Genomic DNA, 57671 nt, shown 5'->3' with positions numbered 1-57671 from the left:
TCGGAAGTTTTATGACCACGAGCAAACGAAATCTCTTGAACAATGCCATTTTGAGATACTTGAACCTTAGTCCATTCACTCAACGCATTAACTACGGAAATACCTACGCCATGAAGACCACCAGATACCTTGTATCCGCCACCGCCGAATTTACCACCTGCATGCAATTTCGTTAATACTAGCTCTACCGCAGACATACCAGATTCATGCATTCCTGTTGGAATACCACGACCATCATCGACAACGGTAACACTGTTATCTGGATTGATGGATACTTCGATGTGGGTAGCATAACCAGCAAGCGCTTCGTCTACAGAGTTATCTACAACTTCGTATACGAGGTGATGCAAACCACGAGCAGACGTACTACCAATATACATCCCTGGGCGTTTACGCACCGCGTCTAGACCCTCAAGAACCTGAATATTCTGAGCGCCATAATTTTGTTCAGGCATGAAACAAACTCCTCCTAACAATCTATCATACTGTACTTGATTGAAATAAAGTGACAAAACATGTACAGGATTAAACTTTATCTCTTTATTATACTATAAAACTCATCAATCCGTCTCATTAAAGTCTTAATACTGATACCAGATCCATACACACAAGCATCAGTGACCACATATGTCTTGATTTGCTCCTCTGGCACCATGGCGATATATTCTAGCGTTTCATAGTGATGAATAGGACTTTTATGGGACTTTCCGCCCTTAGCATGCACCATCGTAATGATGGATTCTATGGGCACGGAAATGGTATCTCCAATATGAACGTACATAAGAATGCCCCCTCTACTTTTCTAATGTCCCATTAAGAGCATCAATTTTGCGCTGTTCCTCTTCAGCGAGGAACTTTGATCTATATTTATTACACAAATTGATAACATGCTGATCCGTTAGCTCATCAGGCTTCTTATGGGTGATGAGCATGGCCACCATAAACATATGACGGCGATTGATGGATCCTTTATAAATCTTATCCAGGTAAAAGTATATGGATTCCCGCATCGCTTCTGCAAAGTCTGGGAAAGTACACAGTATAAATTGCTGACAGTCGCTGTATTTAAAGTATGGATACTTTCTAATAACAGACTTAATGTCCTTAATATGTTTTCGATGCAATTCATATTCACAAGTCGGACAGATTTCTTTTTTAGATTCCATGTGCATGCCACATCGCTTACAACGATGATACCCATGCTGCTCTAAATATATTTCACGCTTTCGAGCCGTAATTTGTACTTTTCTGAAAGCAGCTCGTAATTCTTCGTTATCCGTTTGTTCTAAGGATTTATCGATGGCGTCTACATCTTCTTTTGAAAGCACGATATTAGCAAAATTAATACGTTTTGTAATAATCTGTTCATCAGGAATCGTGAGAGACGTATTAATTTCTACTTTCACATAACTCTGACGTTTCATGATGAATCGAATATCAGTGATTACCTCTTGGCGGTAATACTTGTTGATAGCCTCGATGATACGTCGTTTTTGCATCTGTAATTCCTGCATCCACATGGAATTATCTGCACTGATAACCATGTCTGGAGGCTTGATAGACACAATTTTCGTATGATCAGCAATAACATCGCCTACTACATCACGCCACTTGTGAACGAGGGTATTTAATTTATATTGTTCTAGTAAATTCAGTTCTGCTAAAGCCTTTGGTAAACAAAGATCAAGGCTGTCCATACTGAACCTGTCCCCCTTCACAAGAAATAAATTGAACGGATTTCAAATCTTTAAAATCGTGAATATCTGTAGTGGTAATAAATGTTTGAATCCGTTTATGAATAAACTGCAATAAATTCACTCGTCTCGACTCATCAAGTTCGCTCAATACATCATCCAAGAGAAGAACTGGATATTCTCCTACCTCTGACTTAATAAACTCAAGTTCACTCAACTTTAAGGACAATACAGCGGTTCGTTGCTGACCTTGCGATCCAAATTTCTTTAAATCCATAGCATCGGAAAAGAATCGTAAATCATCGCGATGAGGACCTACACTAGTACTCAAACGATGACGATCTTGCGGCAACGCTGCTTTGATGCGTTCGTAAAAGCCTTCCTTTGTATATTCTAATGAACCATTGTCCATATACGGTTGTTCATAACCGATGGTTAAATTTTCGAGTCCACCCGTCAATTTACGATTCATCAAATCGATGAGCAGATTGATTTTTTTCAAGCTTTCTAATCGTTTCTTTACGATAAAGCTCGCCATATCTGCTAGCTGCAAATCCCATTCTTCAAGAGGAATATTATTCTTTCCTCTATATTCTTTGAGGACTGCATTTCGTTGCTGTAACAGCCGATTGTACTGCATCAATTGATGGTAATAAGTAGCGCTGGTCTGAGATATTTCCATATCTAGGAAACGCCTACGACCAGACGGAGTTCCCTTAATGAGCTGTAAGTCTTCAGGACAAAAGATAACTGTATTTAATGTACCAATCAGTTCTTTTTGAGATATTTTTGTATCGTTTAAACGAATATCCTTAGCCCCTTGGCGGAATAATTTAATATTTACCTTTTGAGGCGTATCTTTTTTCTCAAATTTTACAACTATGCCTGCTTCTTCAGCATTAAACATGAGCATATCCGATGTATCGTTAGTACGATGGCTTTTACCAATCGTACCAACATAAATCGATTCGAGGATATTCGTCTTACCAGCCCCATTGGTGCCGTGCAGAACGATAATCTCAGGGTTAAACTGTATCTGTACATCCTTATAATTACGAAACTGGAATAATTGCAGTGAGTCAATTCTCACCGATTATGCCTCCTCTTGTGTAATTATGAGATCTACATCGAGACCTTCACAAGAAATCACATCACCAACGCGGCATTTCTTGCGTTTTTCCGTTACGACCTGACCATTCAAGGTAAGGATGCCATCATCGATGAAAGATTTAATTTGACCACCTGTTTCAATGATGCCTTCTAACTTCAACAACTGATCAATTTGAATGTACTCCGTATGAATGGGTACCTGCTGTTGCTCTTTCATAATGTTCTCCTAAAGTGATAAAGGTTAAGCATTCGTGCGAACTGGTGTTACTACGTATGTATAGTTCGGATTATTGTCTTGACGAATGACAACAGGACCATTTTGTTTTAAGAACAAGTGAATATTATCTCCTGTGCTGTGACGCAAAATATCAGAGATGTATCGACCGTTGAAGGAGATTGTGAAAGGTGTGCCTTTAAATTCAACAGCTACGTCTTCTTTAGCCATACCGATTTCAGTATTTTGAGTAGATAATGTGACATTGCTTTCAGACCAATCATAACGAATTACGTTATAACTGATGTCTTTAGCCAATAAGGATACGCGATCAACAGCACCAGCAAATTCGTGGCGATTGATTACAGCACTAGAGTCGAATTGGGAAGGAATTACCTTTTCATATTCAGGATACGTGCCTTCGATTAAGCGAGAAATAATATAAATAGATTCAAAATTAAATACGATTTGTGTGCGATTCCAAATGATATTGATCATTGCTGGATTATCTGTTGGTAATAAACGAGATACTTCAGCTAATGTTTTTGTAGGAATGATAGCGCGCATTGGAGTCGTTGCTGGTTCATCAATTGTAATTTTTTTAACAGCCATACGGTGTGTATCGGTAGCAACCATAGTCACTTCGTTTTCTTTGATTTCAAGAAGAGCACCGGTAAATACAGGACGATCTTCATCAGTAGCAGCTGCGTAGTTTGTTAAATCAATGAGTTCTTTCATAGCAAAGCTATCGATGTTTACATGATCTTGGTCGTGAATTTGTTCAACCAAGGAGAAATCATCTGGGTGTAATGTAACAAGGTTAAATTCAGAAGATCCAGATGTGATTGTCAAAGAATTTCCGTCTTCTGGTTTGTAAAGTTCGATAGTATCGCCAGGTAATTTACGAATTAATTCTTGGAAATAACGGGAACCTACTACTAAAGTACCAGGTTCTTTGATGTCTCCGTCAATTGTTAAACGGATACCTAGTTCAAAGTCGTTACCTTGCAATTCTACTTGACCATTTTTCGTGGTCATGTAAATAGCACCTGGTAAGTTGGAACTTGTTTTATTTTGAGATACCTTTTGCAATACGTTGATTGCTTTTTGGAGATTTGCTTTTGGGAATGTAATATGCATATGTTACTCCTTTTTGAAAGTTTTATATTAATTTGTATAATTGGATTTTATTATTAACTATTATATTATTTCTAATATATATGTTGTTTGTAATTACGATATATATATTGTAGAAGCACTACTAATGACTTGTTTTGTTTGTAATATTCTATGTTTGCTATTGTAGATGCTCTATAGATATTCTGCGATAGATCTGTTTCTACTGTTTTTTTGATTGTTTCTTAGTTTTAGTAGTAGTAATAGTAGGGGCCTGTTTATATGTGTAAAAGTGAATCGGCGCCAATAATTGTGTGAATTATGAGCTGTGCATAACTATGTTAATAGTTTGTACCCACTTATCCACATATTCACACCAAAGTGCGAGTTTTGTGATATCCACAAACTTATTCACTATATATCCACAGAGTTATCCACAGGTTGTTAATTTCTGTTTAATTTCTGCAACCATTCGTTTAGTTTCTTCGTTTTTTTCAATTTCCTTCGTTATTTTATCGTACGCATGGAGAATTGTCGTATGGTCACGAGAGAAAGCTGCTGCGATTTGTGGATAGCTTTCATTGATCATATCGCGGCATAGATACATGGCGATTTGCCGTGGGAATGCGAATTGGGCTTTTCGTTTCTTGCCAAGTAGGTCTTGCTTTTTAATATTGAAATAGGAACTTACAAAATTCTGGATGCTTTCAATATTAACCATGTTCACCTCTTCTGTGTGAACGAGGCCAGCTAAGGCGTGTTTTGTGTATTCTAGGTCAATAGATTCTAGACGTTGATCGATGGACGCTGTACCGATGAGTTTAGTGAAAGCACCTTGTAACACGCGGACGTTTTCGCTAAATTGCAATGCTACGTAGTTAATAGAATCATTATCGATGCGAATAATGCGGTTCTTTTTATATTCACGTTCAAGCAGTGATCTGAAGATGGCGATGCGCGTTTCTAAATCTGGATTTTCCATTGTGGCAATGTAGCCAGCTTGGAAACGAGAGCGAAGACGATCTTCAAATTGCTCCATATCATTTGGCATAGTATCAGAGGTAAGCACGATTTGTTTGTTGTTATTTAATAGTTCATTAAATGTATTAAATAGCTCAGTTTTCGTACTTTCACGGCTTTCAAGAAACTGAATATCGTCAATCATGAGAACATCGATATTGCGGAATGTATTGCGGAATAATTTACCTTGGTTGCGCTGCAATGTTTCGACGAAAATATTCATAAAGTTTTCGCTCGTAATGGACATGACCTTCATATGTGGATGATTTTCCTTGATAGCATTGCCAATGGCATGCATCAAGTGTGTTTTTCCGAGGCCAGATGGACCGTAGATAAAGAGCGGATTGTAGTCACCGCCTGGAAATTCAGCTACATTTTGAGCAGCTCCAAAAGGAATGCGGTTGGCGTTGCCCGTTACGTAGTTATCAAAACGGTACGCCGGATTGAGATTAGATAATGACAAGTCTACAGGAACATTATCAGACTGCAATGTTGACATTGTTTCTGTCGGTTTCTTTGGTGTCGCTATCATTGGTTCGTCTGGAATATCCACAGGCGCTGGCGCGCGGTCGATATAGACAGGATCTTGATAGACTGGTGTGTAAAACTCCTCTTGATGAGCCTTTTCCTCTACTATAGGTGGTAAAGGCATTGGCGGTGCTACAACTGGCGTATCGATGAGACTTTCATCAACAAAATTAGTATCTATACTCTCTTGATTAAAATCGAATAATACCATATCTCGATGGGAACCGATGACCGTGGTAATCGCATCTTGTAAAGCCTTGCTAATCTGCGGCTGCTGGTCGATTAAGTTTTTTACAAATGTTTGCATGACCCCAATATGGATCGAATGACTTTCGAGAGACATGGGAATCAACGATGACGTGACGCGCAAATACAATGCATCAGGTAAATGTTGCATATTCTTTTTCGCCTCAAGCAATATATGTTCCCATATATTATTTAAATCAAATGACTGCATGACGTGCCTCTTGTGAATAACTATTGTGATAAATGTGTATAACTTTAGGAATAATGTGTATAACCATTGTAAAAGCTGTGGAAAAACCTATTATTCCTGTGAATAACTTGTGTATAACCTGTGAATAAGTAAAAATAAAAGTCTATTCTAACCAGATAATTACTGACTTTTTAGTTTTTATAAGTTAGAAGAGAAAAAATGTGGATAACCTCGAAAGTTATCCATCAAAAACCTATAAAATATATAATTTTCCCTAATTTCAAGTATGATTGTACCAAAAAATCACTAGTTTGTCATTTATTCTGTGGATAACTTTTGATTATCTGAAGGAGAAATGTTAATAACTCTGTAATTACCTTATATTTTGTTCATCAATTACTTTTGGGGGAGGACTGAAAACTACTTTTATCGCTCCATACGACGCGTAAGTCACTCAAAAAGTAGTTTTAAGTCCCCTTCTCCTATAAGATAATCTTTATGATTACAATACACATAGATGAAAAAGTAATTGATGAACATAACAGCATCAACCTTCAGATAATCAAAACTAAATGATTAATAAAAATGACAAACTAGTGATTTTTCTAAGGGGAAGTGTTAGGTGTAGATATGGATTTTTGACCGAAACGCGTCGTATGGAGGGAGAAAACCACATCTATTCCTCCCTTCTTTCAACTAGAGATCAAAAGGTAAATTTGTCAAAATATAAAAAGATTAGGATTGTGAGTTCTTGTGTTGTTGAAAATTGATGTTACGTTTACATCGTGTAGTGGTGTTTAAGGTGTGCTTAGGGTTTACTTAGGGAGGGAATATAGGGTTCTTTTGAGCGACTTTACGCGTCGTATGGAGCGATAAAGGATCCCTATATTCCTCCTCCTGAAAACGTAACATCAGTCCCTATCTCCTTCCCCAGAGGTTAAAAGGTGAGATTTGTTAAATCTTAGATCCGTATTCTGAAAGACTTTTATTAGATTGGTATAAAAACTGATACTACTTTTTATACTGGTGGTAGGTATATTAGTAGTCATTAGAGTGTGTTAGGAGTAGGAATAGATGTGGATTTTTGACCGATTTACGTGTCGTATGGAGGGAGAAAACCACATCTATTCCTCTCTCCTTTCAACTAGAGATCAAAATATAAATTTGTCAAAATATAAAAAGATTAGGATTGTGAGTTCTTGTGGTGCTGATAAATTGATGTTACGTTTACATCGTGTAGTGGTATTGAAGGTGACATTAGGGTTTACTTAGGGAGGGAATATAGGGTCCTTTTGAGCGACTTTACGCGTCGTATGGAGCGATAAAGGATCCCTATATTCCTCCTCCTGAAAACGTAACATCAGTCCCTATCTCCTTCCCCAGAGGTTAAAAGGTGAGATTTGTTAAATCTTAGATCCGTATTCTGAAAGACTTTTATTAGATTGGTATAAAAACTGATACTACTTTTTATACTGGTGGTAGGTATATTAGTAGTCATTAGAGTGTGTTAGGAGTAGGAATAGATGTGGATTTTTGACCGACTTACGTGTCGTATGGAGGGAGAAAACCACATCTATTCCTCCCCCTATAAAAGTAGTATCAGTTTAAGTTCTATCGGATTTAAGTAAAATCTACATGAAAGTCTTTCAGAATAGCCCTAAATGATTGACAAATTTACGTTTTACCTCTATAATAACCCTGTTATGGTATAAGTAAAACAATACAAAATGACGAGGAGGTGTTTTACTAATGAAACGTACTTACCAACCAAATACTCTTTGGAGAAAACGTACCCATGGTTTCCGTGAACGTATGAAAACTATCGGTGGCCGTCTCGTTTTGAAAAGAAGACGTGCAAAAGGCAGAAAACGCTTATCTGCATAATATAATAGCTGTTAGGCAGGAGAAAAAACTTGGCGCTGCTGCCAAGTTTTTCTATTCTTAGGACTTAAGGACAATGCATATGGATTATTGCCTTGATAAAGCAAGACGACTGACACACAATAATGAATATCGCCTTGTATATAAGCACGGTAAATACGAAGTAGGCCGTATGTGTGTACTGTATCGTATGCCCGTGGCAAAGCAACCTACTCGCATTGGTTTTGTAACAGGTAAAAAGGTTGGTTGTGCAGTGGAGCGCAATCGAGCTAGACGCCTTATGAAAGAGGTATATCGCCTCAATCAGCACGCCATTCGCGAAGGGTATCATATCGTAATTGTTGGACGTGGCCCTCTGAAAAACGCTACCTACGAAAAAGCGGAAAATGAGATTTTGTATCTCTTGCGAAAAAGCAAATTATTGATACAAAATGATAAATAGGACCACAAGTTAGAGGCTTTGGTCCTTTTTGTATATATGGAGGTTTCCATGAAACGCTGTATAACTATGCTTTTACGACTTTTAATTAGGTTCTATCAGCTTGCCATATCTCCCTTAAAACCTGGATGTTGCCGTTATTATCCGACATGTTCTACATATACTCTGCAGGCCATCGAAAAATATGGTCCTTTGAAAGGTAGCTGGATGGGTTTAAAACGCATTCTTCGCTGTCATCCTTTTCATAAGGGTGGCTACGATCCAGTTCCCTAACCCCTTTGGGATTAGACTGGATGTGTTCTGTGAAAGTAACTTTCACCATCATTATCTAGCACAGTTTTGGAAATACCTGAGCATCTGTATGGATGAAATTTAGACCATACCATAACGATATATAGATGCGCAGAGGACGATTTCGACTGTAAGAAAAGGAGAAACAATGGAATTTTTAAGTAGTGTATTCCAACCTATCGTTAATTTGATGAGTACATTGGTAACCTATGCGTTCCAATTGACTCAAATGGTAGGCTATCCGAGCTACGGTGTGGCTATTATCCTTTTAACAATCGTTATTAAAGCGATTTTGGCGCCACTTACTGTTAAACAAATCAAATCCATGAAGGCTATGCAAGAGTTGCAGCCTCGCATGAAAGAATTGCAAGATAAATACAAAAATGATCCTGCAAAACTGCAAGCGGAAATGGGTGCATTGTACAAAGAAATGGGCGTTAACCCATTAGCGGGCTGCTTGCCTCTATTGGTGCAAATGCCATTCTTGATCGCTATCTTCTATGCTTTACAAAGCTATCCATACGATCAAAACTATGTACATTTCTTATGGCTTCCTAGCCTTGGCGAACCAGATCCTATGTACATCTTGCCAGTATTGAGTGCGGTGTCCACTTGGATTATGTCCCGTCAAACTAGTAGCGGTGCAACTGGTGCTGCTGCGCAACAACAAAAGATTATGACAATCTTTATGCCTCTATTCATTGGTTACATTTCTCTTAACTTCCCTTCTGGCTTAGTTATTTACTGGATCGTATCCAATGTGTTCCAATTTGTACAACAACATTTTATTTACAAAGGCTTAGAAGCTAAATAATAGGAGGCACTATGGAATTTATCGATGTATCTGCTAAAACCATTGAAGATGCCATTGCTAAAGGTGTAGCTCAATTGGCCTCTGAAGGTCAAGAATTGGTAGAAACTAAGGTCTTAGAACAACCTTCTAGTGGATTCTTAGGCATTGGTCGTAAACCAGCAGTTGTTCGCTTATTCTTCACCGCTTTAGCTAAATCTGCTACTGCAGAAGAAGCAGCTAATGTTAAAGAACAATCTGTAGCTATTGCTTCCGAACCAGTGGCAACAAGCGAAACAGAAGTACAAGATACGGCAGCTGAAACTTCTGAAAGTACTGTAGAAGAGAAACCTTCTAAAAAGGAACTTTCAAAAGAGGATCAACAAGAAATTGCTGAAAAAGGTAAACAATTCCTCGATGATATGTTTACACAAATGGGCCTTAAAGTAGTTATCGAAAAAATGATGACGAAAGATAAAATTACATTCCAAGTACACGGCGAAGAGCTAGGTATTTTGATTGGTAAACATGGTCAAACATTGGATGCTATTCAATACTTAACAAATCTCGTGGCTCACAAGGATGTATCTGGCCATTGCCATATCGTGGTAGATGTGGAAAATTATCGTTCTCGCCGAGAAGAAACATTGGTGAATCTCGCGAAACGCTTGGCTTCTAAGGTGAAACGCAATCGTCAAAAGGTTTCTTTAGAACCGATGAATGCTTTTGAACGTAAAATCATTCATACCGCCCTTCAAGGGGATAAAAATGTTATTACCAACAGTGAAGGGGATGAACCATTCCGTCACGTTGTGATTTCGTACAAAAAATAAAATATAATGGTGCAGCTTTCAGGTAACTGGTATTCTCCGTTACTTGAGGGCTGTTCCCTTTATTCTTTAGGTTATGGTGAAAGCTAACCTAAGTTAATCTTCGCACGGGTAAGATTGGTTTAGTTTAACTTTCACAGGCGAAGAACATATAAAAGATAATAATCGAAATACGGAGATATATATGTATATAGATGATACAATAGCGGCCATTGCGACACCGCCCGGCATCGGTGGGGTTGGTATTATTCGTGTTAGCGGCAAGGATAGTTTTCCTATTGTAAATAGCCTGTTCAAGAGCACTGGCACCGTTCCTTTGATGGATCGCCAAAATAGAACGATACAATATGGGACCATTGTGGATCCAGCGACGAACAAGACCATCGACGAGGTTCTTGTGTTATTAATGAAAGGCCCTCATTCTTACACGGCGGAAGATGTGGTAGAAATTCAGTGTCACGGCGGTATTGTGCCGGTTCGACAAATCTTGAAATTACTCGTAAATCACGATGTGCGCATGGCTGATGCCGGTGAATTTACGAAGCGTGCCTTTATGAACGGACGTATCGACCTCACACAAGCGGAGGCGATCATTGATATTATTGAAGCAAAAACAGAGGACTCCCTCTCCCTCGCTGTGGCTCAGCTAGATGGAACTGTTTCGTCCTTTGTAAAAGATGTGCGAGAGCAGCTCATCGCCATGATTGCTCATTTAGAGGTAACCATTGATTATCCTGAGGAGGATATCGAAGATGTAACGAGCCAAGAGGTGCGCGAACAGTTGCAGCCTATTTTGAAAGCTATGGATGAATTGTTGTCTACAGCAAACACAGGCCGTTTAATTCGTGACGGTATTACAACGGTTATTGTAGGCCGTCCAAATGCAGGTAAATCGAGCTTGATGAACGCTCTCTTGCGCGAAAACCGCGCTATCGTAACGGATATTCCGGGGACGACACGTGACAGTATTGAAGAATATATGACCGTAGAAGGTATTTCTTTACGCCTTATCGATACAGCAGGTATTCGCGACACACAAGATACGGTGGAAGCCCTTGGTGTTGAGCGCGCTCGAGATTATATCAACAAAGCAGACATCGTGCTTTGTGTTATAGACGGGTCTACTCCTTTAACCCCTGAAGAAATCGAAATTTTGACCTCTGTGAGCGGTTTGAATACTATCGTACTCCTCAATAAGTCCGATGTGGCACAAGTCGTTACAGACGAAAATATTAAAGAACACGGAAACTTTACGGCTATCGAACGAATCAGTGCTAAAGAAGGCGAAGGCTCTGCGGTTCTTGTTAAATGGGTGCAAGAACTCGTCTACGGCGGTCGCGTAAAACAAGACAATAGCGCTATGATCAGTAATGTGCGCCACATCAGCCTCATGGAACAAGCGAAGGCTCAAGTAGAACAAGCCCTCTCCTCTATCGACATGGGCATGCCTGTAGACTTTGTGGCCACCGACCTGCGTAGCGCTTGGGAACTACTAGGTGACATCACGGGCGATACAATTAGAGAATCCATGATCGACGAACTATTCAGTAGATTCTGTTTAGGTAAGTGATGATGACAATGAGTACTTCCAAAAAGCCTCCACTGGCCGGGTCTATCCCTTCGGGATAGGGCCAAAGTCGTTTTTTGAAAGCCCTCATTGCCACTCTATGGAGAATAGGGGGGAACTCGGCCTACGGCCTCGTGATTTAAATAAAATAAGCTTTCAACATAAGTAATAATATATAAGGAAATTCATATGTACACAGTAGATAATTATGATGTCATCGTCATCGGTGGTGGTCATGCTGGTTGTGAGGCGGCCCTCGCCGCTGCCCGCATGGGTCATCGCACGTTGATGGCGACCATCAGTTTAGATAATATTGCGCTTATGCCGTGCAACCCTGCCGTGGGTGGCCCTGGTAAAAGCCATCTTGTTTACGAAGTTGACGCATTAGGCGGTCAAATGGGTATCAATGCGGATGCTACAGCTATCCAAATGCGTATGCTCAATATGGGCAAAGGACCTGCCGTTCATTCTTTGCGCTGCCAATCTGACAAGATTAAATACCAACATTTGATGAAACAAACATTGGAGAATACAGATAATCTCAATGTTAAGCAAATCATGGTGACAGAACTTAAGGTTGAGGATGACAAGGTAACAGGTATCGTTACAGAGCTTGGTGAATTTTATGGTGCTAAGGCTATTATTCTTTGTACAGGTACCTATTTGAAAGGTAAAATCCTCATCGGTGATATCGATTATGTAGGCGGTCCAAATGGTCAACGCGTAGCGGAACATTTCTCTCAATCCTTACTCGATAATGGTATTGAATTGATGCGTTTTAAGACGGGTACACCAGCACGTGTAGATAAACGTACTTTAAACCTCGAAAATATGGTAGTTCAAGAAGGCGATGCACATCATCACGCATTTTCCTTCATGGATGAATGGATTAATCGTAATGAAGATGTATGTTGGTTGACCTATACTAATAAAGAAACGCACGAAATCATTCATAGCAATATTCACCGGGCTCCTATGTACAGTGGTAAAATCGAAGGCGTTGGCCCTCGTTACTGCCCTTCTATCGAAGATAAGGTGGTACGCTTTGCCGATAAAGAACGCCATCAACTCTTTGTTGAACCTGAAGGTACAGGGACAAATGAAATGTACGTTCAAGGTATGAGTACGTCTCTTCCAATGGACGTACAATATGCGTTCTTGCGTACCATCCCAGGCCTTGAAAATGTTGAAATCATGCGCCCTGCCTATGCTATCGAATACGATTGCTTGAACCCAACGCAATTGACGCCAGCGCTTCAAGTGAAACATATTGAAGGTCTCTACTCTGCTGGTCAATCCAACGGTACATCTGGCTATGAAGAAGCGGCTGCTCAAGGCCTTATGGCTGGTATCAATGCAGCATTGTGGATTCAAGGGAAGGAACCGTTCATCCTTGCTCGCTCCGAAGCGTACATCGGTGTTCTTATCGATGATCTTGTAACAAAAGGTACAAATGAACCGTACCGCATGATGACAAGCCGCAGTGAATACCGTCTATTGCTTCGTCAAGATAATGCAGACCTGCGTCTTACAGAAAAAGGCCGTGAAATCGGTCTTGTAAAAGACGATCGTTGGGCCAAATTTACAGCAAAGAAAGCTGCTATTGAAGAAGCAATGGATATGTTACGAAATACACCTGTCAATCCGTCTAAAGAAACACAAGTTTTGCTTGAAGGTTTAGGTACAGCACCTATTAGAACAGGTATTCACGCTTATGATTTAGTAAAACGTAATGAACTCTCTTACGCCGTTGTAGCTGATGCATTTGGTTTGAAACGCTATACACCTGATGTAGAAGAGGCTGTCGATATTTCCATTACCTACGAAGGGTACATTAAAAAACAAATGGACCAAGTCGATAAAGTTCGCAAACTAGAAGAAAAAATTCTTCCAAAAGAATGGGACTACACAGAAATTAAGGGCATTTCTCTTGAAGCTCAACAAAAGCTCAACAAGATTCGTCCTCACTCCATCGGCCAGGCAAGCCGTATCTCTGGCGTCTCCCCTGCAGATGTATCTGTTCTATTGATCCAATTAGAGCAATACAACAGAAGTAAATAAAAATAGCATGTAATAATATGAATTCATGTAATAACATGCATTTTATATGAACTTTTTAAAAGATATTTCCTACAAATCTTATTGTCGTATACATATTAGACAATTCATTAGGAGTACTTATGAAAGAAAAATACGATGTGCCTATAGCACCTCTGTCTGAATTTGTTTCATATATGATGGAGCAAATGAGTCATTTTGGTTTGCCCTGTACGGAAGAGCAAGCAAAAGACTTTTACTTGTATTATGCACGTATGATTGAAACAAATAAATATCTCAATCTAACGGGTATTACAGACATGAAAGAGGTCGTGATTAAGCATATGATTGACTCCCTCTCCTGTTATGATCCTGAAATCATCAAGTCTGGTATGTCTATCATCGATATTGGTACGGGCGCAGGTTTTCCTGGTATTCCGTTGGCTATCTATGATCGTAACCTCAAGGTTACCCTGTTTGATTCTTTAAAAAAACGGCTTAACTTTTTGGAATCGGTTATAGATGAACTAAAACTGACGAACTGTACTACCTTACACGGTCGTGCGGAGGATTTGAGTCATCAAGATTACCGTGAAAGCTTTGATATTGCTACGAGCCGTGCGGTGGCACGTTTGCCGATTCTTTTAGAATGGACTGTGCCATATGTAAAAGAAGGTGGATATGTAGTTGCTTTAAAAGGAGCTATCTACGAAGAAGAAGTTAAAGAATCTAATAAAGCCCTTAGCATACTAAAAGCTACTATCGAAGAAGTAAGAACCATTACTCTGCCAACCTTAGATGATAAACGAGCAATCATATATATAAAGAAAACGGGAAAAACACCAAAACAATTCCCACGGAAACCAAAAGAAATCAAAGATAAACCATTAGTATGATTTTTACTAGTACATACCGTGTGAAACTTAATAAAACTAGCAATACAATACAAAACAAGTACAAAAAGAGGATGCAAATCTTATATTTGCATCCTCTTTCCTTTTCATTAGGAATGATTTAGCTCGTTTTCTATCCCCCTCCCCACTACCTATTAAATGATATCGTTTACAACAACATTTTAAGGAGGAGTTATTTTGATATAGGATAAATTAGTTTAAATGAAAATAGAATACCTTTCCCTAAGGACGACTTAGCTCGCTTTGGAGTCCGTGGGAAAGGTATTCTATGCAAACATTAAAATGACTTATACGTGGTCAATAATATGTAACGTTGTATCGATATCATTTAAAGGCATAATATGTACACCTGCTGCAATTTTCTTGATTTGTTCAAGTGTTTCGATAGCGATTTCTGTACCAGCCTCTTTACCACCTTTTTTCATGCGGTCCAATATTTCTTGAGTAAGGTTGATTCCAGGCACTTTTTCGTGGAGGTATGTGGCCATTTTAAAGCTTTTAAGTGGAATCAAACCGAGCATGATAGGTACATCGAATTCAGACATTTTGTCAATGTAGCGTTTTGCCTGTTCTAAATCGTAAATTGGTTGTGTTTGTACAAAGTGAGCGCCATTTTGAATTTTAGCAGCCAATTTTTGGCGTTCAATCTCTAAATCTGGAGCACCAGGATTACCAGTTGCACCGATGTAGAAGTTTGTAGGTGAGTCTAGGTCATTACCTGCAAGGTCTTTGCCTGCATTTAATGTCTTGGCAATATTGAGTAGTCCCATACAGTCGACTTCAAATACAGATTGTGCAAATGGATGGTCCCCGTTATCTGGTTTGTCACCAGTGAGGGTTAAAATATTATGCACACCCAACGCTGCTGCGCCGAGTAATTCAGATTGCAAACCGATAATATTGCGGTCGCGGCATGTAAGGTGGAAAATGGTTTCAATCTCTTTGTTATGCTGTAACAAATAAGAAAGAGAAATTGGGCTCATGCGCATTTTGGACATAGGGCTATCAGCGATGTTGATAGCATCCACCTTCCCTTTTAAACGGGCTGCTTGTTCGAAGGTCTTTTCCGCAGAACTGCTTTTGGGAGGATCCAATTCAACCGTAATGGTGAACTGCCCTTGTTGATGTTTTTCTCTTAATGTCATCATGTACCTCGTTACTATAAATTATTTTTCTAGTGTTTCAAAAAAGTCGTTAGCGTGGTTAACAGCAGCGATGCCGTCCTTAGCGTAGATATCTGCGCCCGCTTGATCTGCGTAATCTTGAGATACTACGGCGCCGCCAACCATGACCTTAGTTTTAAGGCCTGCTGCACGGATAGCAGCGATGGTATTGTCTATTTGTGGCATTGTTGTGGTCATCAAGGAACAAATACCTACTAGAGCGGCTTTGTTATCTTTAATGGCTTGTACGATAACTTCTGGGTCAACGTCCTTACCAAGGTCGATGATTTTGTAGCCATTGTTTTCAAGTAATGCCGCTACGATATTTTTACCTAAATCGTGAATGTCGCCTTTAACTGTAGCCACGACAACGGTGCCTTTATCTAAGCTTTCACTAGCAGGAATAATTTCTTTAATGGTGTTGAAAGCAGCTTGCATTGTTTCAGCAGCAAGCATTACTTGTGGTAAGAATAATTTACCAGAGCCAAACTTATCCCCTACTACGTTCATCGCTTCAGATAAACCTTTTTTCGTAAGATCTAATGGATCTATGCCATCTGCTAAGGCTTTTTTTACAAGATCAATGATAGCTTCTTTTTCACCTTGTTCTACACATGCGCGGATATTGGCTAAAGGATCATTGCTATCGAATGATTTTTTATCTGGCCCTTTAGGAGCAGAGTTACCAGGAGCAGTCGTTTCGTCTTCATAGCCGTATTCTTTAATAAATTCAGCAGAACCTGGGTCCCAGCCTAGTAAGGTAGTACTAGATACAAATGCTTTTTTTGCTGGATAATTGAGTGGATTCATAATCGGTGTTGTTAAGCCACATGCAAGGGCCATTGTTAAAAATTGACCGTTTAAGTATGGACGTTGAGGCATGCCAAAGGAGATATTAGACAAGCCCATTACTGTTGGGAAGCCAAATTTTTCTTTATATAATTGTAATGTACGTAATGTTTGGCGTGCACTATCTTCACCGCTGGCAAGTGTTAATACCAATGGATCGAGTAATAAGTCGTGTGGTTGAAGACCATAACCATAAGCGCGATTTATGATGCTTTCAGCTAAAGCAACGCGGTCCTCTGCTTTTTCAGGTAAGTCACCACTACAGATTGGCAAGCAAAGCAATGCTGCACCATACCGTTTAGCCAATGGCATTACGTGAGTAATAGACTCCTCCTCCCCATTTACGGAGTTGATGAGGGCACGACCTGGATAGTTTTTAAGAGCTACTTCCATAGCTGCTGGGTCTAATGTATCAATGGATAAAGGTGTTTCTACGAGCATGGATAATTCGAAAATAGCGCGTTCCATTAAAGGAGATTGATCCATGCCAGCTACGCCCATGTTTACATCGAGGATATCTGCGCCTGCTTCTACTTGATCTAATGCATCCCGTTTAACACGGATGAAAGAACCATCGCGTAATTCTTGAGCAAGTACTTTACGGCCCGTTGGATTAATACGTTCACCAATGATAAGTGGTTTTGTATTGTGCCCTAATTCTAACAATCTAGTACGGCTTGTAATAATTGTTTTAGGTTCGATATGAGCACGCTCTTTAGGTGTATGTGCTTTTACAGTATCGGAAATAGATTGAATATGGGCTGGTGTTGTACCACAGCAGCCACCAATATAACTAGCACCTGCATCAACGATATCAAGCATTAATGGGCCCATTTCTTCTGCTGTAAGTGGGAATACAGTTTGCTTGTTGATTAATTGTGGCATACCGGCATTTGGTTGACAGCTTATAGGTAAATTTGTAACGCTTGCAATCTCCTCGATAAGAGGTGTAATTTGTTCAGGTCCAAGAGAACAGTTGATACCAATGATATCTGCACCTATAGCTTCTACGATAGTAGTTGCTACTGCTGGCGGTGTACCAGTAATAGTACGACCGTCTTCACTGAAAGAAAATTGACAGATGATTTGAATATCTTCTTTTGTTTTTCCCGCTGCTTCACGAGCATCTAAAGAGGCTAATAAAGCGGCACGCATTTCCTGTACGTCAATAATAGTTTCAATGATGATGAAATCAACACCACCTTCGATTAAAGCCTCGGCTTGCTCGCGGTATGTGTCGTAAATATCATCAAAACTCATATTGCCTAATGGTTGTAAGAAACGACCTGTAGGACCCATAGAGCCTGCTACACGAGCAGATGGTTTAACTTCTGCAATCGCTTCTTTGGCTACTTTTACAGCAGCAATATTTATTTCTCTTACACGATCTTGTAAGTCATAATCTTCTAGTTTAAGCCCACAAGCGCCGAACGTATTTGTTGTGATTACATCACTGCCATGTTGTAAGTATTGAGCGTGAATATTCTTTACTACTTCTGGTCTTTCTACGTTAAATAGCTCCGGACAATAGCCCTCTTCTAAGCCTGCTGCTTGCAGCATTGTGCCCATAGCACCGTCAAATATATACATAAACATCTTCCTTTAACATCCTAAAATTAAAATGTTTCACGTGAAACATCACTCTGTTGGCTGACCTTTCATAGCGATGCCAGAAATATCGGCAGTAGTTTTACTACTATTCTCTTCTCCCCTATCTTGGTCGCTAACTGTTGCTTTTTCTGGTAATTTACGAGAAGCACAGTCTTGTTGTGAACAAGATGTACAGCCTCGTTTTGTTTTAATATCTTCATTTGCAGGCATTAAACCAATAATAGCTGTTACAGATTTACGTGGGAACAATAAATAATTCTCTGTAACTTGTAAACCGATTAGCTCGGTTTTAATAATTTTAGCTAATTCAGGTTGAATCTCTAGTGGCCAATTGCCATAACCAGGACTAAAACGCCATGTTGGCTTATACCCCTGTTTTTTAGCAATCGTATTGATTACTTCGTTTACCTGATCAGCTACCTGCTCTACTGCAGTTGTAGCAGCTGCATCAAGTAATAAACCCACCGTATAGTTACCTTGTTTAAATAACTGCTCACTACGAATTTCTACATCTTCACCTACTGTTACGCCTAACACGTATACCTTAGTAGATTTTTCTAAGTGTTTTTCGATAATAGACCCTTCAATTTTTAGGGGTGGATTACTTAAAATAGTCTTTGTTTCTGCATCGTAATCATATTCTTGATATACACCCTTAGGTGTAGCCAATAATTGGATTTCCTTACATGCTTCGTCAACATAATTTTGTGGGAAATCCTCAGCGTGACGAAGTCCTGCGTATCGTTTTACTTCTGCTTTATCGATGGCAGGAAGCATTCCGTTATAGATGGGCATGGAAACGCCTCCTCTTCAAAATAAAAAGCTCTGCGTGTCCGTAGAGCATGTGCTTACTGTTATCAATTGTATATAAATCTTATAAAGTAATTTTTCTAGACTCTTAAGATTATTAATCTAATTACTATCTAACTAATAGTATATAGATATGGATAATACCTGTCAAAGTATATAGGACCTGTATTCTCATATAATTTAGTAGTATATAGATATAGTTTGAAGTTATATCAAAACGCTTTTTTAGACATAAAAGTTATTGACGATAAAGTTTTTATGCATTTAATGTTAACTTTAATGTTTCACGTGAAACAATTTGTTAAATATGATCTGATTATATGTTGTTAAACGCATATAAGAGTATAGTATTAAATTAGTATATTACATTTCGTATATTATTGTTATATATAATGTTACCGATCAAAGAATGATTACTTTATACCTCTCGTTAATAGGGTTGTTCTATAAATAGAAAAATGATATAAAATATTTTTGTATATTTTTATCTGTTGGTATAGATTTATATTAAGGTAATAATTTTTTACTGTAAAAATTTTTATTGATTTTATAATTTAATGTTTTGCGTTAGACTTTAATTCTTAAATGTTTCACGTGAAACATTTAATCGTAAAACCTACAGAACATTTGATGTAATTTTTGCTATTTAGTGTTGTAAATATATAATGAAGAAATAAATTGTTATGTTTCACGTGAAACAATAAAAATTTGTATTGCAACCATATTGATAAAGCTATTTATCTATAAGCTTTATGAGTGCAAGTAAAAATAATATCGTAAATATATAATTATAAAGAATTTGATTTATAAATACCGTAATTCGCATCGTTTTATGTTATAATGAAAAAGAAATATTTTGAACGAAGCTGTGAGGTGAATTAAGTGGGCAAAGTTATAGCTATTACTAATCAAAAAGGTGGTGTTGGTAAAACTACAACATCAGTAAATTTGAGCGCTTGTTTAGCTGATGCAGGCAAGACGGTGCTACTGGTTGATTTGGATCCACAAGGTAATGCTAGTTCTGGGTTGGGTATTGAAAAAGATGATTTAGAGCTCTGTGTACATGATGTTCTAATTGATGGAGAACCAATTGCTGATATTGTACAACCTACAATGCTTGAAAACCTATTTGTGGCGCCTGCAACAATTCAACTAGCTGGTGCTGAAGTAGAATTAGTTTCCGTTGTTTCACGTGAAACAATGTTGAAAAAAGCATTAGCGTCAGTACGAGATAAATATGATTTTATCGTTATAGATTGTCCTCCATCTCTCGGGTTGTTAACATTAAATGCTTTCACTGCTGCTGATAGTGTATTGATTCCGATTCAAAGTGAATTTTACGCATTGGAAGGAGTTAGTCAATTAGTTAAAACGATAACAATTGTACAACAAACATCCAATAAAGATCTTGAAATTGAAGGCGTATTATTAACTATGTTTGATGGTCGTACAAATTTATCTATTCAAGTAGCCGATGAAGTAAAAAAATTCTTTGGTAATAAAGTATATAAAACAATTATTCCTCGTAATGTACGTTTAAGTGAGGCACCTAGTTATGGGGAGCCAATTATTGTATATGATCCAAAATCCAAAGGTGCTGATGTATATACGAAATTAGCTAAAGAGGTAATTAAAGCATCCAAAGCTAAATAAGTACTAAAACTGAACTAGTATTTAAAGTTAAGTAAGCATCTGGTGATAAGTAGGTATCAAATGCTAAATAAATTGGTTCTTTGATAGTTTAAGAAATTTACTTATTTATAATTGGTAAATATTTGTAAGGTCGAGAGAGGTTAGTTGCATGCCAAGAGAAATTAAAAGCAAGAAAAGCAAAGCGTCCGGATTGGGGAAGGGCCTTGAGAATTTAATGAAGGTTGACTCTGTAGATTCTGTATTGCCTGAAAAGGAGATACATGAACTGCCGATTTCTGAGTTAGTTCCAAATGTAGATCAACCACGTAAAAGTTTTGATGATGATAGTCTAGCTACATTGGCCGAATCAATCAAGAATCTTGGTATTTTTCAACCTATTGTGGTTCGTAAACAAAAAAATAAATATCAAATTGTGGCTGGTGAGCGCCGTTATCGTGCTGCTATGATTGCTGGATTGAAAACAGTACCAGTTATTGTTAAAAAATATAGTACAGAAGAAATGACAGAGGTTGCTCTTGTAGAAAACTTACAACGTGAAGGGCTAGATCCAATTGAAGAAGCGTTGGCCTACCAAGGTTTGATGGATACCTATAAGCAAACGCAAGAAATGATTTCTGCTCGTCTTGGCCGTAGCCGTTCATATATTGCTAATATGGTTCGTCTTTTAAAATTATGTGATTCTGTACAAAAGGATTTAATCGAAGGTGATTTGACGGTTGGTCAAGCTCGTCCATTATTAGCTTTAAGAAGTGCAGCTCAACAAATGGAAGCAGCTGAACGTATTAAAGAGGGTGAATTAAGCGCTAGACAGGCCGAGATCCTTGTTAAGTCTATGCAAAATAAATCATCTAAAGCAAAGGCTGGTAAACCTCAAAATACGGCAGAAGTTCGTGCTTTAATGGATCGTTTAAAACTAAGTTTAGGGTCCCCTGTGAATATTAAATTCCGTGCAGGCAAAAAAGTACAAGGGAAAATTGAAATTGCTTTCTCCTCTGAAGCTGAATTAGAAAGACTTATTGCATATATGGATGGGCAAGATCAAACAGAAGGTGCGGAAACAATAGAGTTTAGAGTATAATTGGCTAGCAAAAGCAAAAGCAAAAGCAAAAGCAAAAGCAAAAGCAAAAGCAAAAGCAAAAGCAATAGCAATAGCAATAGCCGGAATAATAACAACAATAACATTTACAATCTGCGGTAAAAGTGTAGTCTACGGGCTGCGCTTTTACTATATTTAAGAAATCTTGTTAAATAATACGTTTAAAAATACGATAAAATAATAGGATTAAATAATAGAATAGATAATAAGAATAAATAATAAAATAAGTTATGCGAAACTTTATATTATACTTTGTAAGATATATAAAAGTTGAGTAACAAGGATAGAGTATGGAACAAACACCTAAGGCAAATCGTATACATATTGGTTTTTTTGGCCGTTGTAATGCGGGAAAGTCTACATTGATTAATATGCTAACTGATCAGCCTGTATCGTTAGTGTCCGATGTGGCAGGGACTACAACTGATCCTGTGAGTAAAGCTATGGAAATCTTGCCACTCGGCCCTGTGGTGATTACTGATACAGCTGGTATAGACGATACAACTAAATTAGGTACATTGCGCATGGAGAAAACAGAAGAGGTTCTGAAAAAAATTAATCTTGCTGTTTATGTGCTTCGCACTGATGAAGAACCAACTTCGGATGATATGCATTGGTTAGGTCTTTTAAAACAAAATAATGTACCTATCGCACTTTTTATAAATGAAATTAATTCGACTAAATTCGATAAGCATTTATATAAAAACGATATGGATGAGCTTAAAGAGAATATAGTAAAGTCTAAAGGAACTATAAAAGAATCCGTAGACAATATAAGTAAAGTTACAAACAATTTAGATGATTCTAAAGATATTGTCGGAAAAGTTATAGTGGGGGAGGGCTATATAGCTGCCAATACAGGCTTATCAGACTTAGCTACTGTTATTGGTTCTGCTGACTTCACATCTGATGCTAAGCGCTTAGAGTTGCTTGATCTACTCGGTGGGCTAACACCACTTGATGTAGAAGGGGAGCAAACTCTTTTACAAGGTTTAGTTGAAGAGGGGGATACAATTATTCTTGTATGTCCTATCGATAGTGCTGCACCAAAGGGGCGACTTATTTTGCCACAGGTGCAGACTATCCGGGAAATTCTCGATCATAAAGGCTTAGCATTAGTCTGTCAAACAGAAGAATTACCGGCTATGATTCACTCTCTTAAGAATCCACCTAAAATGGTAATCTGTGACTCTCAAGCATTTGATCGGGTTGATGAGTTGACCCCCGATTCGATTCCATTGACGTCCTTTTCTATTTTGATGGCACGGTTCAAGGGGAAATTACAGGATTTGGTAACTGGTGTTAAGGCTATTAAAAATTTGAAAGCTGGCTCCAAGGTGCTTATCAGTGAAGGTTGTACACATCGTCGTCAATGCGATGATATTGGGACTGTAAAAATACCTAATCTTTTAAAGAAGCAAGGTCATACAGATTTACAGTTAGAATTCACTAGTGGGGGAGCATTCCCAAAGGATGTATCTCAGTATGATTTGATTATCCACTGTGGAGCTTGTATGCTCACACGCCGTGAGGTGTTGCGACGTATTGAATGCGCTGTTGTACAAGGTACGCCCATCGTAAATTACGGTGTACTCATAGCATCCCTACATGGTATACTAGAACGAGCAATAAGCCCATTTGTTGACGAACTAGAGGGCTAAAACATAGGATTGTAATATGTATCTGATACATACATACTTGTTATATAAATTATTACATAGGTATCGTTTATTTATATTAGATATATTAAATTAAATTGCATGCAGTCATTTAACTTTCACAATAGAAGTGGTATAATTAACTGTTGGAGTTTTGATGATTGTATAGGAAGGAAAATACATGTTCGAATCGATTCAACCGTGGATAGGCATGGTTACCATCGTTCTTGTTATAGTGTTATTCGTATATTGTGTAATCTTACACATCCGTTTAGGTAGCTTGAAAAAGAAATACGATTTCTTTATGCAAGGGGAGCATGGTGCGAGCCTAGAACGTAAATTATCTGTAGAGGTTAGTGAAATTCGCGATGCTGCGAAGGGCCTTGAGTCCTTGTTATCCGAGCAAGTGGCAATCCGCAATATTCAGAGCAATACGTTACAAAAAATTGGTTTTATTAAGTATAATGCCTTTGAAAATATCGGGAATGATTTGTCCTTTGCTCTTACCTTGCTAGATGGCAACAATAATGGCATCTGTATCTCCAGTATTTACGGTCGTAATGAATCTCGTATTTTTAGTAAACCTATTGTGAAAGGTAAAAGTTTAGTAAGTCTTTCACAAGAGGAATTAGAAAGTTTGAACGAAGCGTTGGGTGAGCGTACCAATGAGGAAGCGTTGACGAGCGCTATCGTCTCGAAATAAGGAAGTTTTATGTTGAAATTACCGGCATTCATTTCAAACAAAGTTGAAAGAAATGGTGACAACTGCATATTGACATTAACTACCAAACAAGCGAAACTCGTTGCCATTATTGGTTCTGTAGTATTGGTCTTGGCATTGGTACTCGGTATTTGGGGCATCGTGCGTCAGGCTGAGATTGTGCAATTACGACAACAAACGCAATTGCAATCGGAACAGTTGAAATTGTTACAACAAAAAACAGAGGTTCTGGATAAGAAAATTCAAAACTTAAATCAAATTAGTGAAGAGAATAAGCAAATGTTAAAGGGTGCTGAATCTGGTACACCAGCTCAAGGTGGCGGGGATGGTAGCGACCCAAAGCAGGAAGCCGCTGATAATAGCGAAGTACAGACGTTAACAGCGGCACAATTATCGGCTCGACTGTCCAAAATGGATAAGGAAGCACAAAAATTGCTTGTTAGCTTCTATACGATGCGCAATATTCTTCGTGATGGTGGCGCACAAGATTTGATGGCATTACAATCCATCAACTTCTCCGCTGGTTCTGGTGGTGCTGTGAATAGTACGACACCTAGTATTTGGCCGAGTAAGGGTGTTATTACATCTCCATTTGGTAGCCGTGTTGATCCAGTTACGGGTGCTATTGGTGCATTCCATGAAGGTATCGATATTGCCGATGACTATGGTTCCCAAATCGTAGCTACTGCGGCAGGGGTGGTAACCTTTGCAGGGTATACAAGCGGCGGTTATGGTAACCTCGTTGAAATCGATCATGGCAATGGATTTGTTACCCGTTATGGCCATAATAGTGCCGTATTGGTAACAGTAGGGATGAGCGTGAAACAAGGTCAAACCATAGCTTTGATGGGTAGTACTGGTAAAAGTACGGGTGCCCACGTTCACTACGAGGTACGCCTCAACAATACACCTGTAGATCCTATGATTTTCTTACCAATTAGCAATTAGATACGCAAAATCAATTGTGATACACGTAAATCAAATACTATATACTCAAAATTAAATACAATACATATGAAAAGAACTTGTTATGCGTGCACATGCGCTTATAGCAAGTTCTTTTTCTTTCTTTTTGTATATATATATTGTAAAATAAAAGTATATGAACGGAGGTATATCTATGAAGGCCTATGTACAAGTTTATACCGGTGAAGGCAAGGGCAAAACGACTGCCGCAATTGGCCTAGCTATTCGTGCCATCGGCGCTGGCAAGAAAGTCCTCTTCTTACAATTTATGAAATCTAAAGTATATAGTGAACATACTATTTTACCTACCTTAACAAATTTAACGTTAGAAACTGTGGGCAAGCCATTCTTTATCATCAAAGAAGGGATGAAGAGTAAGGATGAACTTGCTAAATGGGGTGATGAAGTCGTTGTCTTTGAGTCTGGTAATCCTCCGAAGGATTATGTAGCTCTCATTGAAAAAGGCTATGAACGTGCACTCGCTGCGATTAGCAGTGGTGAGTACGATCTCGTTGTACTTGATGAGTACAATATGGCTCTCTTCTTTGAACTCATTACATGGGATAAAACTAAAGCTTTACTCGATGCTCGTCATCCAGAAACGGAACTCGTATTTACGGGCCGTGGGGCCCCTCAAGAATTAATTGATGAGGCAGATCTCGTAACGGAGATGAAAGAGATTAAACATTACTACCTACAAGGTGTAATGGCTCGAAAAGGTATTGAAAACTAATCATAGGAACACCTAAGGAGGTGATGTGGTTGAGTACAGTGGCTATTGTGGTCCTCGTTATTGTGGCCATTATTGTAGCACTCATCTTGACTATCCTACTGGCACCAATCACATATAGCATCGAAATTGATGGACGGTCGCCATATCGTGGTGAGCTGCGCATCAAATGGCTGTGGCGCGTATTTTCACTCCACTTAGCGTACATTCAAAATAAACCATTTTTTAAGGAATTATACGTTTTAGGTGTACTTAAGATCGGTCCTGTGAAAGATTATGAACAATGGCTTGAAAATCGTGTAGATGAAGAATATCAAAAGGTAATGGACGATGATGGCGACATGGCAGGAGCCTTTGCAAAGGCTATGCAAGGAGGCGGACAAGGTCCAACTACAAGTTCCAGCGGCACAAGCTTTGATGACTTGAAGAGCGCCCAAGGCTCCAGTACAATCTTTGATGATGAAGAATCACCAGGGGCGGGGAGCTCACCTAGGGCAAAGGAGCACATTGAGCGACCTGATGCGGTTTCTAAGGATATGGATGCACAAGCTCGTGCTGATCGGTATGACTCGATTCAACAAGATCCAACGGCTCACATTCAAGATGATGATGAAGTAGTAAGTCGTGTTACTTTTAATAGTGACGGATCTATCAAGGAAAAGGTATTTACGAAGGTAAATGATATTAAAACGACTGTGAAACAACGTTTTGGAAAGCTTGATCCTAATGATCCGGTAGCATCCTTCAAGTCTGAAATTCCTACATTCTGGTTTATGAAACACTTGAGAAATACAGAGCTGTGGCGTCAGATATTCCTTGTGTCGAAACGATGCTATAACCACTCTAAACCACGTGATATGGCTATAGAGGGCCGATTTGGTATTGGCGATCCGTATCGGATGGGGCTTATTGCATCTATGTTGTATAGCATTTGGCCTGAGCAAGCAGAGTCTATTGAGATAGATTATGTGAACTGGGCAGCTGAAGGCAGTGGTTATATCAAAGGTCGTATGATTCTTGCCGTATTGGCGTGGTATGGTACTAGATTTTTGGTATCTAAACCCATGCGTTCCCTATTGGGTGAAAGTGCTCGTGTCTTCTGGGTTAAACGGAAGGAAGCAAAGCAACTAGCAAAGCTAAAAGCCGCACAAGGCCAAACAGCGTAAGGATATATTATGTCAATTGAGTATATGAGCTGTATTATTATAGCTATGATACTTTTACAAAAAGCGGAGGTACTGTGATGGAGAACAGTAATGTAAAAGAGAATTTGGAAGTCCTATTCGAGAAATTCAAAAATATGATTAAAGTGGAAACTGTAGTTGGTGAAGCTGTGCAAATCGGCGATACCACGCTCGTTCCATTCGTTGACGTAACCTTTGGTTTCGGTACTGGTACAAACCACTGCACAGCCAATAAAAATCAAGAGTCTGGCGGCGGTGGCGGTGGTGCCAAAATGGAACCAAGTGCAATCCTTGTTATTAAAGGTGACCGCATCGAATTGTTCAACATTAAGGGCAACCCTTACAGCAGCAGCTTTGATCGTCTTATCGGGTTGGTGCCTGATCTTGTATCTAAATTGAAATCCGATAAATACATCTATTTAAATGATGAACAATAATTCAGTGAATAATAAACCATTATTTGATGATAAATTATAAATAATTGGTGAAAGCCGAAATGCCCACATGTGTGTTCTGAATATGTCTGTATTGACTGCTTTAAGGGTCTCAGAGTATGCTTGTGGGTATTATTTTAAGTTCTCATAACTTTCATAAGTAGTTCATAGGTCTTTATTATGCTATTTATCATAGTCTTGTGAAAGTTAGCAAGATTTGTTATAGTAAAAATAGTACACTATTGGATTGTATAGTGACACTTTTAATCGAGGAGGATTTCAGATGAAATTATCTAAAAATTTGACTACCTTAGCTATTGTTGGTGCTATGTCTGCTACTGCTGCAGTAGCAAGTGCTGCTAACATTGGCTTAGTAAATATGAGCCAAGTAGTAAATAGCTACCCTGGCTATGGTGCATTAGATATGAAAATGCAACAAGTAGACGCTCAATACCGTCCACAAATTGAAAAAAAAGTACAAGAAATTGAAAAGATTAAAGACTCTGCACAAGCAGAAGCAGAATTCAACAAAACTGTAGCTCCATTGCTTCAAAAAGAAAACGAAGAAATCAATAAAATTGCTCAACCTATGATGCAAGCAATTCATAACACTGTTGAAGCTATCCGTGTTGAAAAACAAATGGACGTAGTATTGGATGATCCATACACAATTCGTGCTGCTGACGCAAACAGCAAAATCGAAAACATTACTAACGAAGTAATTAGCCGTCTTAAAAAATAATAAGCACAAAACCCCCTAACTGAGTAATCAGATAGGGGGTAGTTTATTGTATGGGATACTTACTGTTTAAAATATATTTTGATAAATCCGATAAAGGAGTGAGATTTAATGAAAGAATTTAAAGCATTAGCCACAGAGCGGTATTCGATTCGAAAATTCGATACTCGACCAGTGGAGCAAGAGAAGGTTGATATTTTGTTAGAAGTAGCTAGATTAGCACCTACGGCTCATAACTACCAGCCGCAAAGACTGCTTGTATTAAATTCTGAAGAGAGCTTAAACAAACTAAAAGGCTGCACAAATGGTCACTTTAATGCACCGTTGGCGATTATTGTTTGTTACGATAATACGGTGAGCTGGAAACGTGAATACGATGATGCGGATATGGGTGTTGTAGATGCTAGCATTGTAGGCTCTCATATTATGTTCCAAGTAGCCGATATGGGCCTAGGCACAACGTGGATTGCTCACTTTGATCCTGCTAAAGTACGCAAGGCATATAACTTGCCTAATCATATCATTCCTGTAGCCATCTTCCCAATTGGTTACCCTCATTCAGACTGTGTTCCTGCACCAGGTCATACGAAACGCTTTGATGTGGGGGAATTTACAATTTATAATTCCTTTTAAAAGAATGCTCTTTAGATTATGTATTATCTTGTGGGTATTTAATAACTATGGATATAACTGAACCACTAAATAGCTATATAAAACCTAATAACTATATTATTTCTTTTTAATACATACACCATATAAAAAGAACAGTTGCTTGTATCAACTGTCCTTTGGTATTTTATTCAGGTTTGTGAATGAGGTTTACAACGAACTCGCTGTCTTCTACGAGTGTTGCTTGGATGTAGTTATCGCCATTGAATTCCAATACTTGGCCTGGTACGAGTACATGTTCTTCCGTTTCGTTAAGGAACACTTGTACTTTACCTTTTACAACTGTAAAAATGACATTAGCTTCAGGGTGGTTGTGTTTTTCCACCTTTTCACCAGCTTTGCCGCCTTTTTTTACGATTACATAGTTAGGGCCTTGGAATAATAAACCTAATTCTTGATTAACTGTGCCTGCCATAATAGACCTCCTAATTCTAGCTTTTTATGTTCTGAAAGCTTACGCTAACACTTAATTTCACATTATGTCATTACCTTATAATTATATTATAAATGATATTGCTTATCAATGCTGTGCCTGTAGCTACAGTTTTGAAGAAATATATAGAAAATTCAAAATTCTCACATAAACCATAGAATGAATAAGGTGGAAGCATTAGTAGGCTATAAATAGAAGGGGATGTATGTTCTCTACTAGATTAGTTATGTATCAACTATTAGACATGAAAAAACGAGCGTAATTTACGCTCGTTTTTAGTACATATATCTGAGATTAGGTAGTCATTTGATTGATCAGATAGTCATTGATTATTTTTTACGAATGGAGTACAAACGTGTACCGTTTTCTTCAGTCGTTACAAGTTCAAAGGCTGGATCGATAGCTTTCACAAAAGCTTCGAACCATGTTTGGTATGCTACGGCCATGAATTTAGGGTCAACGCCCGCTGTACGCCAGTAGCCTGCTTGTAATCTGTGGTCACCAACCCATGTAAACTCGTCTGGGCTTTCAGAAACCACTTGGTCACCACCATCGCAAGGCATGCCATTTACGTAGAAGTTTTGTAACGCATTGTAAATCGCAGGTGCAGTGTGTTCTTCAAGGCTGTCTTGAGCCACAACGCCACATGCTTGGCCTTGTACTGCAAAGGCATCGAGGATAGCGGTTACTACGTGTACTGCTTCATCGCCAGAATTTGTGTCGAGCATGTCTTTGATGAAAGCCGCTTCGCGAACGGAAGCAATGTTGATTTGGTTAGCTAACCAGCCGTGGATATTGCCGTGGTCAATAATGTTTTCCAAAGGAATGCTTGGATTAATTGGCTCGCCGTATGTATCTACGGAGATGGAGTGTAGTTCCTCCGCCAAATCATCAACAACTTTAGAAGTTTTTTCTAGAATCAAATTTTCACGCTCAACGAGCAATTGAATTTTGCGATATAACCAGTAATGGATGTGACCTAAGAATGCGGACATATTAAGCTCCTTTTCGTGCTGTTTCTAATTTCTCTACTAAATCGTATACATTAAAACCGTGGATTTCTGCGGCTTGCCATAATGGCTCAGCTGTTGCAGATGGGCAACCTAGGCAACCCATACCAATACCTTGTAATACAGGTACAACATGTGGGTAGGTTTCAACGATGTCGCGAATAATTGTGTCTGGTGTGATAGGGGAACCTGCTTCGAGGCGAGGTGCTTCGACTTCAGGATCGTTACCTTGACCAGGCAAGAACACAGCTGGTTCTTCGGACTTACTTTCAGCTGGTGCACCTTCGAGGTCGCCCAATACAGCTGCTTTGAAAGCCTCTAGACCGATGCGGTCAATGAATTCGCCCATGCGTTCGATTTGTGCGTTTTCTTTATAGTATGCGATGATTCGATCAACTAATGCAAGAGCTTCTTTTTCAGTTTTAACTTCTGCGATGAGGTCGCCGATGCGAGGATGCGCACCGCCGCTACCGCCAGCGTATACATTCCAACCGTCTACAGTACCGATAACGCCCACATCTTTCATACGGCTTTCAGTACAAGAGTTTGGACAACCGGATACGCCGATTTTCATTTTGCTTGGCATTTCAAGGGACAAGTACTTGCGTTCAATTTGCATGCCAAGATGTACGCTGTCTTGTTTAGCGCGTTTACAGAAGGTGGTACCTGGGCAGATTTTTACGCTGCGTACGCGGTTGGATACAGTGTATGCTGGCTCCATGCCAAGCATTTCCCATGCTTTATCTACGTCTTCTGCTTTTAAATTCGTAATCATAATGCGTTGGCTGCCAGTTAATTTAAGAACCGCGCCGAACTCATTCGCTACGTCGATATATTTTTGTAATTGATCTGGTTGAATGAAACCTGCTGGAACGCGAGGTGTAATTGCATAACGGCGTTGACCGTTTTTTATGCGTTGTAAATTTGCTGCAATTTGTGCCATGATAAATCCTTTCTCGAGCCCTCTCTGCGGAGAATAGTGGCTAAACTACTTAGTTAATCTATAAAACTCTTTATATATTAATTATTTACGCCCTAGGGTTTTGTGAAAGCTTCGCACATATATACGGACAAGTGGGATGAGATCAACTAGGCGATGCCTCATCAAAACCCGGCGTAATGATCAGTATGGGTATTTAGAATACTGACCCGACGCTCTTAGTATAAACCATTTTAACAAACAATAGTGTAACCCAAGCTACAAAAATAGAACTTTTTAATATTAATTATTGATTGTTACTAACTATAATTATATATGATACTGTTTATAGATGAAACCCAAGGGTAACATATCGTATAATAGATACATAGAATATTCTTGATGTAGGAGATATGATGAAAGTCCTTTACGATACTATTTTAAAAGCAACATATATAGGTCGCCCGAATCGTTTTGTGGTGACTTTAGATTTGAATGGTGAAAGTGTACTTGCTCATTTGCCTAACCCAGGACGCATGTGGGAGATCTTATTCACTGGCGTAACGATGTATATCGTGCCTCATGATAAGCCTGATGCGAAGACGAAATACCGAGTCGTAGGCATCGAGCGTGAAGGTGTCGTTATCATGCTGGACACGAATTATAGTAACGATGTGGCACAGCATTTAATCGAAAATAAACTGATCCCTGGTTGGGAGATATGGCGTGTAGTAAGACGAGAGTATACGGTTAAACTACACGGTACATCTTCCCGTTTTGACTTACTCCTCACTAATGATAAGGGCGATGAGTTCTTACTAGAGGTTAAGTCCTGTACCTTGTTCTCCAAGACGGGTGCCATGTTCCCTGATGCTATTACAGAGCGAGGCCGTAAGCATTTATTACATTTGAAAGAATTGCAAAACGAAGGCTACCACACAGGCGTTTTATTCCTCGTGCAATGGGATAGGGCGCAGTGGTTCTTGCCAGATTATCATACGGATTTGGAATTTGCCAAAACCTTTAAAGAGGTGGCACCTTCGTTAGATTGGAAAGCCGTTGCTGTGGCGTGGAATGAGACTTTCACCATGCCTACAGTGACACATGAATGTTCCTATCCTAGTAGTATTCTCGATATAGAGGCTCATGATAGTGGTGTGTATGTGATGGTCATGCACCTCGATCACGATCTAGATCTCGAAATCGGTTCTAAAGGGATAATGCATTTCAAATCTGGTTATTATATGTACGTTGGTTCTGCGAAGGCAAATTTAACAAAACGTATTGAACGTCATAAACGAAAACGGAAGAAAATGCACTGGCATTTAGATTACTTCCGCGGTCACTGTGAAATGATTGCCGGTTTGCCTATACGCACCAGTTGGAATGATGCAGAATGTGCACTAGCTCATGCGGTGCGTGGCGTAGCAGAATGGGACGTTCCTAAATTTGGCTCCTCTGACTGTGACTGTACGAGCCATCTGTTCGGAATGAGCGAAAATCCGATACATCATAGGGGATTTATGAACGTGATAGAGGATTTTCGTATGAATAAATTGGATGCGCTAGTTAAGTGATTGTTGTTAATGACGAATAACTGAAAATAGTATGGATGGGGCCCGAATACAAATATGCTAGATTGTTAAAAAAGGGATTCCCTTATCTCTTCGCTCCAAAGCGAGCTAAGTCGCTCATCAATAAGGGAATCCCTTTTTTATAACGTTATATGTGAATTCGTCCCATCCATACCTATGTTTTCTATTAACTAGTTGCTTCGACCATTAACAACAAAAGCCCTTTTCCTTTCGCATGGGGCGAGGCCCCTGATTGGGAAAAGGCAGTGAAGTAGAGTATCAACAATCAGCTGATTTTATCAATAATTGTGGCTACATATTTGATAGAATTCTTTGATACACATGGAATATTTGGGGAGAGGTGTGGTTGTGTATGAGGTTGTTTAGGTATGTGTTGTTAGTTGTGGTGTGTATTTATAGTGTTGTGTTGAGTGGTTGTTCTTTCATTTGGACGACGGAGAATGGTGATCCTGCTACACCAGAGGATATCAAGTCTAGTGTGGAGAAGGAGTTTTCGGTTGTGCATCCGAATCTTGTTCTCCAGTCGTCTGTGGTAGAGAAGGAGAAGCCATTCCAGCGAAATGTGTATGTGTTTTATGATGAAAGTAATGGTTTTTCCTTTACCACAAATTCTGTAGTAAAGCGACCAACCTTGCCGGCCCCTGGTGGCGAGCGAAAAAATGATGCGGACTTTGCGTATTCACAAGCGTATTTAGTTCATTTGAATGGTTCGTTAGTGGAGCGTGCTAAGCAGTATGGCATGCGGATGGCGACGCACGAGGAAGCCTTGGAGTTAGCTAAGTCTAAAGCGACACGTGTGGCAGGTACTAATAAGATATCTTTATTCACATATGATGAGATTATCTTTGTAGACGAATCTGTAAAGGGTAAAGATATTCTAACCTTTATGAAATCTATATATAGTCTGTATAAACCGCAAGACAACCCAGCGTTATTGCACCCTCCTTCTGATAGAAGCGTAGGCTTTTATTATCTACCAAAAGGAGAAGCGGACAAAACAAAAGCTAAGTATTTGATCGCCTTTCGATTTATGGCAAAAAATGATTGGAAAGAAACCATGCTAACAGGCATTGGCAGTACTGGTAACGACACTTCGGCTGTAGAACGAGATTTTGTTAGCATTTTAGATCATATGATACAACATGCGGCTCATTAAATAAGAGATAGAGGTTACTATATTTTATAGAATTAATTACAGTTGGGCAACAGTTGTACAATTGGGCCATGTAATGGGAAGGAACTTTTACAAAATATAGCGTTATATACGCAAAAATGCTATAATTATATGATGAATTAGTATCAGTGTTAGTAAAATGAGGTGAGATTGTGGCAGACCAACAATGGTCCCACGGGAATATTCATCCCGTTCAGATTGATAAAGAAATGAAGAACGCGTATATCGATTATGCAATGTCTGTAATCGTTATGCGTGCGCTTCCAGATGTGCGCGATGGCTTGAAACCAGTACATCGTCGTATTTTGTATGCGATGCACGAAACAGGCATGACGCCAAATAAACCGTACAAGAAATCCGCTCGTATCGTCGGTGACGTACTCGGTAAGTATCATCCACATGGTGATAGCTCCGTTTATGACGCGACGGTTCGTTTGGCGCAGGATTTCAATACGCGCTACCTCTTGGTAGACGGCCACGGTAACTTCGGCTCCATCGACGGCGATAGTGCCGCTGCGATGCGTTATACCGAAGTACGTATGGCGAAGATTACAACAGAAATGCTTGCTGATATCGACAAGGAAACTGTTGATTTCATGCCGAACTATGATGAAAGCTTGCAAGAACCAACTGTATTGCCAGCGAAGATTCCAAATCTTCTCATCAATGGTTCCAGTGGTATCGCTGTAGGGATGGCGACAAATATTCCACCACATAACCTTAACGAGGTATGTAATGGCCTAGCGATGCTCATCGACAATCCGGATGTGACTGTAGATGAATTGATGACGCAAATCAAAGGCCCGGACTTCCCGACTGGGGCGCTCATTTTGGGTCGAGACGGCATCAAAAAAGCGTATTCCACAGGTCGTGGTAGCGTTAAAATGCGTGCTCGTGCAACCATCGAAGAGATGTCTAAGGGCAAGCATAAGATCGTAGTGACTGAGATTCCTTACCAAGTGAATAAGGCTCGCGTAATTGAAACAATTGCAAACTTGAGCCGCGATAAGGTAATTGATGGCATCACAGCGCTTCGCGACGAATCTGACCGCCAAGGCTTGCGCATCGTTATCGAATTGCGCGCCGATGTGCAACCAGACATCGTACTTAATAAATTATATAAACACACTCAACTTCAAGAAACATTCGGCGTGATTATGCTAGCTCTCGTAGATGGACATCCTCGCGTATTGAATTTGAAAGAAGTATTGGGTTACTACTTAGATCATCGTCTAGACGTTATCGTACGCCGTACTCAATTCGAGCTTAACAAAGCCGAAGCGCGTGCACACATCTTAGAAGGCTTGTTGATTGCTCTCGACCATATCGATGAAGTGATTGCCACAATCCGTAGTTCTCAAACTGACGAAATTGCACGCAACGCATTAATGCAAAAATTCGGGCTTTCAGAGAAACAAGCGGTAGCCATCCTCGACATGCGTTTACGCCGTTTAACAGGATTGGAACGCGAGAAGATCGAAGACGAATACAAGGAATTGTTGGCATTAATCGAAGACTTGAAAGCTATCTTGGGTAGCGAAGCGCGTCAACGTCAAATCATCAAAGACGAACTCGATGATATGAAGAAAAAATACGGCGACCCTCGCCGTTCTGAAATCACAATCGATACGTCCGACCTTGATGTAGAAGACCTCATCGCTGACGAAGAGATGGTGATTACCTTGACTAAACAAGGTTACATCAAACGCATGAACGCGAATGTATATCGCAACCAACATAAAGGCGGCGCTGGCGTTATCGGCATGAAGACGAAGGAAGACGATTATGTAACGCAAATTATGCATGTGCGGACCCATAATACATTGTTATTCTTCACATCTACAGGCCGTGCATATCGCCTCAAGGCATACGAAGTGCCGGAAGCAGGTTCCCGCAACTCTCGCGGTACCGCTATGGTTAACGTATTGCCACTCGCGGTAGGTGAATCCGTTACGACTATGATCGACCTTGAACGTGTCCATGAAGATGTAAATTTATTTATGGTCACTGAATTTGGCGTTGTAAAACGTACGGCTATTGAAGAATACCGTAATATCCGTCGTTCTGGCCTCAATGCGATTAACCTCGACGAAGGCGATCGTTTGATTTCCGTTAACGTAACGACTGGCAATCAAGACATCTTGATTGGTACTAAGTTGGGTATCGCTATTCGCTTTAGCGAGCATGATGTGCGCCTTATGAAACGGGCGGCTCACGGTGTGCGTGGCATTAAATTGAATGCAGGCGACGTAGTTGTAGGTGCTGGTGTTCTTAATACTGATGAAAGTGAAGCACAAGTGTTTACTATCTCTGAAGAAGGTTTTGGTAAACGCAATGATGCGGAAGCTTATACATTGCAAAAACGCGGTGGTAAAGGCTCTAAGAACTTCAAGATTACGAATAAAACAGGCGACGTAGTGGCCGTAGAGGTTGTTCATAATGATGATGAAGTTATGCTTATTTCTGAGCAAGGTAAAATCATCCGCTTCAACATGAATGACATCGCTGTGAAGAAAGGCAAAGCTATTTCTGGTGTGAAAACACAAAATCTCGACGAAGGCGATAAGGTAGCTAGTATTGCTGTTATTCCAGGCGCTGAAATCGAAGAAGAAGTAGAATAATATAAAACACTATATTAACTATTGAGTAACCATGGGCGACCATCTAAGATGGTCGCCTCTAGTGTTGGGGAGTTTAAAAATGGAAAAATGGCTAGCTGCTATGTTTGCAGCAGGAGTTTTCTTTGTAGGTGGCTTTGGTCAAGCTAGTGCTGCTGACTGGTACTATATCGATGCTGATGCTGACGATGCGGCATGGTTTATTGACAACTCTTCTGTATATAAAACAGATGATGCGGCTACAGTACTTGTTAAAATTAACAATGTAGAAGGCTTTACATATATCTACACAGTACGGATCGATCGCAAAGAAAAAACATGGACAGAACTTGATACAACAGTATATAGCAATGCTGGTATAGCATTGCTATCCAGTAAAGAAACACAAAAACCTACGAAAATTGAACCGGATACCATGGGGGCGGAAGTTATGCAGGCCCTATGGGGTAAATAATCCAATAATTTAATAGAAGCTGATATTCGCTCTGAATATGTATAATTATTAGAGAGAGTATTGGAGACACGAGCCTCCTCTGAAAACCTTAAAGGTCACCCTTACGGCGTCAAGTCGTTTTCAGAGGAGATTCGTGTCTTTTTTTTGATATTGTACATTCAGAGTGAATATCTGTATTTAATTGTGTTGGATTAAATTTTTTAAACTTATGATAACCAGAATCAGTGTAATTCCCCAACCAATTCGAGTCGCTAATAATAAATCATTTGACCAAAGATTTAAGCAAGTTGCGCCAATGGTTGAACCGATTGAAATCGCGACATTTTGTAGCATTCGTTGTAAAGCGCCCGTACTTCCCTGTATTTCCATAGGACTGGCTTGCATGATACTGGCAATATTAGCAGGTTGAAAATATCCTCCACCAATACCGTAAATAAATAATCCTAATGTTAATAATTGATAAGGCCAGTTGGGATTGATCAGTAAGAGAACGCTCAAGGATATGACAATAATACTTAAACCGATATGGCTGAATAATTTATTTTTATTACCATTATTGATTTTACTGGATATTCTTGAAAAAAGAACCAAACCTGCAGGAGCCCCTAGAACAAGAAATCCAGTTTGACCCGCTCCCAGATGATATGACTGTTCAAAAATGAAGGGTGGAAGTAAAAATATCATTGCGGAAGCAAAACCGAAGGTGACTGTTTGAAAAAGGTAAGAGACTAATTGAGGATTATTTTTTAATCTTTTAACATCGATAAGCGCGTATTTGTTATTAAGTTCCATATAGTAAAATATAATGCCGAGCAACAGGCCGAATATTATTAGGATCAGGCCAACTGATAATAGATGTGATTGGTTTAATAAAGATAATCCTAATAAGAGAGAAACTAACATTAGAGCGTTTATGGCAATTCCAAGACTATCTAATCGCCGTTTGTTGGTTTTTTCGGAAAGCTTTTGGCAAAGATAGTTGTTACATATAATTCCGAGGATTACAAAGGGAATATTTATCCAGAAAATGAGTTGCCAGAAACTTAAAGAAAGTAAGATTCCACCTAAAGAAGGTCCCAGAATAGGACCTAGACCAATCATAATTCCTAGGATACCAATAGAGCTATTTTTACGTTTTTCAGAAACTAAAGTTGTAATTAAAGCGACAGAAGTAGCTTGTAAAGCGGCGGCCCCTATGCCTTGAAAAATTCGTCCAATGATTAACAAATTGATATTGTTAATTAATCCACAAAATAAAGAACTCAGACCGAAAAGTACAAATCCTAAATAAGAAATTTTTAACTTTCCAAAGTTATCGCTTAATACACCTAAAGGCAGAATAGAGATGGCTAAAGCTAGAGTATAACCGGTTATTGCGAAGGATGCAATATTAGTTGTAGTTTGAAATTGTTCTTTTAAAAAAGGTAATGCTATATTGATGATTCCTGTATCAAGAGTAGATAACAACATCCCTATACCTGCAACAATTGTTATCAGTAAATCTTGTAATCGTGTATTCATAAAGTTTTCTCCTTTTCTTTAAAATTATAAGTATAATATAATAAGTCTAGAAGCTTATAATCAATCGATTTTAAAAATATCGAATCGTCTAGGAGGGGGTTTATGACTATTTCAGTTCGGTTTAGCAATTATGCTTTGAAAACAAATGAAACGTTGACACAAAGAATACAATTTGTGTATTCTCCTTTAAATGAACTTTTTAGAAGTTTACATGTTCTTTTAAATCCCCGACATCATGGAACTAATATTGATTGGGTGATTGGGATACAAGATAAATTTACTGAAGAATTTTATGAAAACCTTCATTATTTCCAACTTTTTTATGAACTCGGGGTTTCTCCTGTTTTGCTTTGTAATTTTTGTTATCATACGACAACGATTGAAGAGGAAATACAAAATTTAAAGGAATTTCTTGTTAATTATCCGACTATTCAATTAATTGAGTATTTGAAGAGAATAATAGATGATAGAGAAAGCGCCTTTATTCCGACATTAGCAAAAGGGCTGGAGTGGAAAGATTTCTCTTTAAATAAAAATGATCAATTGCTTAACGATTTGAGGCGAAATGCTACAAGTGTTTACCGGAGACTTTTTTCTTTTATTGAGTGGTATAAAAAATCAATTTTTGATGATACTTGGAAAGAAAAATTAATTCAGCAGAAACTCTTAACTGAAATACAAAAACAATCTTCATTTTTAAGGAAAAAAGGTTTTATAGAGATGTTTAATCATTTACAAATTGACCGAATCCGTTGGGAAAAAGATACCTTGGCTATTATTAAACCTTTTGATCAAGAGATTCATTTAAAGGACAGTGACTCTATTATGTTATTACCAAGTTATTTTATTTGGCCTCATCTGTTTGTTGAGTCTTTTGATCAGGGAATTGCTATCACTTATGACATTATGGAGCAACCGAGTTATTATAACTCTACACCGGAGGGATTAATTGCTGTTTTTAAAGCTTTGAGTGACCCTGTGCGATTGCAAATTATGAATTATGTTTTGGAGAAACCAAGTACAACACAGTCCTTAGCGCAAATTCTATTAATGACTGATTCAAGCGTATCCAGGCACTTACAAATTTTAAAAGAGGCAAAGTTATTGAAAGCAAGAAAAGTGAAAAAGTTTGTTCTATATGAGCCGACAGCGTTAGTTACCCAACTTATGCCGAATTTCTATCGCTTTTTTCAACATTGAGAGAAGCTGATTATATTTTGAAAACAGCCTGTTATAGGTCGATAGGACCTTTTCATAGAATATTTATTTTAATCTTATATACTATCCTTGTATTTTATTTTTTACGAGAGGTATTAATATGAAAAAAACATTGGCAGCTGTTTTGGTAGCAGGCGCATTATTAATCGGCGGTATTGGTAGTGTTGATGCGGCTAATTGGTATACAGTAGGCACTGATAGCAATGGTGTTACTTGGTCTATCGACAATGATTCTGTTAAAAAAGACGATAAAAAAGCGGTAATGGACATTAAAGCTATGGACTACGAAGGTTATCACTACATCGTGACTGAAGAGTTCAATCACAAAAAACGGGAAGTTAAAGATCTTAAGGTGACTCTTTATAACCCACAAGGTTATGTTGTGAAAGAGGAACAAGTTAATAAAGATAGCCGTAAAGTTGAGCCAGGTACGCCTGCGTACGCTGTATTCCAACTTATTTGGGGCGGTAAATAATCTAATCGTATAGACGAGCATAGGGCTTAGCCGTAGTACACTGTTGAACAGTTATGTCTTGTTTAGGCTGATTATTTTTGTGAAAGCTTCACTCGCGCACGTTCTCACAGAGGACGTGCGTTTTTATATTTCCACTGGTATATATTATGTTTACCCAAAATATGTTGTGTTATATGGAATTAGCTTCTGTTCACGGGCTTTTAATTCCTTTAAAATAGGTGAATTATTTAGCTATTCGTGGTAAAATGTGATTTATATTACACTTTTTTGGAGATTTTGTGCAAAAGTGTAACAATTTTACATAGTATAAACTTTCACCATATCGTATACTATAGGTAAGATGCAGAAGTATGGCTTGGGCGCAGTGCTCCGTAGTTTGGCATATTTCGCCCTAATAGGTTTGGTAGTTATAGTTTGTTAGAGGAGGTCCTCATGTCTCAATACGAATTTATCGATAAACGCGTGCCGATTGCACTAGACAATCCATCCATTTATCACGACATTTCCAAGTGTAAAAACTGTACGTTATGCCGTCGCGCTTGTGCGGATGTAATGAGCGTACTTGATTACTACGACCTTGATGCAAATGGCGATGTGCCTGTATGTATCCATTGCGGTCAATGTGCGGCAGCATGCCCATTCGACTCTATGCATGCTAAATCCGAGCTTGAAAAGGTAAAAGCAGCCCTTACTGATCCTGAAAAAATCGTCGTAATTCAAACAGCTCCAGCTGTTCGTGTAGCAATTGGTGAAGGCTTCGGTTATGAACCGGGCACATTCTTGGAAGGTAAAATGGTCGGTGCCTTGCGTGCACTTGGTGCAGACTATGTAGTAGATACTAACTTTGGTGCGGACTTAACCATTATGGAGGAAGCATCCGAGCTTGTAGAACGCCTTAAAAATGGCGGTCAAATTCCTCAGTTTACAAGCTGCTGCCCAGCGTGGGTACGCTTTGCGGAAATCTACTTCCCTGAATTGATTCCTAATTTGTCTTCCACGCGTTCTTGTATCGCTATGGAAGCGGCTATGATTAAAACGTACTTTGCAGAGAAAAAAGGCATCGATCCTCGCAACATTGTGTCCGTATCTGTAAACCCTTGTACTGCTAAAAAAGCAGAAACAAAACGAGAAGAAGAAAATGCAGCGGCTCGTTATCATAATGATGACTCCCTTGGCATGGATACAGATATTTCCATCACAACTCGTGAGTTCATCCGTTGGATCCAAGCGGAAAACCTCGACTTCAATGCCATTGAAGATTCTAAATTTGATGATTTAATCGGTATGGAAACTGGTGCATCCATCATCTTCGGTAACACCGGTGGTGTTATGGAAGCAGCGATGCGTACGGCTTACAAGCTCATCACTGATAAAGAGCCACCTCCATATGCGTTGACTCACCTCGAGGACGTTCGCGGTATGGAAGGCGTAAAAGAGGCGACTGTTCAATTGGGTGATGATGTAACATTGTCGGTTGCCGTTGTTCACGGTGGTAAAAACACACGTGACTTTTTGAATGCTTTGAAAGAAAACGGTAAACATTATGACTTCATTGAAGTTATGGCGTGCCCAGGTGGCTGTATCGGTGGCGGTGGTCAACCGCGTACTAAATTGCCTCAAGCGGTTAAAACTAAGGAAGCTCGTATTGGCGGCCTTTACGAAGCTGACGAAAACTATAAATGGGTTGCGTCCTATGAAAATGAAGAAATCCAAACATTGTACAAAGATTTCTTAGGCGAACCATTGGGTCACAAGGCACACGAACTTTTACACACACACTACACAGACCGTAGCGCGGTTCTTGGTACTCGTAAAGACGTAACACCTGAAACATGTCCAACATCCCCTAAATTTAAAGGCTAATGATAGCCGATTGCTTAAATATGGTGCAAGTTGGTGTTGACGACATGCCAGTAAACAAAGAAAAATTTAAAGATTAATAATAGTCGATTACTTAAACAGTAGGCTGTTACGGCAACTCAATATTTATAAACATATAGTAGCGTTAGCTATTTAGGGTATAACAACATAACATAGAAAATCCTACGGGTCATGAGTGACTTGATACTCACGTAGCCTTTGTTACAGTGCGGTCACTTTTTAAACGATTCGTAGGATTTTTTTTTATAATTATTCAAAATTCACATATTTTTACTGTATAACTTTATTATAATAATTCAGTACGAAAAAATTATTTTATTATGAGGAAAAGATGAATCATTTAGTGTATAATATAAAAATATACTGTACGGATCAAAGGGGGGAATTATGGGTGTTGCATTGGGAGAGCAACATAAAAAGCCCATAATATTCATAATATTGCGTAAGTATTAAGGAGCTTTTAGGAGAGATGAACCAGTTTTTTCGGCGGGTCCTGAGTGGCCTTGCCTTACTAGTTGCTGTCGTTGGTACAACTGGATGCCAACATGAGAGTCAGGCAGAACAAGAACCGCTACGAACCGTATCGTACCGTGCCGTCATGGAGTCCAACAAACCGGTGTCTGAAAAAGTGGACACTTGGATTGCGGCCATGTCTCAAGAGGATAAGGTGGGGCAGCTGATGATGATCAGCCTTCATGGCAGTACGATAGGACAATCCCAAAAGGATGTGATCCGAAAATACCGTGTCAGTGGCGTTATGCTAACGAATGAAAATCTTATTAATAAGAACCAAGTGAAAACTTTCACCAGCGATATTATGCAAACGGCGATAACCTCTAGCATGGTGACACCCTATATCGGGGTACATCGTGATCGCATATTGCATGGGAATGAAAGTTTCTTACGGTTGCCAAAGCCCAATCGGTGGGGGCAATTGCCTATGGATCGTATCATCAACTTGGCCACGCGATCTGCTATTGAAATGCGGGATATGGGTTTTAACCTAGTTATTGGGCCTAATGCTAACCTTGGTGTACCTAATATGTCCTATACATCCGATCCCACGTGGGCAGGCCATATAAACCTTGCCATGGTGGAGCGTTACCAAATTAATCATATGTGGTTCGCTTATAACTACTTTCCGGCGGTGACCTTAGGGGATGCGTCCTTTGGATCTGCTAATGAGGCGAAAGCGTATCTCAGCAATAATGATGTAGCCGTCTTTAAACGGCTCATTGCACAGACGACGGCGAATAGCTATATGCTTGTGATGAGCCATATTCAAATTCCCGCTATTGATAACGAGAATTTGGCGAGCTCCTCTAAGGCGATTATTGATGGTTGGCTTCGCAAGGAGCTTGGCTATAAAGGTATCGTTATGACAGATCGTATCGATGTGGGTGCGTTGCAATCCAATCAAAAGATAGGCGATTACGCTGTGGCCTCTATCTTGGCGGGCAGTGATCTTATCCTTGTTGATGCGGATACGATTCATATCGATGAAGTCCATCGTGCGCTGACCCAGGCGGTGGCGGATGGAACGATTACGACCGAGCGCCTCAACGAATCAGTTAAGCGCATTTTATTGATGAAAATGCAAACTCAAATTGAACCATAAAATATGTAGATATATCAGATTATGTAATCAGAAATTTACGAATTAGATATTTACTATTAAGAAACTTAGTATAAGAACATTCAGTAACAATTTAATATACTTTACATGCAAATGACGTGCTATACCTTTTGGTAAGCACGTCATTTTTAAAATATATAGATTAAATATATGGCTTATCATATATAACTTATATAACTATGTCTTATATGATATGTTGATATCAAACGTATATGAGAATAAAGTAATCATAAGGCCTTTTATGATAGTAAGGCAATACGTATCACATGAAAGCTCTGATTTGATGGGTAAAAAAATTAACATAAAAAAAAGCTATGTTAACTATATGAAAAAAATTTTAATAATGATTTAAAATTATGATATAATAATTTTCGTAAATAGTTGGAGGTGAGTATATGAATTTTGTGGGACGTGCTGAGATTATAGAGAGTATCCAGTCCCGTATTGCATTGGGCCAAATGAGTTTATGTGTTGTATATGGTCCTCATCGCAGTGGTAAATCCTATGTGGCTTCGCAGCTTGTACGCCGTCATAAGGCGATATACTTGGCGGGGCGCATGGCCAATGAATCAGTCCATGTGGCTGATATAAATAGAGCTCTTGAGGCACGTTTTGTTCCTGCTGATGCTCAAGACAAGTTTGAGCCTGTAGAGACCTTGCATGAGGCCTTTGTAAGGCTTTTTGAAAGCAGTGTGAAAATACCTCAGACTGTGGTGATTGATGATTATCCATTCTTGGTGGAAGCAGTTCCTCAGTTTCCCATTCACTTGCGTGATTTATTAGATACCTATAAAGATACGAGCCGATTAAACATCATTTTGATGGCTAATGGCATGGAACAGCTCGATGGCCGCATCATTGGCAATCGCAGCCTTATCGGACCTTTCGTGTCCGAATATCTCGAGGTGAAACCATTTTCCTTGGTTGATATGAAATCCTTGGGCCTTCATTATGCAAAGGATGATTTGCGCACCGTCTTTGCTGTAACAGGTGGTTTGCCTGCCTATGTACAATATTTTGATAATGGTGAAAGCATCGATACGAATATTATTAATTTGTTCTTCTCAGTAACGGGAGCTCTCTTTGAAGAAACACAGTATATCTTGCATCGAGATATGAAAAATATAACCGGTGCCAATGCCATTTTAACGGGTCTTGCTAGATTGGAAAGACCGTACTACGTGGAGCTTTTACAAGAAAGCCAAATTAAAAGTGGTACGTTCACATCTCGTTTGAACGATCTCATCTCTATGGGGCTCGTGGGCCGCATTCAGGCAAGTAACCGTGGGAACGCGAAGTACGCGGATTACCATTTCACGAATAGTATGTTCCATTTCTGGTACCGCTATGTATATAAATACTGGGGCGACATCGTGCGCGGTTATGGCGCTGATGTATATTATAATCATGTAAAACCGCAGCTAAAGGACTTTGTTCAAGCCGCGTGTATTGCGATGTAATCAGACAATTTCAGATTGAATACTATTACTTAAAGATGGAATACTATTACCCAATGATAGTATATATTTCCTCTAAAAAATGACACCACATTGTGTATGTGGTGTCATTTTTAGTAATAATATATTTTCAGCAATTACCCTTTGAATCTCATACTTATGGTGTACTATGGATGAAAATTAAGGCTCCAATATAACAGAATATAGGGAAATTCCGAGGAATTGCCGATTTGTCAAAACACTCTTTCCGCGGTATTGTGTACATAAGCGCTATGCCATGGCAGGAAAGGGGATTTATGTTATATACCAACGAAGAACCTTTAGTACAAAGAACATGTATTAAAACTGCAAACTTACAACATGACAACTATCAGTCAAAAAAATTAGAAACACAGGCATTACCATCTCATTCTTTATTATCGAAAGCTGATGAGTCTAGCCGAAGTATTCCAGAGAAATTGAAATTACAGACCCTCGTCTGTGGTCATCAGGTCTTATCGTCCTTGTCGGACAAGAGTCTCGTGTCCATTTGTCAAAAGCCGAATATGAGGATTCAGACGGTGGGCTATCAGCCGTGGTCCGTTGACGAGCTTCGTCATGATGCGGCACAAATCGAGCTCTGTCGCAGGTATCGACCGCTCATCTTGCACTATACGAATCGCATGGGAAACCGCGAATTCCGCGAGGACGTAGAAAGCTATCTATGGGCGATCCTCATAGAATCGATTTATAGCTTTGATTTGGACGGACCTGTACCATTCGCAGGCTTTTTGAAAGCTGGCATCATGTACGGTTACATGCGGTACTGGAAGCGTGAACGATTACGTTATCGCCGTGAAATTCACATCCCAGATCGCACTACCGATGATGGAGAAGTCGCCTTTGGTATGGATATCTTCGCATCTGGCGAGAATGTGGCGGATATGGTGATGAGTGCCGACGAAGAGCATAGGATACGAGCACGTCTAGTGTGGGCTTTAGGCAGACTATCTCCTGATCAACGGGACCTACTGCGCCGTGTCTATGGTGAGTGTCAAAGCTTGGTATCGGTTAGTGAAGAGTTGAACTGCAGCCGCCAAGCCATCCAACGGCGTCACGAACGAGCCATTCGAAAGCTGCGTAGATATTTGAGTACGGACTTTGAAGACTTGCGTGTGCATTAGTTATTATAATTTAATTTCTTATTTATATTCTATATATTGCATATTTCTTTTAATCTCAATTAACGAATATACATAAAATATGCAATTCTCAATTTAAATGAGAAAATAATGACACATCAAGGTATAGTTAACTTTTACAAGATCATAAAGTCTTTAATTATACGTAAATTTCTATAGTTTTGTATATATATTTACAAATTATACAGGCTGATATACAATAAGGTCAGTAGCAGATTAAAGCATGCTAATCTGCTTTCACAGAACACGTGTTCATTGTATTGTTGAAAGGAATGTTCCTGATCAGATTGGAGAGGATTCCATGGCAATAGATGATAAACCAACAGATTTGATGGCCGCTCGGCTATCTAAGGGAGAAGATTTGGATTTGATTTACACGAATCCAAAGAATCACATTGTTTGTTTTATTCCTACCTATCAACCTAGTGGTGGGGACAGTACGAAGTGCTATTTTGTGGATGGACGCGAAGAAATGGTCCATCTGCCGATGCGAACGATTACGCGAGAGCTGGCGATGCAGGAAGGGCTGAGACCCAATTACATCATGACCAGCGATGGTCGGCGCAGCAGCTATACCGCACCTAAGACTTATGGTCCGCATCTAACCTTTGCGCATATTAAATGTCGCCGCCCTATCGGCAAGGACGTGGTGTATGGCCTCTTTAACGTGGCTATACCCTATGAATATATCGTTACGGAAGGTCCAGAACCGGATACGAGCTATATTCATGTGGCGGACTTTGCACCGATCTTGGTGTACCAATCCCCGCGTCATGTCAAACACAAACTGAATGAAGCGATGCTAGAACACTGCAACTACGTTCGAAAAATGCTAGCCCGTATCAAACTCAGCCAAAACCCTCAAGTCGTGGCCGAACTATTTATCGCCTGGAGAGACCTAACGAGATAATTCGTTGGATGGTGAAAGTAGAAGTAGGAGGGTGGAGAGAAATCTGGAAAAGGAGGATAGGCGTATAAGAAAATAAACAAAAATGCGGAAGCAGTAAATATGAATATTAGATACTAAAATTAGGGGGCTGTTTTGTTACAGCCCCTTTGCTACATTTATCTATATATTTCTATTATTCATTCCTTATTGTATCGCATATTAGTTCGTTCTATAATAGACTTAGGATAGTTAGATGAGGTTGGCCTCTCTTCGTTTTTGAAGGGAGGGATAAGCCTATGAGTGATTATGAATTAATCATGCTCTTATTACAGGTGATAACTGTGGTTATCGCTTTTGGAGCATTAATAGCGCTTATTTGTCTTACAAAAGACAAATAGCCCTTCATTTCCACTAATCTGGAGATTAGTATAAAACGAAAAGGCCATTTCTCAAAATCTTATATTTTCCGAGATGAGCCTGACGTAGCTACTCGTCTGACTATCTTCTTATATTATAGTAAGGTTATGATATATCGTCAAATTATGATGAACACGTGTATGGCATACAGTTTGATGATGTTGTTGTAACATAAGGAAAACTCCTATTGACTTTCACCGATAGGAGTTTTTGGTTTTATAATTGTAATTTTATAGTACTTTTAGGTCTATTACTAAGTTACAGATTATAACAAGCTGCTTATATCTCTTTTATATCATCAGGTATAGCCGGAGGAGCCGGTGGTTTACCCATAGATCGTTCAATGAACAGCACAGCCACAAAGACGATGAGGCTGACGATGGAACCGAAGATGATGGACATGATGCCATATGGGTTGCCAACGAATTCCCAGTACACGCCTGCGATGGAGCCGAGCACGATGGACCAAATGCCGGCGCCAGCTGTTGCATTTTTCCAAGTGAGGCCAAGTAGAAATGCAGCGAATGGGCCAGCGGATCTCATGGTGAAAGCAAATACGAGCATCGGAATGATGGCTTTGCTTACGAGGGAGATGATGATGGCGATGATGCCGAGGAATAGCACGCACAGACGGCTGTAATTTGTGAGCTGAGCGTCAGTGAGGCTTTTACCAAAATGATGTTCCACAATATCCTTGGTAAATACAGTAGCGGCGCCTAAGAGGTCGCCTGCGCCTGATGAAAGCGTAGCCGACACGACCGCAGCCATAACGAAGCCTGCCATTACAGGAGGCATGAGGTTAAGCGCTACCGTTGCCACCGCATTGTTCGCTTCGATGTTCGGGAATTCAGCCAATGCTACGAGGCCTAAAACCGCAGGAACAAAGGCGAAAAGAGCCATGATAATACCACAAATGATAGAACCGAGAACGGCCGTTCTTTCATCCTTCGCTGCAAAGTACCGTTGTACGGATTCTTGGCCGGTGGAGAAGGTCATGAAGTACATAATGATGAGGCCGATGATGGTTTTCCAACCAACCTTCGTAAACCCTAACTGTTCAGGCGGCAATTTCGCCACTACCGATTCCCAGCCGCCCACATTGTGCAATACGAACGGCACCGCGAGGGAGAAGCCCCCAACGAGGACGAAGAAATGGATAACGTCCGTCATCGTAACGCTCCACATACCGCCGGACATGGTGTAAATTACGAGTACCGCGCCGCAGATGAGGATGGCGAGCTCTGTTGAAAGCCCTGTGAGAACGCTAATAATGGTTGCGGTCGCCGTAATTTGTACGCCTGCTAGTGTAATCGTTGCTAGCATGGACAGAATGGAAGTAATGAGATGGCTAGACGCGCCGAAACGACGGCCGATAATCTCTGGCACTGTTGTTGCCATGGCACGCCGTAAGAGCGGTGCGATGAAAGCAACGAGGATAACACCAATCCCTGCAGATACTACGTACCAACCTGCAGATAAACCCCAAGAACCATATGCTTTCGCGGCTACACCTACGGTGCTCCCACCACCGATTTCCGTAGCTGCTAATGTGCCTGCCGTCATAAGAACCCCAATACGACGACCTGCGAGTAGATAGTCAGTACTATCTTTTACACGAATATGACAATACACGCCGACTAATAAATTCAGTAATAAATAGGCGCAAACAATAACCCAAATAATAGTCAGAGAATCCATATGACACCTCCAAAAATTTACACTATCTAGAGATTCATACTAAATCACCCTTACTACTTGCGGTGCATATATCAAGTATAGTTTAATTATCCATAAAAACTGGGGAAAATACAAAGAGGAGTTTTATTGCTTGTTGGAGAATATATATACATTGGGAATAAAAAAGCCCGTTATTAACAGGATTTTTGGAGCTTTAATAGCACTTATTTGTCTTGGAAAAGACAAATAGCCCTTCGTTATCTTAGATGATTCGATAACTGAAAGGCCATTTCTCAAGATTTTCTGTTTTTAGAGATGAGCCTGACGTTACGATTCGTCTGACTATCTACCTATATTATAGGGGTAAAGATTTATATCGTCAAATTGAGATAAATCTTATAAATATCAATATAGGTAAATCCTATATACTAAATTATAAAATTATTAATCATAGGCACAGCCTTATTTGCATAGTATACTTATGTTAACAAGGTTGTGCTTATTTTATAGAGAGAATTTAGGAGAGAAAATATGAAAGCAAAACATATGGTTATGGGGCTTACGATAGCCTTACAATTTGTTAGTGTGTTTAATTATACTGCAGATGCGAGTTGGTTAAGTAAAACTTGGGAACGTCTAGAAACAAATGCAGCTAAACAATCTTATGATTGGCCGAAAGCCGAACAATATAGACATTATAGTATTGGTCAGTATGTAGGTGAGAGATTGCCACAAGAAGAACTTATGGTGCTTGGCGTTCCATTAGGTAGCACTTTTGATGCGGTGAAAGCCAGTCTAGGCCAGCCAACAAAGGAAACAAGATATGGTCTATCCTATGGTGGTGTAACCTTTGGTAATACTATATTGGGTGGTATGGATAATACTGTTACGTATATATCGATTACGAATCGTGATGCGATAACTCATAGAGGAATTGCTGTAGGAGACTCTATGAGAAAAGTCTTAAAAGTGTATGGGCGTCCAGATTACATTGATTATGATGATCGTTGGTTTTATGGATTATTACAATATAGAACTGATATGATGAACGGGATACTTTTTGAACACAAGGGGGATAAAGTAAGTAAAATTATAATCTATCTTTAAGTTTGATATAGTTAAAGTGCACCTTTATGCATTAAGTATAGAGGTGCACTTTTTTTGTACGATTGTTATTAAACCTATTATATTATGCTGCATTGATATAGATATAATATTTAACAAAATTCTGTATAAACATAAGTATTGTGAGAAAATAATGAACTTTTCTATTATTTTATGCTAGAATGAAGTTAATCATACATTGATTGGCGACTTATAGATTATAGATGCAGTTTAAATAGTAAATTTTTGCAATAAAAAATCTCAATTCCGAAGAATTGAGAGTAGGTGCCCTACGTCGGGCGGCCCGAAGGCATTGTAAATAAATTTGTATTTGAACTCGTAATGTAATTCTGTAAACCTCCAAAACTAATTGGATTACTTATAGTATAGTTAAGCTTTTGATGAATGTCAATTATTAATTTCCGAAGGAGAGCGCTTATGGAAATGCAAGCATCGAACCAACTTATTTCAAGTCATTTGAAAGATTATCCGATTAAAGATTATTTTGTGGGGCTAGATATTGGAACAAGCTCAGTAGGTTGGGCGGTAACAAATAAGTCATATGAGCTACTAAAATTTCGCTCTCATAAAATGTGGGGCAGCCGTTTGTTTGATGAGGGAGAATCCGCTGTAGCACGTCGTGGATTCCGGTCTATGCGTCGTCGTTTAGAACGTCGTAAATTACGCTTAAAACTATTAGAAGAATTGTTTGCTGATGCTATGGCGCAGGTGGATTCTACATTCTTCATGCGTCTTCGTGAAAGTAAATACCACTATGAAGATAAAACGACGGGGCATAGTTCAAAACATATTCTATTTATTAACGAGGACTATACTGATCAAGATTACTTCAAAGCGTATCCTACTATATATCATTTACGTGCAGAGTTAATGAAAGATGGTACTGATGATATTCGTAAGTTATTCTTGGCAGTACACCATATTTTAAAGTACCGTGGTAACTTCCTCTATGAAGGTGCAACATTTGATTCTAACGCTTCTACACTTGATGATGTTCTTAAACAAGCCTTAGAAAATATCACCTTCAATTGTTTTGATTCTACTACTGCAATTGGTTCTATCGGTCAAATCCTTATGGAGTCAAGTAAAACAAAATCTGACAAAGCAAAGGCCATAGAACGTCTTGTTGATACATATATAATTACTGATGAAGTGGATACTTCTGGTAAAACTCAAAAAGAACAGGTCAAGGAGGATAAAAAAAGACTTAAATCATTTGCTAATTTGGTGTTAGGTTTATCTGCGAGCCTTACTGACTTATTCGGCTCTGTAGAGGATTTAGATGAAGATCTTAAAAAGTTACAAATTATAGGGGATACATATGATGAGAGACGTGATGACCTAGCTAAAGCTTGGGGTGATGAGATTCATAGTATTGATGATTGTAAATCTGTATATGATGCTATTATTTTGATGTCCATCAAGGAACCCGGTCTTACTATTTCTGAATCTAAGGTAAAAGCTTTTAACAAACATAAAGAGGATTTAGTTATACTGAAATCTTTATTAAAGACTGATAGAAGTATTTACAATGCGATGTTCAAGGCTGATGAAAAAGGTTTACACAACTATGTTCACTATATTAAACAAGGCCGCACGGAAGAAACTAGTTGTAACCGCGAAGATTTTTATAAATACACTAAGAAAATAGTAGAGGGATTATCTGATTCTAAGGAGAAAGACTATATTCTTAGTGAAATTGATCTACAAACTTTATTGCCATTACAACGTATTAAAGATAATGGGGTTATTCCTTATCAATTACATTTGGAGGAACTTAAGACTATTCTTGATAAATGTAAATCCAAATTCCCATTTCTAAATGAAGTGGCTGATGGATATTCTGTAGCAGAGAAACTTATTAGACTGCTTGAATTCCGTATTCCATACTATGTAGGGCCTTTAAATACACATCATAATGTGGATAATGGCGGGTTCGCTTGGGCTGTACGTAAAGCCTCTGGTCAAGTTACACCATGGAATTTTGAAGATAAAATTGATAGAGAAAAATCAGCAGCTGCTTTTATTAAAAACCTAACCAATAAATGCACTTATTTGTTAGGTGAAGATGTATTACCAAAATCATCTCTTTTATATAGTGAATTTATGTTGCTTAATGAACTAAATAATGTGCGTATTGATGGAAAGCCATTCGAGACAAAGATAAAAGAGCATCTTATTGAGGCTGTGTTTAAGCAAGACCATAAGAAGATGACTAAAAATCGTATAGAGCAGTTTTTAAAAGATAACGGTTATATCTCAAAACCTCATAAACCTGAGATTACAGGTCTAGATGGGGAAATTAAAAATGATCTAGCATCTTATCGTGATATGGTTCGTATCCTTGGTGTTGGGTTTGATACATCTATGGCTGAAGAGATTATTACGAATATTACTATCTTTGGTGAAAGTAAGAAAATGTTACGTGAAACGTTGCGTAATAAATTTTCTTCGTGCCTTGATGATGAGGTTATCAAGAAGCTGACAAAATTAAGATATCGAGATTGGGGTCGCCTTTCTAAGAAATTACTAAATGGTATTGATGGCTGTGATAAGGCTGGAGACGGTACTTCTGTAACCATTATTGAAGCAATGCGTGATTTTAGCTATAACTTGATGGAACTATTAGGCGATAAATTCTCATTTATGGAACGTATTCAAGAGATAAATGATAAATTAACAGCAGGCCAAGTAGTAGATCCTCATGATATTATTGATGAATTGGCGCTTTCGCCTGCTGTTAAACGTGCGGTATGGCAAGCTTTGCGTATCGTTGATGAGGTTATACATATAAAAAAAGCGCTACCATCTCGTATCTTTGTAGAGGTAACGCGGTCTAATAAAACAGAGAAAAAGAAAAAGGATTCTCGTCAAAAACGATTATCTGATTTATATGCTGCGATTAAAAAAGATGAAGCTTTATTAAGTGGGCTAAAGGACACAGAGTTTGACGGTCTGAAATCAGGATTAGCTAACTACGATGATGCGGCATTAAGAAGTAAAAAGTTATATTTATATTATACTCAAATGGGGCGTTGTGCTTATACAGGGAATATTATAGATTTAAATTTATTAAATACAGATAACTATGATATTGATCATATTTATCCTCGCAGTCTTACAAAAGATGATAGCTTTGATAATTTAGTATTATGTGAGCGTACTGCGAATGCTAAAAAGTCGGATACGTATCCAATAGACAATACGATTCAAACTAACCAAAAGGTATTCTGGTCATTCTTGAAACATCAAGGTCTTATTAGTGAGCGAAAATATGCGCGTCTTACACGTATTGCACCTCTTACAGAAGATGATTTAAGTGGTTTTATTGCTCGTCAATTGGTTGAAACTAATCAATCAGTTAAGGCAGCCACAACATTATTGCGTCGTCTTTACCAAGGTGTTGATGTAGTCTTTGTAAAGGCTGAAAATGTAACAGACTTCCGTCATGATAATAACTTTATCAAGGTTCGCTCATTGAATCACCATCATCATGCTAAAGATGCCTATTTAAATATTGTTGTTGGTAATGTATACCATGAGAAATTTACTCGTAACTTCCGTGCATTCTTTAAAAAGAATGGAGCTAATCGTACATATAACTTAGCGAAGATGTTCAATTATGATGTAAATTGCACAAATGCTAAAGATGGAAAAGCTTGGAATGTAAAAACAAGCATGGATACTGTTAAGAAAATGATGGCCAGCAACGATGTTCGAGTGACGAAGCGTTTATTAGAACAAACCGGTGCATTAGCTGATGCAACTGTATATAAAGCTACTGTTGCAGGGAAAGCTAAAGATGGTGCTTATATAGGGATGAAAACCAAGTCTAGTGTGTTTGCAGATGTTTCTAAGTATGGTGGCATGACAAAAATTAAAAATGCCTATTCTATTATTGTTCAATATACAGGTAAAAAAGGCGAAGTGATTAAGGAAATCGTGCCATTACCAATCTATTTAACAAATCGAAATACAACTGATCAGGATTTAATTAACTATGTAGCATCTATTACTCCACAAGCAAAAGACATTTCTATCATTTATGGAAAACTGTGCATTAATCAATTAGTTAAGGTTAATGGATTCTATTACTATTTGGGTGGGAAAACTAATAGTAACTTCTGTATTGATAATGCGATTCAAGTCATTGTTTCAAATGAATGGATTCCATACCTCAAAGTGCTTGAGAAGTATAATAATATGAGAAAAGATAATAAGGATTTGAAGGCAAATGTTGTATCAACAAGAACTCTTGATAATAAACATACGATAGAGGTTAGAATCGTAGAAGAGAAAAATATAGAGTTCTTTGATTACTTGGTAAGTAAACTTAAAATGCCTATATATCAAAAGATGAAAGGGAATAAAGCAGCTGAACTATCAGAAAAGGGATATGGTTTATTTAAAAAAATGTCTTTAGAAGAACAGAGTATTCATTTGATAGAGCTTTTAAACTTATTAACAAATCAAAAAACTACTTTTGAAGTTAAGTCTTTAGGAATAACAGCATCTAGATCAACTGTGGGGAGTAAAATAAGTAATCAAGATGAATTTAAAGTGATCAATGAATCCATTACAGGATTATATTCTAATGAAGTAGCTATAGTTTAAAACGAGTGTGTTAGTATTAGGGGTTATTATGAGTTGGCGTACGGTAGTCATAGGTAGTCGTTCTAAGTTAGATTTTAAAATGAATTACATGATTATTCGCAAAGACTTTGAGACGACTAAGGTGTATATTGATGAAATATATATGCTAATTGTTGAATCTACGGCGGTGAGCCTCACCGCCGTACTACTAAACGAGTTGATTAAGAAAAAAGTGGCTATTGTGTTTTGTGATGAGAAACGGAATCCAGCCAGTGAGGTTCTTCCATTACATGGTAGTCACAATAGTAGTAAACGATGTCGTGAACAGGCTGAATGGTCTAAAGAGTTGCAAGCTTCTATATGGACAGAAATTGTACGACGTAAGATTATGAATCAAGCAGAGCTATTACAGCATCAGGAGTTAGTTGAAGCAGATTTACTATACCAATATCTTGATGAGTTGACTCTAAATGATGAAACTCAACGTGAGGGGCATGCTGCAAAAGTATATTTTAATGCTTTGTTTGGAAAATCATTTTCTCGTGAACAGGATAATGCTATTAATGCAGCACTGAATTATGGATATGCGATATTGCTTTCTGCGGTAAATCGAGAGATTTTATCGTTAGGTTATATTACTCAGCTAGGTCTTAATCACTGTAATCAATTTAATCCGTATAATTTAGGTTCTGATTTGATGGAACCGTTGAGAGGCTTTGTTGATGCGGTTGTTATCAAGTCGATACCTACAGAATTCAATCGAGATGTTAAATTGTCACTTATAGAATTACTATCTGAAGATGTAAAAATTAATGATACTATTCAGACATTTAGTGCCGCTATTCGCATTTACTGTAAAAGTGTATTTGATGCATTGCGGAATCAAGATGCTTCAGAGATTAGGTTTATAGAATATGAGCTATAGATTTATGAGAATACTAGTGATGTTTGATCTACCGACGTTGACTTCGGAAGATAGAAAAGAATATAGGAATTTTAGGAAGTATTTAATTGTATCAGGATTCCTCATGCTACAAGAATCTGTGTACTCAAAATTAGTTCTTAATACAACTAGTGCCAACATTATAATGGAACATGTACGTAAAAATAAGCCACCTAGTGGTAGCTTGTTTATGTTAACTGTTACAGAAAAGCAGTTTTCAAGAATGGAGATTGTAGTAGGAGATAAGCAAAGTGAGGTTATAGACTCAACGGAGAGGGTGCTTATGATATGAAATTGATGTATCAAGATTCTACATTAGACTTTGAAGTATCTAGTGATAAAGTAACGGTTATATCATTTGAGAATTGTAAAGTATTTCGACGTATGGTTACAGAGCTTGATATACAATGCGATGGAGGGGAAGGCCCCTGGATTTTAAATGATAATAATAAGGCGTTTAATTTAGATAAATATGGACATATAATACTTAATCCATTATATGTAGATATAAATAGTAAAGCCTTATTAACCAAATTACAAAATCAATTATCTAAAGAAGCCTTGTTGATGACAGAAGAGGTGGCAGATATTGTAAATCGTCTTCATGCTTTTTATTATTCTTTAGAATTTGGATATCCTTTATCAATCCAACATAAACTTGAGATTGGTACTGCTGAACTTATTAAGCTAGGTAGCTTTAACTTTGAGTTTAATCGTACAGGGGATATCATGGATCTCATGTCCTATATAGAAGTGGTGGATACATTATTATCTCCCATGTTATATATTATGGTAAATCTAGATTTAGTTTTAAATGATGATGAGATTAATGTATTTTATCACAACATGTTGAGCAGACAATTACGATTAGTTTGTTTAACGACAGGATTTTTTGATAAAGAAAATCTTGATAAAAGCCTTATTAATGGGTATATTTTAGATAATGATTTTTGTGTTATTTAAGGAGTATACAGAATTACACCTGGTGGTAGCCCGAGTTACTCTTGAGCCTCAAATTTAATTTGGGGTTTGAGAGTAGTGTAATTCTGTAAACCTCTAAAACATTGTTAATCCTGATTGATTCGATACCTTCGTTTGAGAGTAGTGTAATTCTGTAAACCTCTAAAACGATAAAGTCGGTTACAGCTTCAGCATTATCGTTTGAGAGTAGTGTAATTCTGTAAACCTCTAAAACTCATTACTCACGGTCTCACCGCCCTCACGTGTTTGAGAGTAGTGTAATTCTGTAAACCTCTAAAACGGTGCAATTTTATACGACACAGCCTTCAGTGTTTGAGAGTAGTG

The 57671-nt window shown here is 38.7% G+C and carries 49 protein-coding genes and 1 CRISPR repeat array (1 of these 50 running past the window's edge); of the genes, 34 read left to right on the top strand and 15 right to left on the bottom strand.

Annotated elements, in window-relative coordinates; genetic code table 11:
* From gyrB to dnaA, 7 genes are all read right to left on the bottom strand, one after another.
* Positions 1-455 carry the start of a DNA topoisomerase (ATP-hydrolyzing) subunit B gene (gyrB, locus tag RYO55_RS00245; protein WP_012863619.1) on the bottom strand. Its footprint begins 1447 nt before the window's first position, so the window shows 455 of its 1902 coding nt (coding positions 1-455); it begins with the start codon at positions 453-455; its stop codon lies off the left edge, out of view.
* Between the two features lie 77 nt (positions 456-532).
* Positions 533-781 carry a hypothetical protein gene (locus RYO55_RS00240; RefSeq protein ID WP_058948347.1) on the bottom strand — a complete coding sequence of 83 codons (249 nt, stop codon included), beginning with the start codon at positions 779-781 and terminating at the stop codon, positions 533-535.
* A gap of 13 nt (positions 782-794) precedes the next feature.
* Positions 795-1697, bottom strand: coding sequence for a DUF721 domain-containing protein (locus RYO55_RS00235; RefSeq protein WP_314983603.1), 903 nt, complete (start codon positions 1695-1697; stop codon positions 795-797).
* Positions 1684-2784, bottom strand: coding sequence for a DNA replication/repair protein RecF (gene recF / locus RYO55_RS00230; protein WP_314983602.1), 1101 nt, complete (start codon positions 2782-2784; stop codon positions 1684-1686). The genes RYO55_RS00235 and recF overlap by 14 nt, the downstream gene beginning before the upstream one ends.
* A gap of 3 nt (positions 2785-2787) precedes the next feature.
* The gene (locus RYO55_RS00225; RefSeq protein ID WP_314983601.1) at positions 2788-3021 is read right to left on the bottom strand and encodes an RNA-binding S4 domain-containing protein; all 234 of its coding nucleotides are present in this window, start codon (positions 3019-3021) and stop codon (positions 2788-2790) included.
* Positions 3022-3045: 24 nt separating this feature from the next.
* Complete coding sequence (dnaN, locus tag RYO55_RS00220) at positions 3046-4158, bottom strand: DNA polymerase III subunit beta (RefSeq protein ID WP_308521145.1); 1113 nt, start codon at positions 4156-4158, stop codon at positions 3046-3048.
* A gap of 406 nt (positions 4159-4564) precedes the next feature.
* A complete protein-coding gene (gene dnaA, locus RYO55_RS00215; RefSeq protein ID WP_227065081.1) occupies positions 4565-6139 on the bottom strand; it encodes a chromosomal replication initiator protein DnaA in 1575 nt (524 codons plus the stop codon).
* Between the two features lie 1728 nt (positions 6140-7867).
* On the opposite strand from dnaA, the gene rpmH reads away from it, so the two are divergent.
* From rpmH to rsmG, 8 genes are all read left to right on the top strand, one after another.
* The gene (gene rpmH / locus RYO55_RS00210; protein WP_004692946.1) at positions 7868-8002 is read left to right on the top strand and encodes a 50S ribosomal protein L34; all 135 of its coding nucleotides are present in this window, start codon (positions 7868-7870) and stop codon (positions 8000-8002) included.
* 79 nt (positions 8003-8081) lie between these two features.
* The gene (rnpA, locus tag RYO55_RS00205) at positions 8082-8441 is read left to right on the top strand and encodes a ribonuclease P protein component (RefSeq protein ID WP_314983599.1); all 360 of its coding nucleotides are present in this window, start codon (positions 8082-8084) and stop codon (positions 8439-8441) included.
* Positions 8442-8489: 48 nt separating this feature from the next.
* Positions 8490-8711, top strand: coding sequence for a membrane protein insertion efficiency factor YidD (gene yidD / locus RYO55_RS00200; protein WP_012865047.1), 222 nt, complete (start codon positions 8490-8492; stop codon positions 8709-8711).
* Positions 8712-8877: 166 nt separating this feature from the next.
* Positions 8878-9543 (top strand): YidC/Oxa1 family membrane protein insertase, encoded by a 666-nt coding sequence (locus tag RYO55_RS00195; protein ID WP_123138250.1) that lies wholly within the window; start codon positions 8878-8880, stop codon positions 9541-9543.
* 11 nt (positions 9544-9554) lie between these two features.
* The gene (gene jag / locus RYO55_RS00190) at positions 9555-10352 is read left to right on the top strand and encodes an RNA-binding cell elongation regulator Jag/EloR (protein ID WP_314983597.1); all 798 of its coding nucleotides are present in this window, start codon (positions 9555-9557) and stop codon (positions 10350-10352) included.
* 181 nt (positions 10353-10533) lie between these two features.
* Entirely contained in the window at positions 10534-11919 is a 1386-nt protein-coding gene (mnmE, locus tag RYO55_RS00185) for a tRNA uridine-5-carboxymethylaminomethyl(34) synthesis GTPase MnmE (RefSeq protein ID WP_314983595.1), read from the top strand.
* Positions 11920-12105: 186 nt separating this feature from the next.
* A complete protein-coding gene (gene mnmG, locus RYO55_RS00180) occupies positions 12106-13977 on the top strand; it encodes a tRNA uridine-5-carboxymethylaminomethyl(34) synthesis enzyme MnmG (protein WP_314983594.1) in 1872 nt (623 codons plus the stop codon).
* 119 nt (positions 13978-14096) lie between these two features.
* Complete coding sequence (gene rsmG, locus RYO55_RS00175; RefSeq protein ID WP_314983593.1) at positions 14097-14849, top strand: 16S rRNA (guanine(527)-N(7))-methyltransferase RsmG; 753 nt, start codon at positions 14097-14099, stop codon at positions 14847-14849.
* A 305-nt stretch (positions 14850-15154) separates the two neighbouring features.
* Here the strand turns inward: rsmG and RYO55_RS00170 are convergent, their stop codons facing one another.
* Genes RYO55_RS00170 through RYO55_RS00160 form a run of 3 tightly spaced genes read right to left on the bottom strand, consistent with a single transcriptional unit; the run spans position 15155 to position 19285 of the window.
* Positions 15155-16012 carry a methylenetetrahydrofolate reductase gene (locus RYO55_RS00170; RefSeq protein WP_314983658.1) on the bottom strand — a complete coding sequence of 286 codons (858 nt, stop codon included), beginning with the start codon at positions 16010-16012 and terminating at the stop codon, positions 15155-15157.
* A gap of 21 nt (positions 16013-16033) precedes the next feature.
* Entirely contained in the window at positions 16034-18469 is a 2436-nt protein-coding gene (locus RYO55_RS00165; RefSeq protein ID WP_314983592.1) for a homocysteine S-methyltransferase family protein, read from the bottom strand.
* Between the two features lie 48 nt (positions 18470-18517).
* On the bottom strand, positions 18518-19285 hold the full coding sequence (locus RYO55_RS00160) for a hypothetical protein (protein ID WP_004692955.1): 768 nt from the start codon (positions 19283-19285) through the stop codon (positions 18518-18520).
* An 897-nt stretch (positions 19286-20182) separates the two neighbouring features.
* Here RYO55_RS00160 and RYO55_RS00155 point away from each other — a divergent pair.
* The 10 genes from RYO55_RS00155 to RYO55_RS00110 all read left to right on the top strand — a co-directional run bounded on the left by RYO55_RS00155 (position 20183) and on the right by RYO55_RS00110 (position 29114).
* Positions 20183-20953: an AAA family ATPase gene (locus RYO55_RS00155; RefSeq protein ID WP_287525929.1), complete on the top strand. Its 771-nt coding sequence runs from the start codon at positions 20183-20185 to the stop codon at positions 20951-20953.
* Between the two features lie 148 nt (positions 20954-21101).
* Entirely contained in the window at positions 21102-22031 is a 930-nt protein-coding gene (locus RYO55_RS00150) for a ParB/RepB/Spo0J family partition protein (RefSeq protein WP_004692957.1), read from the top strand.
* Positions 22032-22339: 308 nt separating this feature from the next.
* Entirely contained in the window at positions 22340-23710 is a 1371-nt protein-coding gene (gene hydF / locus RYO55_RS00145; protein WP_314983591.1) for a [FeFe] hydrogenase H-cluster maturation GTPase HydF, read from the top strand.
* 178 nt (positions 23711-23888) lie between these two features.
* Positions 23889-24410, top strand: coding sequence for a DUF4446 family protein (locus RYO55_RS00140; protein WP_278451859.1), 522 nt, complete (start codon positions 23889-23891; stop codon positions 24408-24410).
* Between the two features lie 9 nt (positions 24411-24419).
* Positions 24420-25376 carry a M23 family metallopeptidase gene (locus RYO55_RS00135; protein ID WP_314983589.1) on the top strand — a complete coding sequence of 319 codons (957 nt, stop codon included), beginning with the start codon at positions 24420-24422 and terminating at the stop codon, positions 25374-25376.
* Positions 25377-25548: 172 nt separating this feature from the next.
* On the top strand, positions 25549-26127 hold the full coding sequence (locus tag RYO55_RS00130; protein WP_004694402.1) for a cob(I)yrinic acid a,c-diamide adenosyltransferase: 579 nt from the start codon (positions 25549-25551) through the stop codon (positions 26125-26127).
* A 29-nt stretch (positions 26128-26156) separates the two neighbouring features.
* Positions 26157-27290, top strand: a complete 1134-nt coding sequence (locus RYO55_RS00125; protein ID WP_314983656.1) for a hypothetical protein — start codon at positions 26157-26159, stop codon at positions 27288-27290.
* A 77-nt stretch (positions 27291-27367) separates the two neighbouring features.
* Positions 27368-27745 (top strand): GerW family sporulation protein, encoded by a 378-nt coding sequence (locus tag RYO55_RS00120; RefSeq protein ID WP_004694406.1) that lies wholly within the window; start codon positions 27368-27370, stop codon positions 27743-27745.
* 280 nt (positions 27746-28025) lie between these two features.
* A complete protein-coding gene (locus RYO55_RS00115) occupies positions 28026-28484 on the top strand; it encodes an OmpH family outer membrane protein (RefSeq protein WP_004694409.1) in 459 nt (152 codons plus the stop codon).
* Between the two features lie 108 nt (positions 28485-28592).
* Positions 28593-29114: a nitroreductase family protein gene (locus tag RYO55_RS00110; protein ID WP_314983588.1), complete on the top strand. Its 522-nt coding sequence runs from the start codon at positions 28593-28595 to the stop codon at positions 29112-29114.
* A 163-nt stretch (positions 29115-29277) separates the two neighbouring features.
* Here RYO55_RS00110 and RYO55_RS00105 read toward each other — a convergent pair whose 3' ends face one another.
* From RYO55_RS00105 to RYO55_RS00095, 3 genes are all read right to left on the bottom strand, one after another.
* Positions 29278-29565: a cupin domain-containing protein gene (locus tag RYO55_RS00105; protein ID WP_004694414.1), complete on the bottom strand. Its 288-nt coding sequence runs from the start codon at positions 29563-29565 to the stop codon at positions 29278-29280.
* 347 nt (positions 29566-29912) lie between these two features.
* On the bottom strand, positions 29913-30578 hold the full coding sequence (locus RYO55_RS00100; RefSeq protein WP_314983586.1) for a hypothetical protein: 666 nt from the start codon (positions 30576-30578) through the stop codon (positions 29913-29915).
* A gap of 1 nt (position 30579) precedes the next feature.
* Positions 30580-31536, bottom strand: a complete 957-nt coding sequence (locus RYO55_RS00095) for a DUF1858 domain-containing protein (protein WP_004694418.1) — start codon at positions 31534-31536, stop codon at positions 30580-30582.
* 392 nt (positions 31537-31928) lie between these two features.
* On the opposite strand from RYO55_RS00095, the gene sfsA reads away from it, so the two are divergent.
* From sfsA to RYO55_RS00075, 4 genes are all read left to right on the top strand, one after another.
* Positions 31929-33089 carry a DNA/RNA nuclease SfsA gene (sfsA, locus tag RYO55_RS00090; RefSeq protein WP_314983584.1) on the top strand — a complete coding sequence of 387 codons (1161 nt, stop codon included), beginning with the start codon at positions 31929-31931 and terminating at the stop codon, positions 33087-33089.
* A 370-nt stretch (positions 33090-33459) separates the two neighbouring features.
* Entirely contained in the window at positions 33460-34263 is an 804-nt protein-coding gene (locus RYO55_RS00085; RefSeq protein ID WP_314983583.1) for a hypothetical protein, read from the top strand.
* A gap of 170 nt (positions 34264-34433) precedes the next feature.
* Positions 34434-36902 carry a DNA gyrase subunit A gene (gene gyrA, locus RYO55_RS00080; RefSeq protein ID WP_314983582.1) on the top strand — a complete coding sequence of 823 codons (2469 nt, stop codon included), beginning with the start codon at positions 34434-34436 and terminating at the stop codon, positions 36900-36902.
* A gap of 79 nt (positions 36903-36981) precedes the next feature.
* Positions 36982-37353, top strand: coding sequence for a hypothetical protein (locus tag RYO55_RS00075; RefSeq protein WP_314983581.1), 372 nt, complete (start codon positions 36982-36984; stop codon positions 37351-37353).
* 177 nt (positions 37354-37530) lie between these two features.
* Here the strand turns inward: RYO55_RS00075 and RYO55_RS00070 are convergent, their stop codons facing one another.
* Positions 37531-38874, bottom strand: coding sequence for an MFS transporter (locus RYO55_RS00070; protein ID WP_314983579.1), 1344 nt, complete (start codon positions 38872-38874; stop codon positions 37531-37533).
* A 102-nt stretch (positions 38875-38976) separates the two neighbouring features.
* On the opposite strand from RYO55_RS00070, the gene RYO55_RS00065 reads away from it, so the two are divergent.
* The 7 genes from RYO55_RS00065 to RYO55_RS00035 all read left to right on the top strand — a co-directional run bounded on the left by RYO55_RS00065 (position 38977) and on the right by RYO55_RS00035 (position 47632).
* The gene (locus tag RYO55_RS00065; protein WP_314983577.1) at positions 38977-40074 is read left to right on the top strand and encodes a DUF5937 family protein; all 1098 of its coding nucleotides are present in this window, start codon (positions 38977-38979) and stop codon (positions 40072-40074) included.
* 118 nt (positions 40075-40192) lie between these two features.
* Positions 40193-40567 (top strand): hypothetical protein, encoded by a 375-nt coding sequence (locus tag RYO55_RS00060; protein ID WP_314983576.1) that lies wholly within the window; start codon positions 40193-40195, stop codon positions 40565-40567.
* Between the two features lie 432 nt (positions 40568-40999).
* The gene (locus RYO55_RS00055) at positions 41000-42430 is read left to right on the top strand and encodes a [FeFe] hydrogenase, group A (RefSeq protein ID WP_314983574.1); all 1431 of its coding nucleotides are present in this window, start codon (positions 41000-41002) and stop codon (positions 42428-42430) included.
* Positions 42431-42917: 487 nt separating this feature from the next.
* Positions 42918-44066, top strand: coding sequence for a glycoside hydrolase family 3 N-terminal domain-containing protein (locus RYO55_RS00050; protein ID WP_314983572.1), 1149 nt, complete (start codon positions 42918-42920; stop codon positions 44064-44066).
* A gap of 413 nt (positions 44067-44479) precedes the next feature.
* Entirely contained in the window at positions 44480-45544 is a 1065-nt protein-coding gene (locus RYO55_RS00045; protein ID WP_314983570.1) for an ATP-binding protein, read from the top strand.
* 293 nt (positions 45545-45837) lie between these two features.
* Positions 45838-46704 carry a sigma-70 family RNA polymerase sigma factor gene (locus tag RYO55_RS00040; RefSeq protein ID WP_314983568.1) on the top strand — a complete coding sequence of 289 codons (867 nt, stop codon included), beginning with the start codon at positions 45838-45840 and terminating at the stop codon, positions 46702-46704.
* Positions 46705-47023: 319 nt separating this feature from the next.
* Entirely contained in the window at positions 47024-47632 is a 609-nt protein-coding gene (locus RYO55_RS00035) for a hypothetical protein (RefSeq protein ID WP_077707853.1), read from the top strand.
* Positions 47633-48307: 675 nt separating this feature from the next.
* Here RYO55_RS00035 and RYO55_RS00030 read toward each other — a convergent pair.
* Positions 48308-49726 carry a sodium:solute symporter family protein gene (locus tag RYO55_RS00030; RefSeq protein ID WP_314983566.1) on the bottom strand — a complete coding sequence of 473 codons (1419 nt, stop codon included), beginning with the start codon at positions 49724-49726 and terminating at the stop codon, positions 48308-48310.
* Between the two features lie 510 nt (positions 49727-50236).
* Between RYO55_RS00030 and RYO55_RS00025 the strand changes: the two genes are divergently transcribed.
* From RYO55_RS00025 to csn2, 5 genes are all read left to right on the top strand, one after another.
* Positions 50237-50812 carry a TonB-dependent receptor gene (locus RYO55_RS00025; protein ID WP_314983564.1) on the top strand — a complete coding sequence of 192 codons (576 nt, stop codon included), beginning with the start codon at positions 50237-50239 and terminating at the stop codon, positions 50810-50812.
* A 435-nt stretch (positions 50813-51247) separates the two neighbouring features.
* The gene (cas9, locus tag RYO55_RS00020; protein WP_314983562.1) at positions 51248-55444 is read left to right on the top strand and encodes a type II CRISPR RNA-guided endonuclease Cas9; all 4197 of its coding nucleotides are present in this window, start codon (positions 51248-51250) and stop codon (positions 55442-55444) included.
* Between the two features lie 28 nt (positions 55445-55472).
* Entirely contained in the window at positions 55473-56348 is an 876-nt protein-coding gene (cas1, locus tag RYO55_RS00015) for a type II CRISPR-associated endonuclease Cas1 (protein WP_314983561.1), read from the top strand.
* The gene (gene cas2, locus RYO55_RS00010) at positions 56338-56658 is read left to right on the top strand and encodes a CRISPR-associated endonuclease Cas2 (RefSeq protein ID WP_314983560.1); all 321 of its coding nucleotides are present in this window, start codon (positions 56338-56340) and stop codon (positions 56656-56658) included. The genes cas1 and cas2 overlap by 11 nt, the downstream gene beginning before the upstream one ends.
* Positions 56655-57329: a type II-A CRISPR-associated protein Csn2 gene (gene csn2, locus RYO55_RS00005; protein ID WP_314983559.1), complete on the top strand. Its 675-nt coding sequence runs from the start codon at positions 56655-56657 to the stop codon at positions 57327-57329. Before cas2 ends, csn2 begins: the two co-directional genes overlap by 4 nt.
* A gap of 64 nt (positions 57330-57393) precedes the next feature.
* Positions 57394-57627: a CRISPR direct-repeat array (repeat unit 36 nt; unit sequence GTTTGAGAGTAGTGTAATTCTGTAAACCTCTAAAAC).
* Between the last annotated feature and the right edge of the window lie 44 nt (positions 57628-57671).

The sequence above is a fragment of the uncultured Veillonella sp. genome (genome assembly GCF_963551295.1).
Lineage (GTDB): Bacteria > Bacillota > Negativicutes > Veillonellales > Veillonellaceae > Veillonella.
The sequence above is the reverse complement of the archived record's forward strand: the minus strand, read 5'-3'. Positions and strand labels throughout refer to the sequence as shown.

What these genes read in the sequence shown, in the direction of transcription:
- RYO55_RS00240 (WP_058948347.1), bottom strand. Translation starts at nt 781, where the DNA reads ATGTACGTTCATATTGGAGATACCATTTCCGTGCCCATAGAATCCATC.
- RYO55_RS00235 (WP_314983603.1), bottom strand. Translation starts at nt 1,697, where the DNA reads ATGGACAGCCTTGATCTTTGTTTACCAAAGGCTTTAGCAGAACTGAAT.
- RYO55_RS00225 (WP_314983601.1), bottom strand. Translation starts at nt 3,021, where the DNA reads ATGAAAGAGCAACAGCAGGTACCCATTCATACGGAGTACATTCAAATT.
- dnaN (WP_308521145.1), bottom strand. Translation starts at nt 4,158, where the DNA reads ATGCATATTACATTCCCAAAAGCAAATCTCCAAAAAGCAATCAACGTA.
- dnaA (WP_227065081.1), bottom strand. Translation starts at nt 6,139, where the DNA reads ATGCAGTCATTTGATTTAAATAATATATGGGAACATATATTGCTTGAG.
- rpmH (WP_004692946.1), top strand. Translation starts at nt 7,868, where the DNA reads ATGAAACGTACTTACCAACCAAATACTCTTTGGAGAAAACGTACCCAT.
- rnpA (WP_314983599.1), top strand. Translation starts at nt 8,082, where the DNA reads ATGGATTATTGCCTTGATAAAGCAAGACGACTGACACACAATAATGAA.
- yidD (WP_012865047.1), top strand. Translation starts at nt 8,490, where the DNA reads ATGAAACGCTGTATAACTATGCTTTTACGACTTTTAATTAGGTTCTAT.
- RYO55_RS00195 (WP_123138250.1), top strand. Translation starts at nt 8,878, where the DNA reads ATGGAATTTTTAAGTAGTGTATTCCAACCTATCGTTAATTTGATGAGT.
- jag (WP_314983597.1), top strand. Translation starts at nt 9,555, where the DNA reads ATGGAATTTATCGATGTATCTGCTAAAACCATTGAAGATGCCATTGCT.
- mnmE (WP_314983595.1), top strand. Translation starts at nt 10,534, where the DNA reads ATGTATATAGATGATACAATAGCGGCCATTGCGACACCGCCCGGCATC.
- mnmG (WP_314983594.1), top strand. Translation starts at nt 12,106, where the DNA reads ATGTACACAGTAGATAATTATGATGTCATCGTCATCGGTGGTGGTCAT.
- rsmG (WP_314983593.1), top strand. Translation starts at nt 14,097, where the DNA reads ATGAAAGAAAAATACGATGTGCCTATAGCACCTCTGTCTGAATTTGTT.
- RYO55_RS00170 (WP_314983658.1), bottom strand. Translation starts at nt 16,012, where the DNA reads ATGACATTAAGAGAAAAACATCAACAAGGGCAGTTCACCATTACGGTT.
- RYO55_RS00165 (WP_314983592.1), bottom strand. Translation starts at nt 18,469, where the DNA reads ATGTATATATTTGACGGTGCTATGGGCACAATGCTGCAAGCAGCAGGC.
- RYO55_RS00160 (WP_004692955.1), bottom strand. Translation starts at nt 19,285, where the DNA reads ATGCCCATCTATAACGGAATGCTTCCTGCCATCGATAAAGCAGAAGTA.
- RYO55_RS00150 (WP_004692957.1), top strand. Translation starts at nt 21,102, where the DNA reads ATGCCAAGAGAAATTAAAAGCAAGAAAAGCAAAGCGTCCGGATTGGGG.
- hydF (WP_314983591.1), top strand. Translation starts at nt 22,340, where the DNA reads ATGGAACAAACACCTAAGGCAAATCGTATACATATTGGTTTTTTTGGC.
- RYO55_RS00140 (WP_278451859.1), top strand. Translation starts at nt 23,889, where the DNA reads ATGTTCGAATCGATTCAACCGTGGATAGGCATGGTTACCATCGTTCTT.
- RYO55_RS00135 (WP_314983589.1), top strand. Translation starts at nt 24,420, where the DNA reads ATGTTGAAATTACCGGCATTCATTTCAAACAAAGTTGAAAGAAATGGT.
- RYO55_RS00130 (WP_004694402.1), top strand. Translation starts at nt 25,549, where the DNA reads ATGAAGGCCTATGTACAAGTTTATACCGGTGAAGGCAAGGGCAAAACG.
- RYO55_RS00120 (WP_004694406.1), top strand. Translation starts at nt 27,368, where the DNA reads ATGGAGAACAGTAATGTAAAAGAGAATTTGGAAGTCCTATTCGAGAAA.
- RYO55_RS00115 (WP_004694409.1), top strand. Translation starts at nt 28,026, where the DNA reads ATGAAATTATCTAAAAATTTGACTACCTTAGCTATTGTTGGTGCTATG.
- RYO55_RS00110 (WP_314983588.1), top strand. Translation starts at nt 28,593, where the DNA reads ATGAAAGAATTTAAAGCATTAGCCACAGAGCGGTATTCGATTCGAAAA.
- RYO55_RS00105 (WP_004694414.1), bottom strand. Translation starts at nt 29,565, where the DNA reads ATGGCAGGCACAGTTAATCAAGAATTAGGTTTATTATTCCAAGGCCCT.
- RYO55_RS00100 (WP_314983586.1), bottom strand. Translation starts at nt 30,578, where the DNA reads ATGTCCGCATTCTTAGGTCACATCCATTACTGGTTATATCGCAAAATT.
- RYO55_RS00095 (WP_004694418.1), bottom strand. Translation starts at nt 31,536, where the DNA reads ATGGCACAAATTGCAGCAAATTTACAACGCATAAAAAACGGTCAACGC.
- sfsA (WP_314983584.1), top strand. Translation starts at nt 31,929, where the DNA reads ATGAAAGTCCTTTACGATACTATTTTAAAAGCAACATATATAGGTCGC.
- RYO55_RS00085 (WP_314983583.1), top strand. Translation starts at nt 33,460, where the DNA reads ATGAGGTTGTTTAGGTATGTGTTGTTAGTTGTGGTGTGTATTTATAGT.
- RYO55_RS00075 (WP_314983581.1), top strand. Translation starts at nt 36,982, where the DNA reads ATGGAAAAATGGCTAGCTGCTATGTTTGCAGCAGGAGTTTTCTTTGTA.
- RYO55_RS00070 (WP_314983579.1), bottom strand. Translation starts at nt 38,874, where the DNA reads ATGAATACACGATTACAAGATTTACTGATAACAATTGTTGCAGGTATA.
- RYO55_RS00065 (WP_314983577.1), top strand. Translation starts at nt 38,977, where the DNA reads ATGACTATTTCAGTTCGGTTTAGCAATTATGCTTTGAAAACAAATGAA.
- RYO55_RS00060 (WP_314983576.1), top strand. Translation starts at nt 40,193, where the DNA reads ATGAAAAAAACATTGGCAGCTGTTTTGGTAGCAGGCGCATTATTAATC.
- RYO55_RS00055 (WP_314983574.1), top strand. Translation starts at nt 41,000, where the DNA reads ATGTCTCAATACGAATTTATCGATAAACGCGTGCCGATTGCACTAGAC.
- RYO55_RS00050 (WP_314983572.1), top strand. Translation starts at nt 42,918, where the DNA reads ATGAACCAGTTTTTTCGGCGGGTCCTGAGTGGCCTTGCCTTACTAGTT.
- RYO55_RS00045 (WP_314983570.1), top strand. Translation starts at nt 44,480, where the DNA reads ATGAATTTTGTGGGACGTGCTGAGATTATAGAGAGTATCCAGTCCCGT.
- RYO55_RS00040 (WP_314983568.1), top strand. Translation starts at nt 45,838, where the DNA reads ATGTTATATACCAACGAAGAACCTTTAGTACAAAGAACATGTATTAAA.
- RYO55_RS00035 (WP_077707853.1), top strand. Translation starts at nt 47,024, where the DNA reads ATGGCAATAGATGATAAACCAACAGATTTGATGGCCGCTCGGCTATCT.
- RYO55_RS00030 (WP_314983566.1), bottom strand. Translation starts at nt 49,726, where the DNA reads ATGGATTCTCTGACTATTATTTGGGTTATTGTTTGCGCCTATTTATTA.
- RYO55_RS00025 (WP_314983564.1), top strand. Translation starts at nt 50,237, where the DNA reads ATGAAAGCAAAACATATGGTTATGGGGCTTACGATAGCCTTACAATTT.
- cas9 (WP_314983562.1), top strand. Translation starts at nt 51,248, where the DNA reads ATGGAAATGCAAGCATCGAACCAACTTATTTCAAGTCATTTGAAAGAT.
- cas1 (WP_314983561.1), top strand. Translation starts at nt 55,473, where the DNA reads ATGAGTTGGCGTACGGTAGTCATAGGTAGTCGTTCTAAGTTAGATTTT.
- cas2 (WP_314983560.1), top strand. Translation starts at nt 56,338, where the DNA reads ATGAGCTATAGATTTATGAGAATACTAGTGATGTTTGATCTACCGACG.
- csn2 (WP_314983559.1), top strand. Translation starts at nt 56,655, where the DNA reads ATGAAATTGATGTATCAAGATTCTACATTAGACTTTGAAGTATCTAGT.